Annotated in this window: 57 protein-coding genes, 1 tRNA gene and 1 pseudogene (1 of these 59 running past the window's edge); 32 read left to right on the top strand and 27 right to left on the bottom strand. The window is 69.9% G+C overall.

From position 1 onward, the window contains the following. Positions 1 to 195 precede the first annotated feature (195 nt). The 8 genes from purD to QWU11_RS10955 all read left to right on the top strand — a co-directional run bounded on the left by purD (position 196) and on the right by QWU11_RS10955 (position 10175). Positions 196 to 1431: a phosphoribosylamine--glycine ligase gene (gene purD / locus QWU11_RS10990; RefSeq protein WP_290105030.1), complete on the top strand. Its 1236-nt coding sequence runs from the start codon at positions 196 to 198 to the stop codon at positions 1429 to 1431. Between the two features lie 46 nt (positions 1432 to 1477). Then, positions 1478 to 2788 carry an adenylosuccinate lyase gene (gene purB / locus QWU11_RS10985; protein WP_290105029.1) on the top strand — a complete coding sequence of 437 codons (1311 nt, stop codon included), beginning with the start codon at positions 1478 to 1480 and terminating at the stop codon, positions 2786 to 2788. After that, positions 2785 to 3594, top strand: a complete 810-nt coding sequence (locus tag QWU11_RS10980; protein WP_290105028.1) for an MOSC N-terminal beta barrel domain-containing protein — start codon at positions 2785 to 2787, stop codon at positions 3592 to 3594. The genes purB and QWU11_RS10980 overlap by 4 nt, the downstream gene beginning before the upstream one ends. Positions 3595 to 3846: 252 nt before the next feature. After that, entirely contained in the window at positions 3847 to 5136 is a 1290-nt protein-coding gene (gene murA, locus QWU11_RS10975) for a UDP-N-acetylglucosamine 1-carboxyvinyltransferase (protein ID WP_290105027.1), read from the top strand. 334 nt (positions 5137 to 5470) lie between these two features. Then, positions 5471 to 6796, top strand: coding sequence for a transcriptional regulator (locus tag QWU11_RS10970; protein ID WP_290105026.1), 1326 nt, complete (start codon positions 5471 to 5473; stop codon positions 6794 to 6796). Between the two features lie 129 nt (positions 6797 to 6925). After that, a complete protein-coding gene (locus QWU11_RS10965) occupies positions 6926 to 8488 on the top strand; it encodes a serine/threonine-protein kinase (RefSeq protein ID WP_290105025.1) in 1563 nt (520 codons plus the stop codon). After that, positions 8481 to 9080, top strand: coding sequence for a hypothetical protein (locus QWU11_RS10960; RefSeq protein ID WP_290105024.1), 600 nt, complete (start codon positions 8481 to 8483; stop codon positions 9078 to 9080). Before QWU11_RS10965 ends, QWU11_RS10960 begins: the two co-directional genes overlap by 8 nt. Positions 9081 to 9152: 72 nt before the next feature. After that, positions 9153 to 10175, top strand: a complete 1023-nt coding sequence (locus QWU11_RS10955; RefSeq protein WP_290105023.1) for an EamA family transporter — start codon at positions 9153 to 9155, stop codon at positions 10173 to 10175. Here the strand turns inward: QWU11_RS10955 and hisC are convergent. Beyond that, the gene (hisC, locus tag QWU11_RS10950; protein WP_290105022.1) at positions 10063 to 11139 is read right to left on the bottom strand and encodes a histidinol-phosphate transaminase; all 1077 of its coding nucleotides are present in this window, start codon (positions 11137 to 11139) and stop codon (positions 10063 to 10065) included. The genes QWU11_RS10955 and hisC overlap by 113 nt on opposite strands. Before the next feature lie 152 nt (positions 11140 to 11291). On the opposite strand from hisC, the gene QWU11_RS10945 reads away from it, so the two are divergent. Continuing rightward, positions 11292 to 12107, top strand: coding sequence for a hypothetical protein (locus tag QWU11_RS10945; protein ID WP_354670831.1), 816 nt, complete (start codon positions 11292 to 11294; stop codon positions 12105 to 12107). Positions 12108 to 12156: 49 nt separating this feature from the next. On the opposite strand, the gene QWU11_RS10940 is transcribed toward QWU11_RS10945, so the two are convergent. The 5 genes from QWU11_RS10940 to QWU11_RS10920 form a co-directional block, all read right to left on the bottom strand. Beyond that, positions 12157 to 12453, bottom strand: coding sequence for a DUF6401 family natural product biosynthesis protein (locus QWU11_RS10940; RefSeq protein ID WP_290105021.1), 297 nt, complete (start codon positions 12451 to 12453; stop codon positions 12157 to 12159). Between the two features lie 36 nt (positions 12454 to 12489). Further along, a complete protein-coding gene (locus QWU11_RS10935; RefSeq protein ID WP_290105020.1) occupies positions 12490 to 13164 on the bottom strand; it encodes an NUDIX domain-containing protein in 675 nt (224 codons plus the stop codon). A gap of 167 nt (positions 13165 to 13331) precedes the next feature. After that, positions 13332 to 14624, bottom strand: a complete 1293-nt coding sequence (locus QWU11_RS10930) for a flotillin family protein (protein WP_290105019.1) — start codon at positions 14622 to 14624, stop codon at positions 13332 to 13334. 36 nt (positions 14625 to 14660) lie between these two features. Next, the gene (locus tag QWU11_RS10925; RefSeq protein WP_290105018.1) at positions 14661 to 14861 is read right to left on the bottom strand and encodes a hypothetical protein; all 201 of its coding nucleotides are present in this window, start codon (positions 14859 to 14861) and stop codon (positions 14661 to 14663) included. A 48-nt stretch (positions 14862 to 14909) separates the two neighbouring features. Continuing rightward, positions 14910 to 15620: a hypothetical protein gene (locus QWU11_RS10920; RefSeq protein WP_290105017.1), complete on the bottom strand. Its 711-nt coding sequence runs from the start codon at positions 15618 to 15620 to the stop codon at positions 14910 to 14912. A 166-nt stretch (positions 15621 to 15786) separates the two neighbouring features. On the opposite strand from QWU11_RS10920, the gene QWU11_RS10915 reads away from it, so the two are divergent. From QWU11_RS10915 to QWU11_RS10900, 4 genes are all read left to right on the top strand, one after another. Continuing rightward, on the top strand, positions 15787 to 16371 hold the full coding sequence (locus QWU11_RS10915) for a hypothetical protein (RefSeq protein ID WP_290105016.1): 585 nt from the start codon (positions 15787 to 15789) through the stop codon (positions 16369 to 16371). Positions 16372 to 16471: 100 nt separating this feature from the next. After that, entirely contained in the window at positions 16472 to 18280 is a 1809-nt protein-coding gene (locus tag QWU11_RS10910) for an AAA family ATPase (protein WP_290105015.1), read from the top strand. Next, the gene (locus QWU11_RS10905; RefSeq protein ID WP_290105014.1) at positions 18277 to 18960 is read left to right on the top strand and encodes a 4Fe-4S single cluster domain-containing protein; all 684 of its coding nucleotides are present in this window, start codon (positions 18277 to 18279) and stop codon (positions 18958 to 18960) included. The genes QWU11_RS10910 and QWU11_RS10905 overlap by 4 nt, the downstream gene beginning before the upstream one ends. Next, entirely contained in the window at positions 18948 to 19973 is a 1026-nt protein-coding gene (locus tag QWU11_RS10900; protein WP_290105013.1) for an FHA domain-containing protein, read from the top strand. Before QWU11_RS10905 ends, QWU11_RS10900 begins: the two co-directional genes overlap by 13 nt. Before the next feature lie 137 nt (positions 19974 to 20110). Here QWU11_RS10900 and QWU11_RS47280 read toward each other — a convergent pair. Further along, positions 20111 to 20293: pseudogene (locus QWU11_RS47280) on the bottom strand (hypothetical protein); the annotation flags it as partial. Here QWU11_RS47280 and QWU11_RS10895 point away from each other — a divergent pair. From QWU11_RS10895 to QWU11_RS10880, 4 genes are all read left to right on the top strand, one after another. Continuing rightward, positions 20229 to 20720, top strand: coding sequence for an ATP-binding protein (locus tag QWU11_RS10895; RefSeq protein ID WP_290105012.1), 492 nt, complete (start codon positions 20229 to 20231; stop codon positions 20718 to 20720). The pseudogene QWU11_RS47280 and the gene QWU11_RS10895 overlap by 65 nt on opposite strands. Positions 20721 to 20759: 39 nt before the next feature. Further along, positions 20760 to 21104 carry an STAS domain-containing protein gene (locus QWU11_RS10890; RefSeq protein WP_290105011.1) on the top strand — a complete coding sequence of 115 codons (345 nt, stop codon included), beginning with the start codon at positions 20760 to 20762 and terminating at the stop codon, positions 21102 to 21104. A 287-nt stretch (positions 21105 to 21391) separates the two neighbouring features. Then, complete coding sequence (locus QWU11_RS10885; protein ID WP_290105010.1) at positions 21392 to 22246, top strand: MerR family transcriptional regulator; 855 nt, start codon at positions 21392 to 21394, stop codon at positions 22244 to 22246. A gap of 23 nt (positions 22247 to 22269) precedes the next feature. After that, a complete protein-coding gene (locus QWU11_RS10880; protein ID WP_290105009.1) occupies positions 22270 to 23235 on the top strand; it encodes a zinc-binding dehydrogenase in 966 nt (321 codons plus the stop codon). 39 nt (positions 23236 to 23274) lie between these two features. On the opposite strand, the gene QWU11_RS10875 is transcribed toward QWU11_RS10880, so the two are convergent. The 4 genes from QWU11_RS10875 to QWU11_RS10860 all read right to left on the bottom strand — a co-directional run bounded on the left by QWU11_RS10875 (position 23275) and on the right by QWU11_RS10860 (position 25594). Then, positions 23275 to 23676, bottom strand: coding sequence for a DNA-binding protein (locus QWU11_RS10875; RefSeq protein ID WP_290105008.1), 402 nt, complete (start codon positions 23674 to 23676; stop codon positions 23275 to 23277). Between the two features lie 103 nt (positions 23677 to 23779). Beyond that, a complete protein-coding gene (locus QWU11_RS10870) occupies positions 23780 to 24385 on the bottom strand; it encodes a LysE family translocator (RefSeq protein ID WP_290105007.1) in 606 nt (201 codons plus the stop codon). A gap of 28 nt (positions 24386 to 24413) precedes the next feature. Beyond that, entirely contained in the window at positions 24414 to 24872 is a 459-nt protein-coding gene (locus QWU11_RS10865; protein WP_290105006.1) for a DUF4279 domain-containing protein, read from the bottom strand. 5 nt (positions 24873 to 24877) lie between these two features. Beyond that, positions 24878 to 25594, bottom strand: a complete 717-nt coding sequence (locus QWU11_RS10860; RefSeq protein WP_290105005.1) for a DUF4253 domain-containing protein — start codon at positions 25592 to 25594, stop codon at positions 24878 to 24880. Positions 25595 to 25662: 68 nt separating this feature from the next. Between QWU11_RS10860 and QWU11_RS10855 the strand changes: the two genes are divergently transcribed. From QWU11_RS10855 to QWU11_RS10845, 3 genes are read left to right on the top strand one after another with little or no spacing between them, the layout of a single operon-like run. After that, complete coding sequence (locus QWU11_RS10855; RefSeq protein ID WP_290105004.1) at positions 25663 to 26265, top strand: TetR/AcrR family transcriptional regulator; 603 nt, start codon at positions 25663 to 25665, stop codon at positions 26263 to 26265. Continuing rightward, entirely contained in the window at positions 26262 to 26924 is a 663-nt protein-coding gene (locus QWU11_RS10850) for a VC0807 family protein (RefSeq protein ID WP_290105003.1), read from the top strand. Before QWU11_RS10855 ends, QWU11_RS10850 begins: the two co-directional genes overlap by 4 nt. Then, the gene (locus QWU11_RS10845; RefSeq protein ID WP_290105002.1) at positions 26917 to 28272 is read left to right on the top strand and encodes an FAD-dependent oxidoreductase; all 1356 of its coding nucleotides are present in this window, start codon (positions 26917 to 26919) and stop codon (positions 28270 to 28272) included. Before QWU11_RS10850 ends, QWU11_RS10845 begins: the two co-directional genes overlap by 8 nt. 376 nt (positions 28273 to 28648) lie before the next feature. Here QWU11_RS10845 and QWU11_RS10840 read toward each other — a convergent pair whose 3' ends face one another. Then, positions 28649 to 28822: a hypothetical protein gene (locus tag QWU11_RS10840; RefSeq protein WP_290105001.1), complete on the bottom strand. Its 174-nt coding sequence runs from the start codon at positions 28820 to 28822 to the stop codon at positions 28649 to 28651. An 85-nt stretch (positions 28823 to 28907) separates the two neighbouring features. After that, complete coding sequence (locus tag QWU11_RS10835) at positions 28908 to 29336, bottom strand: hypothetical protein (RefSeq protein ID WP_290105000.1); 429 nt, start codon at positions 29334 to 29336, stop codon at positions 28908 to 28910. Positions 29337 to 29496: 160 nt separating this feature from the next. Here QWU11_RS10835 and QWU11_RS10830 point away from each other — a divergent pair, with 160 nt between their 5' ends. Both QWU11_RS10830 and QWU11_RS10825 read left to right on the top strand, forming a co-directional pair. Next, the gene (locus tag QWU11_RS10830) at positions 29497 to 32289 is read left to right on the top strand and encodes a multifunctional oxoglutarate decarboxylase/oxoglutarate dehydrogenase thiamine pyrophosphate-binding subunit/dihydrolipoyllysine-residue succinyltransferase subunit (RefSeq protein ID WP_354670830.1); all 2793 of its coding nucleotides are present in this window, start codon (positions 29497 to 29499) and stop codon (positions 32287 to 32289) included. 25 nt (positions 32290 to 32314) lie between these two features. Next, a complete protein-coding gene (locus QWU11_RS10825) occupies positions 32315 to 34033 on the top strand; it encodes a 1-deoxy-D-xylulose-5-phosphate synthase (protein ID WP_290104998.1) in 1719 nt (572 codons plus the stop codon). 14 nt (positions 34034 to 34047) lie between these two features. On the opposite strand, the gene QWU11_RS10820 is transcribed toward QWU11_RS10825, so the two are convergent. Continuing rightward, a complete protein-coding gene (locus tag QWU11_RS10820; RefSeq protein ID WP_290104997.1) occupies positions 34048 to 35055 on the bottom strand; it encodes a GlxA family transcriptional regulator in 1008 nt (335 codons plus the stop codon). A 51-nt stretch (positions 35056 to 35106) separates the two neighbouring features. Next, positions 35107 to 36306 carry a YbfB/YjiJ family MFS transporter gene (locus tag QWU11_RS10815; RefSeq protein WP_290104996.1) on the bottom strand — a complete coding sequence of 400 codons (1200 nt, stop codon included), beginning with the start codon at positions 36304 to 36306 and terminating at the stop codon, positions 35107 to 35109. Positions 36307 to 36647: 341 nt separating this feature from the next. On the opposite strand from QWU11_RS10815, the gene QWU11_RS10810 reads away from it, so the two are divergent. After that, entirely contained in the window at positions 36648 to 38969 is a 2322-nt protein-coding gene (locus tag QWU11_RS10810) for a hypothetical protein (protein WP_290104994.1), read from the top strand. Next, on the top strand, positions 38956 to 39189 hold the full coding sequence (locus tag QWU11_RS10805) for a hypothetical protein (RefSeq protein ID WP_290104993.1): 234 nt from the start codon (positions 38956 to 38958) through the stop codon (positions 39187 to 39189). Before QWU11_RS10810 ends, QWU11_RS10805 begins: the two co-directional genes overlap by 14 nt. Before the next feature lie 28 nt (positions 39190 to 39217). Here QWU11_RS10805 and QWU11_RS10800 read toward each other — a convergent pair whose 3' ends face one another. Genes QWU11_RS10800 through QWU11_RS10780 form a run of 5 tightly spaced genes read right to left on the bottom strand, consistent with a single transcriptional unit; the run spans position 39218 to position 44143 of the window. Further along, positions 39218 to 40402 (bottom strand): ABC transporter permease, encoded by a 1185-nt coding sequence (locus QWU11_RS10800; RefSeq protein ID WP_290104992.1) that lies wholly within the window; start codon positions 40400 to 40402, stop codon positions 39218 to 39220. Then, complete coding sequence (locus tag QWU11_RS10795; RefSeq protein WP_290104991.1) at positions 40399 to 41070, bottom strand: ABC transporter ATP-binding protein; 672 nt, start codon at positions 41068 to 41070, stop codon at positions 40399 to 40401. Before QWU11_RS10795 ends, QWU11_RS10800 begins: the two co-directional genes overlap by 4 nt. Further along, positions 41067 to 42152, bottom strand: a complete 1086-nt coding sequence (locus tag QWU11_RS10790; protein WP_290104990.1) for a peptidoglycan-binding domain-containing protein — start codon at positions 42150 to 42152, stop codon at positions 41067 to 41069. The genes QWU11_RS10795 and QWU11_RS10790 overlap by 4 nt, the downstream gene beginning before the upstream one ends. A 3-nt stretch (positions 42153 to 42155) precedes the next feature. Next, positions 42156 to 42668 carry a hypothetical protein gene (locus QWU11_RS10785; RefSeq protein WP_290104989.1) on the bottom strand — a complete coding sequence of 171 codons (513 nt, stop codon included), beginning with the start codon at positions 42666 to 42668 and terminating at the stop codon, positions 42156 to 42158. A gap of 35 nt (positions 42669 to 42703) precedes the next feature. Continuing rightward, positions 42704 to 44143, bottom strand: coding sequence for a HAMP domain-containing sensor histidine kinase (locus tag QWU11_RS10780; protein WP_290104988.1), 1440 nt, complete (start codon positions 44141 to 44143; stop codon positions 42704 to 42706). Between the two features lie 78 nt (positions 44144 to 44221). On the opposite strand from QWU11_RS10780, the gene QWU11_RS10775 reads away from it, so the two are divergent. Beyond that, positions 44222 to 44914, top strand: a complete 693-nt coding sequence (locus QWU11_RS10775; protein ID WP_354670829.1) for a response regulator transcription factor — start codon at positions 44222 to 44224, stop codon at positions 44912 to 44914. A 110-nt stretch (positions 44915 to 45024) separates the two neighbouring features. On the opposite strand, the gene QWU11_RS10770 is transcribed toward QWU11_RS10775, so the two are convergent. The 4 genes from QWU11_RS10770 to QWU11_RS10755 form a co-directional block, all read right to left on the bottom strand. Then, complete coding sequence (locus tag QWU11_RS10770; RefSeq protein WP_290104987.1) at positions 45025 to 45396, bottom strand: GatB/YqeY domain-containing protein; 372 nt, start codon at positions 45394 to 45396, stop codon at positions 45025 to 45027. 307 nt (positions 45397 to 45703) lie between these two features. Then, positions 45704 to 46315, bottom strand: a complete 612-nt coding sequence (locus tag QWU11_RS10765) for a hypothetical protein (protein ID WP_290104986.1) — start codon at positions 46313 to 46315, stop codon at positions 45704 to 45706. A gap of 710 nt (positions 46316 to 47025) precedes the next feature. Continuing rightward, positions 47026 to 47098: transfer RNA gene (locus tag QWU11_RS10760), tRNA-Arg, on the bottom strand. 63 nt (positions 47099 to 47161) lie between these two features. Then, entirely contained in the window at positions 47162 to 47941 is a 780-nt protein-coding gene (locus QWU11_RS10755) for a GntR family transcriptional regulator (RefSeq protein WP_290104985.1), read from the bottom strand. Between the two features lie 178 nt (positions 47942 to 48119). On the opposite strand from QWU11_RS10755, the gene QWU11_RS10750 reads away from it, so the two are divergent. After that, complete coding sequence (locus QWU11_RS10750; RefSeq protein WP_290104984.1) at positions 48120 to 49235, top strand: glycerophosphodiester phosphodiesterase; 1116 nt, start codon at positions 48120 to 48122, stop codon at positions 49233 to 49235. Between the two features lie 228 nt (positions 49236 to 49463). Next, on the top strand, positions 49464 to 50666 hold the full coding sequence (locus QWU11_RS10745; protein WP_290104983.1) for a sigma factor: 1203 nt from the start codon (positions 49464 to 49466) through the stop codon (positions 50664 to 50666). Here the strand turns inward: QWU11_RS10745 and QWU11_RS10740 are convergent, their stop codons facing one another. Next, a complete protein-coding gene (locus QWU11_RS10740; protein ID WP_290104982.1) occupies positions 50667 to 51449 on the bottom strand; it encodes a hypothetical protein in 783 nt (260 codons plus the stop codon). Between the two features lie 125 nt (positions 51450 to 51574). After that, the gene (locus QWU11_RS10735) at positions 51575 to 51805 is read right to left on the bottom strand and encodes a hypothetical protein (protein ID WP_290104981.1); all 231 of its coding nucleotides are present in this window, start codon (positions 51803 to 51805) and stop codon (positions 51575 to 51577) included. Positions 51806 to 52105: 300 nt separating this feature from the next. Between QWU11_RS10735 and QWU11_RS10730 the strand changes: the two genes are divergently transcribed. The 3 genes from QWU11_RS10730 (at position 52106) to QWU11_RS10720 (ending at position 53942) form a co-directional block, all read left to right on the top strand. Then, positions 52106 to 52876 carry a GntR family transcriptional regulator gene (locus tag QWU11_RS10730; protein WP_290104980.1) on the top strand — a complete coding sequence of 257 codons (771 nt, stop codon included), beginning with the start codon at positions 52106 to 52108 and terminating at the stop codon, positions 52874 to 52876. Between the two features lie 30 nt (positions 52877 to 52906). Further along, positions 52907 to 53464: a GNAT family N-acetyltransferase gene (locus QWU11_RS10725; RefSeq protein ID WP_290104979.1), complete on the top strand. Its 558-nt coding sequence runs from the start codon at positions 52907 to 52909 to the stop codon at positions 53462 to 53464. A 154-nt stretch (positions 53465 to 53618) separates the two neighbouring features. Then, entirely contained in the window at positions 53619 to 53942 is a 324-nt protein-coding gene (locus QWU11_RS10720) for a DUF6292 family protein (protein ID WP_290104978.1), read from the top strand. Between the two features lie 92 nt (positions 53943 to 54034). Here the strand turns inward: QWU11_RS10720 and QWU11_RS10715 are convergent, their stop codons facing one another. Beyond that, positions 54035 to 54658 (bottom strand): hypothetical protein, encoded by a 624-nt coding sequence (locus QWU11_RS10715; protein WP_290104977.1) that lies wholly within the window; start codon positions 54656 to 54658, stop codon positions 54035 to 54037. Between the two features lie 526 nt (positions 54659 to 55184). Here QWU11_RS10715 and QWU11_RS10710 point away from each other — a divergent pair. Together QWU11_RS10710 and cphA are read left to right on the top strand one after the other, a co-directional pair. Next, entirely contained in the window at positions 55185 to 56006 is an 822-nt protein-coding gene (locus QWU11_RS10710) for a cyanophycinase (RefSeq protein ID WP_290104976.1), read from the top strand. Between the two features lie 3 nt (positions 56007 to 56009). Beyond that, on the top strand, positions 56010 to 56493 hold the 5' end (the start) of the coding sequence (cphA, locus tag QWU11_RS10705; protein ID WP_290104975.1) for a cyanophycin synthetase. 2156 nt of this gene lie beyond the right edge of the window; only the first 484 of its 2640 coding nucleotides appear in the window; its start codon is at positions 56010 to 56012; its stop codon lies beyond the right edge, outside the window.

Here is a 56493-nt window from a genome sequence, read left to right as displayed (position 1 = left end):
CCGGGTAAGAAGACGCCTCGGTGGGGCGCTCGGTTCACAGCGCTCTCAACTTTTTTACCGGCACTTTCCGGCGCACCGGTCGCGTCCGTACCGGCACGATGACCGGCCTACCCGTTAATAACGGAATCACCCATCTCCGGCTTCCCTCCTGGTGACCGGGCCTGTCGGGCCCTCAGATCTGGATAGGCTCTGCGCGTGCGAGTCCTCGTTATCGGCTCGGGCGGACGTGAGCACGCTCTGATCCGTTCCCTCGCCCAAGATCCCGACGTCACCGCGCTTCACTGCGCCCCCGGCAACTACGGCACCGCCGCGATCGCCGACAACCACGTCCTCGACCCCACCGACCCGATCGCGGTGGTCGAGCTGGCCCAGCGCCTCGGCATCGGCCTCGTCGTCATCGGACCCGAGCTTCCGCTGGTCAACGGGGTCGCCGACGCCGTGCGCCGCGCCGGGATCCTGTGCTTCGGCCCCGACCGCGCGGCGGCCGAGATCGAGGGTTCCAAGGCCTTCGCCAAGGAGATCATGGCCGAGGCGGGCGTGCCCACGGCGGCCGCGCGCGTGTGCGAGGACTCCGGGGAGGTACGCGACGCCCTGGACGAGTTCGGCCCGCCGTACGTCGTGAAGGACGACGGCCTCGCCGCCGGCAAGGGCGTCGTCGTCACCGACGACCGCGAGCTGGCCGAGCGGCACGCCGACGACTGCGACCGGGTTCTGGTCGAGGAGTTCCTCTCCGGCCCCGAGGTCTCGGTGTTCGCGCTGACCGACGGCGTCACGGCCGTGCCGCTGCTGCCGGCGCAGGACTTCAAGCGCGCCTTCGACGGCGACGAGGGCCCCAACACCGGCGGCATGGGCGCGTACGCCCCGCTGCCCTGGGCACCGGCCGACCTGGCCGAGCAGATCGTCTCGACGGTCATCCAGCCCACGATCGACGAGCTGCGCCGCCGCGAGACGCCCTACGTCGGCGTGCTCTACGCCGGGCTCGTGCTCACCGAGGCCGGCCCGCGGGTGATCGAGTTCAACGCGCGGTTCGGCGACCCGGAGACCCAGGTCGTCCTGGACCGGCTGGCCACGCCGCTGTCCGGCCTGCTGGAGGCGTGCGCGGTCGGCACCCTCGGTTCGGTGCCGACCATCGAGTGGCACCCCGGCGCCGCGGTCACCGTCGTGATCGCGGCGGAGAACTACCCCGACGCCCCGGTCACCGGTGACCCCATCGCGGGCCTGGAGGAGGCCGAGGAGGTCGAGGGCGCCTACGTCCTGCACGCGGGCACCAAGCCCGAGCGGGGGCTGCCGGTCACCGGCGGCGGGCGCGTCCTCAACGTCGTCGGCACCGGGCCGGACGTCGCGACCGCGCGGGACCGCGCGTACGAGGCGGTCGGGCGCATCCGTGTGCGTGGCGGACAGCACCGTACGGACATCGCGGCGCGGGCCTGACCCACCGGTCGCTCGCGCAGGTGCCCGACCTGGGAGACTGGCTCGTGTGATCGAGCGCTACACCCTTCCGGAGATGGGCCGCGTCTGGAGTGACGCGCACAAATACGAGCTGTGGTGCAAGGTGGAGACCCTTGTGCTGGAGGTGCACGCGAAGGCGGGCACCGTCCCGGCCGACGCGGTCGAACCCGTGCGCGCCGCGCCACCGCCGACCGCCGAGCGCGTGGCCGAGATCGAGGCGACCACCCAGCACGACGTGATCGCGTTCCTGAGCGCGTGGGCGGACAACACCGTCCCGCGCGAGGCCGCGGCGTACGTGCACTTCGGCATGACCTCCTCGGATCTGCTCGACACCGCGCTCGCGGTGCAGCTCACCGAGGCCACCGACCTGCTGCTCGCCAAGGCCGACGCGCTCGTCGCGGCGCTGCGCGACCACGCGCTGGAGCACCGCGCGACGCTGCGTGTCGGGCGTACGCACGGCATTCACGGCGAGCCCGACGTCTGGGGCCACCGGGTCGCCGACTTCGCGTTCGCGACGGCCCGGTCCCGCGACCGGCTGCGGCGGGCCCGCGACGCGGTCGCGGTCTGCGCGATCTCCGGCGCGGTGGGCACCTACTCCAACATCGACCCCGAGGTCGAGCGACACGTCGCGGCGGAGCTGGGTCTCAAGCCGGCCGACGTGTCCACCCAGGTGGTCATCCGCGACGGCATCAGCGAGTGGACGTCCGCCCTGGCGATCATGGCGACGGTCTGCGAGGCGATCGCGCTGGAGGTACGCCACGGCCAGCGCACCGAGGTCCGCGAGCTGTGGGAGCCGTTCGGCCGGGGACAGAAGGGCTCCTCGGCGATGCCGCACAAGAAGAACCCCATCATGTCCGAGCGGCTGGCGGGCATGGCGCGCATCGTACGAGCCCAGGTCACGCCGGTGATGGAGGGCATACCCCTGTGGCACGAGCGGGACATCTCCCACTCCTCCACCGAGCGCGTCGCGCTGCCCGACGCCTCGATCGCCCTGGACTACATGCTGCGGCTGACGCACCGGCTGGTCACGGGCCTCGTCGTCGACCGGGACCGGATGCGGGCCAACCTCGACTCCACGGGCGGCCTGATCTACACCAGCGCGGTCCTGCTGGAGTTGGTGAACGCCGGGATGTCCCGCGACGACGAGGCGTACCCGCTGGTCCAGAAGGCCGCCATGGAGACCTGGGAGACCGGCGTGCCGTTCCGTGAGACCCTGCGCCGGCGCGCCGCCGAGGCGGGACAGACCCTCGACGAGGCTCGGCTGGACGACGTGTGCCGGCCCGAGCGTTACGTCGAACGGCTCGAAGGGATGTTCGGGCGCCTCGCGGCCCTGAGGTGACGGCCGTCGTACGGCTGCTCAACGTCTATCCGCTCAAGAGCGCCGGGGGCACCCGGCTGATGAGCGCCGAGGTGACCCCGACCGGGTTCCGGCACGACCGTGAGTTCATGCTCGTACGCCCGGACGGGGCGCGGCTGTCGCAGCGCGAGGTGCCGCGCATGGCGCTGCTGCGGCCCTCCTACGACGGCGGGACGCTCGTCGTGGACGCCCCCGGCGCCGTGGCGCCCCTCGTGCACGAGGGGCGTACGGAGGGGACACCGCGCGAGGTACGGCTGCCGGCCGGGACCTGCCTGGGCCTGGACCAGGGCGACGAGGCGGCCGGCTGGTTCGGCGCCCTGCTCGACGTGGACTGCCGGCTCATGCGGTTCACCGGGCGGCGGGAGACCGCGCGCGGCGGCGGCACGCTCACGTTCGCCGACGGCTACCCGCTCCTCGTGATCTCGGCGGAGTCGCTGGAGGACCTCAACGCGCGCCTGAAGTCCCCGCTGCCGATGGACCGCTTCCGGCCCAACATCGTCATCGAGGGGCTCGGCCCGTACGGAGAGGACTCGGTAGATCTTCTGCGCATCGGCGACATGGAGATCGAACTCGTCAAGCCTTGCGGCCGTTGTGTGATCACCACCACTGACCAGAACTCCGCCGTACGCGGGCGCGAACCCCTGCGTACTCTCGCCACTTACCGCACCCGCCGCACCGACGACGGCAGCCGCGCAGTGATCTTTGGCCAGAACGGCATCCCCCGTACGGTAGGCACCATTCGCGCAGGTGACCGCGTCTGTGCCACTACGCGCCGTTCGCACCCATGAGACACTCGAAGAACATGACGCACCGCCGGAGACGCGCGGGGGCCGTCAGGACCGGATCCGAACCAATCCCCGGCAGGCGGTCTCTAAGAGATCGAGTTAGGTGCACAAGACCGGATGTTTCGGTCATGGCACGGCAGACCCGGTGGAATACTGTGCCCCACGCATCACACCGCGTGTGGGCACTCGTGACTCGCTGACTGGAGCGAGCGGGCAGGTCAATTTCATCCCCGCATCCGAAGGAGTATCGGCGCTATGAGCTTGGGCCACGAGGTCCGTTACCGCGTGCGAGGTGGCCGCGAGTTGCGCGGCACCGTATTCGTACAAGGCGCGAAGAACGCCGTCCTGCCAATGATCGGCGCGTCGCTGATGGCGACGAAGGGCCGTACGGTCCTGCGGAACGTTCCGATCATCGAAGACGTCAGGCGAGCCGTCGAGCTGGCCCAGGCGATCGGCGCCAAGGCCGAGCTGCACGAGCCGGAACGCACTCTCGTGATCGACGCCTCGAGCCTGAGCAGCCCCGTTCTGCCGGCCGACATCGCGGCGCGCTTCCGCGGCTCGTTCCTGTTCGTGCCGGCGCTGCTGCACCGGCTCGGCGAAGCGATCATCGAGGGTGTCGGGGGCTGCAATCTGGGCAGCCGCAACCTCGACTTCCACTACAACGGCTTCAAGCGCATGGGCGCCACGGTCACCGAGCAGGTGACCGACGACGGCACCGGCTCCATCCACGTCAAGGCGGGGCACCTGCAGGGCGGGACGCTCTACCTCGACACGCCGTCGCACACCGGCACCGAGAACCTCCTCATGGCCGCCTCGCTGGCCCACGGCACCACGCTGATCAAGAACTGCGCGCTGGAGCCCGAGGTCCTCGACGTCATCACGCTGCTGCAGCGCATGGGCGCCCGCATCAGCGGCGGCGGCACCGGGTTCATCACCGTCGAGGGCGTCGACCGGCTCACCGCCGTCGAGCACACGGTCATGCCCGACCGCATCGACACCGGCGTGCTGGTCATGGCCGCGGCCATCACCGGCGGCGAGATCAGCCTGGTCGGCGCCTCGCTCGAGCACCTCGGCGTCGCGGGCGACAAACTGGAGCAGATGGGCGTGGAGTTCGCCTCCCAGGGCGCCGTGCTCCAGGTCCGCCGCGACCGGCCGCTGCGGCCGATCAACGTCATCACCGACGAGTACCCCGGCTTCGCCACCGACCTGCAGTCGCCGATCATGGCGCTGGCGTCCCAGGCCGACGGCCCGAGCTACATCTACGAGCGCATCTTCGACGGCCGCTTCAAGCTGGCCGAGGAGCTCGGGCGCATGGGCGCCGACGTCGAGGTCAACGGCAACCGCGCGAAGGTCAACGGCGCGACGCCGCTGCGCGGGACCGAGGTCGTCGCACACGACCTGCGCACCGGCAGCGCGCTGGTGCTGGCCGGCCTGGCGGCGGAGGGCGAGACCACGATCACTTCGGGTTACTACCTCGACCGCGGGCACGCCCACGTGGCGGAGCGCCTCACGACTCTCGGGGCCGAAATCGAGCGCGTGGTCTGACCCCAACTGACATCGTCAGTCACCGTTCAACCCGACCTCGTGTTACCTGTCCGGTTAGTAATAAGTTCCTCACCGGATCCGCCCGACTAGTAGTTTTTCAGCGTGCTCTTAACCGATTTTGCTCAGAGGCGTCACATCTCGTGGTCTCCGGCCGATCTGCCCAGTGGAGGAACGAAGTACACGGAGGCTGGGGCTGTCGACCAGACAGGGGCGTCAAAGGTATGAGTCATGCGTTGGGTGGAGGCCGTCCTAGGACGGACGCGAACGGGGGCAAGCGGCAGGCCGAACCGGCCGAAGGCCACCCAGGACCGCTCGTAAGCCGGAGGGGGCTTAGATGAGCGGGCCACGGAGTGGTTCGGTGACCCCCGATCTGACGATCGGAGTCGTTGGTCCACATGACCTCGTCGAACGGGTCATGCTCATGGGCCATGGTCCAACATCGGTGCCAAGCCGACTGGTCGCCGCGGCGTACCGCGACGAGCAGGAGGCGGCGGACAAGGTCGTACGGCTCGGGTCAGGGGTGGACGTCTGCCTCTTCGCGAGCCCGGTGCCGTACGAATTCGCCCGGAAGGCGGGCGTTCTCACGATGCCGGCGACGTTCGTGCCGCTGAACGGCGCAGCCCTTCAGGGCGCGCTGTTGCGGGCGTCGCTCGACGAGCGGCACGAGCCGGAACGGGTCAGCATCGACGTGCTGACCCGCGCCGAGGTCGAAGAGGCGTTCAGCGAGATCGATCTCAACACCGATCACGTGCACTTGCGGGAGGAATCCGCCGGACCGGGCACACTGGCGGCCTTCCATGAACGTCTTTGGCGGCGCGGCGCCACAAGTGTCGCGCTCACTTGCGTGCACGCGACGGCGGAGCGGCTGGAGCTGGCCGGCGTACCCACGCTGCGCATCCGGCCGACCGGCGCGGCGATCCGGTCCGCACTGCAGACCTCGGCGTTGCTGGGCGCCCACCACCGTCTGGAGGAGTCCCAGCTCGTCGTCGTCCTCGTGGACGTCCCCACCCTGCGGGAGACGCCACGGCGGGTCACGCCGCGCTACTGGCGTGAGGAGCTGAAACTCTCGCTGCAGCGTCTCCTGCTTCAGGAGGCGCACCGGATGAGCGCCGCCGTCTGGCCGCTCGATGACCACAGCTATCTCGTGACCGCCACCCGCGGCTCGATCGCGGCGGCGACGGAGGGTTTTCGCACCCCTCCGTTCGTGGAGCGCGTACGGGAGGAGCTGGGCCTGGCCATCGAGGTCGGCATCGGCATGGGCCGTACGGCCCAGGAGGCGGAGACGCACGCGCGTGCGGCGCTTGCCCGTTCGCAGACCTCGCAGCGGGCACAGGGCTTCGCGCTGGATCGCGACGGGCGGGCGCTCGTGCCCGCGCCGCGCACGCCACCGCGCGCCCAGTCGCCGGCCAAACCGAAGGGCTTGGAGATCCTTTCGCGCCTGGCCGACCGGCTCGGCGACCAGGAACAGCCGCTCATCGTGGACGCGGAGAACGCCGGCAACATGCTCGGCGTGACCCCGCGCACGGCGCGACGGCTGCTGCGGACCCTCGTGGAAGAGGGGCTCGCCTGGCCGCTGCCGCCCAACCGGACACCACAGCCGGGCCGTCCGCGGCAGCTCTACCGCCTGATCGTGGAGAAGCTCGGGCCGAAGAATCCCTGATCAACGTCGGTGCGCCGCCGTGGCCGGATCCGGCCACGGCGGCGCACCGATTAAACCGGACACTCTTCTCAAGCGTCGCATTCTTAGCGCACGTCAATCGACGTGGGGGCGCGTAGAGCGAGGATCGTCATGATCGGTGACTGGACGGTTCCCGGATATCGGCATGTGCGTCCGCTGGGCGAGGGCGCCTCCGGGAAGGTGATGCTGGCGGTCCACGAGGCGACGAACGCGCCGGTGGCCATCAAGTACCTGTCCGAGCAACTCCGCTCGGACGAGACCTTTCTCAGCCGTTTCCGCGCCGAGGCGCGGCTGATGGCCGATCTCGACGACCCGTACGTCGTCCGCTTCTATGAGTACGTCGAGGCCCCGGACGCGGCCGCGCTGGTCATGGAGCTGGTCGACGGCGTCACGCTCAAGGAGATCATCAAGTCCGAGGGTGCGACCGGGCCCGAGGCCGCGCTGCTCGTCCTCAAGGGCTCGCTCCTGGGCCTGGCGGCCGCGCACGCCGCCGGGGTGGTGCATCGCGACTACAAGCCCGGCAACGTGCTCGTGGACGAAGAGGGCCGCAGCAAGCTCGCCGACTTCGGTGTCGCCGTACGCGCGGGCGACGAGGTCACCGCTTCCGGAACTCCCGCGTACATGGCGCCCGAGCAGTGGATCGCCGGCGCGGTCACCACCGCGACGGACGTCTACGCGGCCACGGCCGTCTTCTACGAGTGCCTCACCGGCGAGCGCCCGTTCAACGCCAAGGGCCTCTGGGCGCTGGCCGCCGCTCACCGTTCGGAGCCGATTCCGGTCGAACGGGTCCCGCCGCCGCTGCGCGGTCTCGTCACCTTCGGCATGGCCAAGGATCCGGCCGACCGGCCACGCTCGGCCGACGCGTTCCTCATCGAGCTCGAAGAGGTCGCGGTCGCCACGTACGGCCCCGGCTGGGAGGAGCGCGGACGCGCACGCCTCGCGGCGCTGGCCGCCCTGCTGGCCTCGCTGTTCCCGATGGCGGGTGCGACGCCGGCGGTCGCCACGGCGCTCGCCCTCACGCGCCTCGGCCGGCGACGCCTGGCGATGATCACGGGCGCGCTGATGGCGGCGGTGCTCGCGGGCGGTGGCGGCGCGGCCGTACTTGCCGGGGTCCACCACGGCATCGGGGCGCACACGAGCGTCACCTCCAGCCCGGAGGCCGCCCCCGAGCCGAGCACGTCCCCACCGGACTCCACCTCGCCCAGCCCGTCGCCCACCGTCTCCACACCGGAGACGACCCCGCCGACGAGCGCTCCGCCGACCACCACTCCGGCCTCGGACCCGGTGACCAAGATCCCCAAGCCGGTCATCAGCAAGATCCTTCCCACGCCGACGACGGTCAGCGGGCTGACCGTCTCAGACTTCAGCCTCACCACCCGGAGCGCGAGCGCGAGCGTGAGCTTCACGATCCACGGCCCCGGGAACGTGACCGTGTCGGCGAGCTTCGCCGGCGTGGGCGGCACGGGTACCGATGGCACGCTGGCCCGCGCGGCCGCGGCCGGCGACTCCCAGACCGTGAGCGGCAGCGGATCGCACACGGTGACGTTCTCCCACGACTTCGGGCGTGAGTGCCCCGACTCCGCGACCGTCAGTGTCACCGCGTCGCCCGGCGGATCCGCCTCCGCGACCACCCAGAACCAGAAACCGTGCGAAGTGGTGGGGACCGTTGGATGAGACGCGACGAGAGCTGGAGACCCAGCCTCTCGACACCCGGCAGGACTACGCCACGCAGCACGGCATCGAGACGATGTTCGAGGGCAGGTCGTCCACGGACGACGTGACGATGCGGTTCGGGCCCGGTGTGTCGCCGAGCGTGGCCGGTCTGTGGCGCGAGGGCCGGCCGGCCCGCAGGCGGTCGCCCGCACGGCGGGTCGCCGGCGGCCTGCTGACGCTGGGCCTGGCGGTTCTGAGCGGCCTGGTCGTGTGGTGGCTGCTCCACCAGTCCGGCCCGGCCGCGGCGGTGACCGGCGTGACCGTGAGCTCGCCGTCCGGCGTCCAGCCCTGTGGCGCGACGGCCGTCGTCGTCGGCGTGATCCACACCAACGGCGGGCAGGGCGACGTCTCGTACCGCTGGCGGCGCAGCGACGGCCAGAACTCCAGCGTCTTCACCGACACGCTGCCGCACGGCAAGAAGTCGATCCGCGTCCCCCTGCGCTGGACGGTGCAGGGCACCGGCACGATGCACGCCATCGCCACGCTGGAGGTCATCAGCCCGAAGACCGCCGGCGGCACCGCCTCCGGCGCCTTCGACTACAGCTGCCACTGACCAGGCCCCTCGTCCCAAGGGGCGATATCAGGCTGCGCTCTGTCAGAGGCATGGTTTAGCGTGTAATGACCAATGAGCGCACAGACTACTGACTCCCGTTCCTCGTTCGTCTGGATCGCCCTGCCGATCGTCTACGTCGTCTGGGGCTCGACCTATCTCGGCATCCACTACGTCGTGCAGACGATGCCGCCGCTGATCAGTGCCGGTCTCCGGTTCGTGGTCGCCGCGGTCCTGCTCGCGGTCGTCCTCGCGGTCAGGAGCGGTCCGCGGGTCCTGCTCGTGCCCCGGCGCCGGCTCCTCACCGCAGCGATCGTCGGGCTGTTGCTGCTGACCAGCGGAAACGGCCTGGTCGGCGTCGCGGAGCTCCACATGTCGACCGGCCTGGCCGCGCTGCTCATCGCGAGCGTGCCGCTGTGGCTGGTGGTGTACCGCTCGATCACCGGCGACCGGCCGGCGGCGGCCACGGTCGCGGGCGTGCTGGTCGGCTTCGGCGGGCTGGCGCTGCTGACGGTCACCCGCGGCGGCGGGTCGGGCAGCCCGCTCGGCGTCACGATCATCATGATCGCCGCGCTGTCGTGGGCGACCGGCTCGTTCCTGTCCTCGTGGCTGACGATGCCGGCCAACCCGTTCGTGGCGAGCGTGTACGAGATGGCCGCCGGCGGCCTGGCCCTGCTCGCCATCGGGTTCGGGCGCGGCGAGAGGCTCCACCTGGACCAGGTCTCGGGCACCTCCTGGATCGCGCTCGCCTACCTGGTGGTGTTCGGCTCCCTGGTGGCCTTCACCTCCTACGTCTGGCTGCTCGGCAACGCGCCGATCTCGCTGGTCGGCACGTACGCCTACGTCAACCCTGCGGTGGCCGTGCTGCTCGGCGTGGCGTTCGCCGGCGAGCACGTCTCCTGGATGATCCTGCTCGGCGGCCTGGTGATCACGCTCGGTGTCGGCCTCGTGGTCTCCACCGAGCGTGCCGGGCGTGCCGAGGAGGTCAGCCCTCCTTCGCGGTCCGATACAGCTCGGCCACCGCGAGGAACGCGTCGTTCTCCTCGGGAGACCCGATCGAGACGCGGGCGCCTTCGCCGGCGAACGGGCGTACGCTGACGCCCGCCGCGTCGCAGGCGGCGGAGAAGGCCATCGTGTCGTCGCCGAGGGGCAGCCAGACGAAGTTGGCCTCGCTCGGCGGCACCCGCCATCCCCGGGCTCTCAGCGTGTCGTAGACCCGCTCGCGCTCCTTCACCGTCGAGGCGACCCGGTCGAGCAGCTCACCCTCGGCCCCCAGTGAGGCGATCGCGGCGGCCTGGGCGACGGAGTTGACCGAAAACGGCAGATAGGTCTTGCGCACCTGCTCGGCGATCGCCTCCTGCGCCACCATGAAGCCGATGCGCAGCCCGGCCAGGCCGTACGCCTTGGAGAAGGTGCGCAGGACCACGAGGTTGGGCCGGTCGGCGTACAGCTCGAGGCCGTCGGGCACCTCGGGGTCGCGGATGTACTCGTGGTACGCCTCGTCCAGCACGATCAGGCAGTCCTGCGGCACCCGGTCGAAGAACTCCTCCAGCTCGCGGCGGCGGACGGCCGTGCCGGTCGGGTTGTTCGGGTTGCAGACGAAGACCAGGCCGGTGCGGTCGGTGATGGCGTCGCCCATCGCCCGCAGGTCGTGCGTCTCGTCGGTGAGCGGCACGCGTACGGAGGTCACGCCGGACAGGTCGGCCAGGGTCGGGTACGCCTCGAAGGAGCGCCAGGCGTAGACGACCTCGACGCCGGGCTCGCCGATCGACTCCAGCAGCATCTGCGCGACGCCGACCGAGCCGCAGCCGACCGCGACGTGGGCCGCGGGCACGTCGTGACGTGCGGCGATGGCCTCGATCAGCGCGGTGCAGCCGTTGTCCGGATAGCGGTTGACCAGGCCACCGGCGTCCGCGATCACCTCGCGGACCGACGGGAGCGGCCCGTACGGCGACTCGTTCGAGGACAGCTTGTAGGACCGGCCCTCTGACGAGCGCGCGACCTTGCCGGGCCGGTAGGCGACGTACTCATCGAGTACCGAGCGGAAGCGTGGCTTGGACACCTTTGTCCTCCCTGTGAAGAGGCGTACGACGTCACTTTAGGGACTGCGAGGGCCTGGAGCCGCCCCCGAGCCAGCTCAATCAGCATGTTTTGCCAGCAAGTGGGGATAAATCCGTACTACCGGGTGGCCGTTCTGTCGGGGGGGAGACAGCCATGAGGTACTCGATGGCCGCGATCGATATCGGCCAAAGTCTCCAACGGATGTTGGACAACGTCGTGAGGATCGTGCCGAAGCTCATCGTCTTCGTGGTCATCCTCATCATCGGCTGGATCGTGGCCAAGATCATCGAACGTGCGGTGGCGGCGGTCCTCGAACGCATGCACTTCAACCGGGTGGCCGAACGCGGGGTGGTGGGCCGCGCGCTGCAACGCAGCGACTACGACGCGAGCCGGCTCCTCGCACGGCTGTTCTTCTACGCCATCCTGCTGATCACGTTGCAGATGGCCTTCAACGTCTTCGGTCCCAACCCGGTCAGCGACTGGCTGCGCGCCATCGTGGCCTGGCTGCCGAGGCTGGCCGTCGCGATCATCATCGTGGTCATCGCGTCGGCGATCGCGCACGCGGTCAGGGAACTGCTCGTCGCGGCGCTCGGCGCCGTGTCATACGGGAAGTTCCTGGCCGACGCGGTGGCGGCGTTCATCGTGGTGCTCGGTGTCATAGCGGCGCTCAACCAGATCGGCATCGCCACGACGGTCACCGAACCGCTGCTGATCACCGCGCTGGCCACGATCGGCGCCATCCTCGCCATCGGCCTGGGCGGCGGACTGATCAAGCCGATGCAGCAGCGCTGGGAGCGCATCCTGTCGACCGCCGAGCGTGACGTCGAGTCCGTGCGCAGCTCCGCGTACCAGCGGGGCCGTGAGGACGCGCTGCGCGGCGGCGGTGTGCCGACCGAGGGCGGACGGCCGCACGAGACGCCGGGCACGCCCGGCATGCCGCGCGGCAAACCGCGCGATATGCCGCACTGACGGTGAGGGGCGTCGCCGGGGGCCTGCCGGGCTCCCGGCGACGGCCGCGTCAGCGACCTGTCTTACGCAGGAGCGCGTGGACCGCGATCACCCGGGTGGTCTCCCAGTCGAACTCGCCGGTGGGCCACCAGCCGCGTTCGATCGCGGCATCGACGAAACCGTGCACATAGTCGAGCAGGACCTCGGCGACCGGATCATCCCCGGACGCCTTGATCACATCCCGTACGGCGGCCATGTGCTGGTCCACGGCCGCGGCGAGCCCGGGGGCGCGGCGCATCTCTTCGATGCCCGCGTCACCGACCTCCGCGATGAGCTGATGCACGATCTCCGACGAAGCTTCCGACATGGCCAGGAACGTTACCAAGAGCTACGAAATGCCTCGTCACCAGGTCGGTCGCATCATCGGTGGATGCAGCGACTCGGCGTCTCCCCGGCGGTAGAGCCGGGCCGGCCGGCCGCCGTCGCGCGTCGTCGTGCCGCCCGTCGGCACGAGGAATCCGTCCGCTCCGGTGACCTTCCGGTGGAAGTTCCTGGGGTCGAGCGGGTTGCCCCAGACGATCTCGTACACGTGGCGCAGCTCGGCCACGGTGAACTCCGGCGGGCAGAACGCCGCCGCGAGCGGGGAGTACTCCAGCTTGGCGCGGGCGCGCTCGACTCCGTCGAGCAGGATGCGCCGGTGGTCGAAGGCGATCCGGCCCTTCTCCGTGAGCTCGGCGACCGGCCGCCACATCACCTGGGCGCGAGTCGAGGCGGGCAGGTCCGGGGCGAGCCCGAGGTAGGCCACGCTGACGACGCGCTGCCGGGGATCACGGTCGGGATAGCCGTACGTGGCGAGCTGTTCGAGGTGGACCCGTACGTCGGCCAGCCCGGCGCGCTCGGCCATCAGCCGCCGGCCCGCGACCGGAAGGTCCTCGTCGAGCTGGACGAATCCGCCGGGTAGCGACCAGCTCTCCGCGTACGGCGGGCGGTCGCGCCACCAGACGAGGGCGCTGAGCTGGTGCTCACGGACCGTCAGAACGACGAGATCGACCGTGACGGCCACGCGTGCGTTGGTCATGAAGCCTCCTTGGCCGGCTCCATGACCGCGGTGCTGTGCTTGTGGATTCCCTCGCTCCTCTCGGCCATGTCCGCACGTTAGCGTCCGGCCCCCACGGCCGGTGCCGCAGATCGGACATGCGGAGGGCCCGGAGCGAAAGACCCGGGCCCTGGCGGAGAGGTGTTGGACTACTTGTCCGGGTTGTCGTCGACGGGGACGAGCTTTCCGTTCTGCGGACCGGAGTTCTGGCCGTTCATCGTGGAGAGAAGCTGGCGGGCGACGCCCAGCCCGGTGCCGCCGAGGGTGAGCGCCTTGGCGAGCATGTCCTCGACGCCCTGCGCGCCGTTGAGGACGACCATGTTGTCGACGTTGCCGAAGACACTGGCACCCGCCTCGACGATCTCGGGCCAGCGCTCGGCGAGCTGCTGGGCGATGACCGCCTCCTGGTTCTCCGCGAGCGCCTCGGCCCGCGCCTTGATCGCTTCGGCCTCGGCGAGACCGCGTACGCGCACCGACTCGGCCTCGGCCTGACCGTTGATCTTGGTGGCCTCGGCCTCCGCCTGGGCGCGGGCGACGGCGGCGCGCCGCTCGGCCTCGGCGAGGGTGACCCGCTCGTAGGCCTTCGCGTCGGCCGGCTTGCGCACCTCGGCCTCCAGGGCCTTCTCGCGGCGCTCGGCCTCCAGCTCGGCGTTCTTGGTCTCCTTCATGATGACCTGCTGGCGCGCCTCGGCCGCGGCCTGGTCGACCTGACCCTGGTACTCGCGCCTCTTGATCTCGGTGTCGCGGATCTGCCCGGCGTTGGCCTGCTCGGCCATCTGCTCGGCCTCCGTGGCCTCCTGGTTGCGCTGCGCCTCGGCGATGCGCGCGGCGGAGGCGACGGCGGCGGAGTTCGGCTTTCCGAGGTTGTCGATGTAACCGACGTTGTCTTCGATGTCCTGTATCTGCAACGAGTCCACGACGAGGCCGAGCTTGCCCATCTCGTCCGCGGAGGACGTACGGACCTGGTTGGTCAGCCGGTCGCGATCACGGAGCAGGTCCTCGACGGTCAGGTTGCCGACGATGGAGCGCAGGTGGCCGGCGAACAGCTGGTGGGTCTTGTCGTCCATCATCTTCTGCTGGTCGAGGAAGCGCCGCGCGGCGTTGGCGATCGAGGAGAAGTCGTCGCCGATCTTGTAGATCACCACGCCGCGTACGTGCACCTTGATGCCCTGGGAGGTCACACAGGTGACTTCCAGTCCGGAGACGCGGGTGTCGAGGGAAAGGCGGCGGCAGGTCTGGAAGCCGGGCAGGACCATCGTCCCCTTGCCCGTCGTGATCTTGAATCCCAGGCTTTCCGCCGTGTCCCGGTTGTGGGCCTTCGCCCCGAGACCGGAAATGATGAGCGCTTCGTTCGGCTCCGCGACCCGCCAGATCGCCTTGAAGATGACGATCAAAACGATGACCGCGACCAGTGCACCGATCACCACGGCGAAAACCGGCATGGCTCCTCCTCGGGGGGCCTAAAAAAGACGATGACGTCAAATAGACGCAGAGGAGACGTAAACGGTTCGCGGTGGGTGGTAATCCATCACCACCACGAGAGAACCGACCGGGATTTCCTCGCCCTGGATCGCGGAATAGCCGTAGAACGCCTCGACCCCGCCCCGAATCGGGATCATCACCTCACCGACAAGGCCCGGCCCGATCTTGCCGGTAACCCGGCCCTGCCTGCCGACCACCGCGTCCTCCTTCGTCACCGCGCAGGCTACCCGCAGCGTGGGAGGTCCCTAGGGAAGAATCCGCTCCGCCTGCTGGTAGGCCCTGCGCGCGTATCGCTCGGCCTCGGCCTGGGTGGCACCCGGACCGTACAAGGTGATCGTCGCGAGGTAGCCGCGTGAGCGCAACACCACGAACCACGTGCGGACCGTGGTCGTACCGGTCGAGGTGAGCACTCCCGCCGTACGCGAGCCCTCGCCGATGTGCGCGCCGGAGGGTTCGACCAGCGTGTCGGAGACCCAGACGCGGCCGACCTTGACCCGGATGCTGCGGCAGCCCAGCGGGATGCGCACCTTGACCTGGCGGGCGGCCACATCGGGCCCGACCGCCATCAGCGTCTCGGTGACGCTCTGCCGGGTGCCGTGGGTGAAGGCGGCGAGCGCGGAGGGCGCGGCCTGCACCGCCTTTTCCTGGTTGAGCGCACGGGTCGACGACGCGCATTGCGGTTTGTCGAGTTTGACCGCCTGCTGCATCTGATTGAGGTTCTGCACGGCGGCGAGCGACCCGTATTCGCCCCATTGCGGCGCACCCGAGCGTACGTATCCGGGAATGTCGGTGAGCAACGCCTGAGTGAGCTGATCGGCGTTGTACGAGCCGGGCGCGGGCGCCGCGGACGACGGAGAGGAGGTCGCCGCGACGTGGCCGCCGCCACCTCCGCCGCAGCCCGCGACCAGGGCCAGGAGCAGCAAGGCCGCAAGGGCCGACGGGGTACGCGATGTCATGTCGAATGACGATAGCGCAGCATTGGGCCGCCACGCGCCGCAAATCACTGCCAACGATTAACCCCGGGCGCCGCTCTCACGGTAAAAATGGAGAGCGACGGTTCGACCCAAGGAATACCGCACGAAAATTGTCCCAATCAGTAGCATTATCTTCGGGGGAAGCTGAATGCTCCGGAAAACGTTCGTCATCATTCCGATCATCTTGCTCGCGCTCTCGGGGTGCAGCAGTAAGTCCAAGGAGGCGGCCGTGACGGGGGCGGCGCCGACCGTCGGGGCGCCGACGGCCCCCGCGGCCACGCCGACCGACTCGGCCACGCCGGTGGCGTGCCCGACCGCGCAGACGCGAAAGTTCGCCAAGACGCGCTTCATCACCAACGCCGGCCTGGCGGCCGGCTCGTTCAAGCGTTACATCTACGACCCCTACCGCAAGGGCACGTTCAAGAGCGGCGCGAAGGGTCAGAAGCGGGCGATCGTGAAGGCCGCCGCGGCCGGGCTGTTCACGCTCGACCAGATCCGGCGGGCCAGAGCCAACGTCCACGCCGACCCGACGCTGTGCAAGGCGCTGTCCGCTCCGATGCAGCGTCTCGGCTCGGTGATGAAGGGCCTCGTCGACAAGCTGAAGCGCGGAGAGGTCGACCCGAGCGCCATCGGCGTGGCCTCCGGCGCCCTCGAGCAGACCCGCGGGTCCGCCGGCAGTGTCGGCGCCGGTTTCAAGGACAAGAACGTTCCCAGCAACATGATCGGCGGCTGACGGCCGACATCGGACACGACCGCGTGATCACCTGGGCTCGGTGGTCGCGCGGTCGTCGTCCTTCTCAAGTGCCGCCCCCGTTGGGGTTACGCTTCATCAGATGACGACGCAGGGGACGACGGACGAGACGCGGCTGGCGGGCTTTCCCGCTTTCGTCCGCGAGCTCGACGCGACCCTTTCTGTGCACCCGCAATATGTTCTGTGGGGCAACCTGCACGACAGCTTCCTGGTGCCGGAAGAAGGCCGCCTCTTTCCGCTGCGCGACCTGCTGTGGGAGACGCTGCGCCGCAGCGGCTACTCCTTCATGGTCGTCTACGACCAGGTCGACGGGCTGCGCGTGCACCCCGCCGACGACCGGGCCGCCGCCGACGCCGCCGCGAGCCTGTTCGGCAGCCGGGTGGACGAGCGCAAGGTGCCCTCACTCGAGGGCCTGCGCACCTACCTGAGCTCCCTCGCCCGCCCGTCCCGTCCGGTGCGCGCCGCGTTCGTCGTCGACTACGCCTCCCGCATCGCCCGCAGCGCCACCGAGCTGGAGCCCGCGGAGAAGGACTTCTTCGTCTTCTGCGAAAAGCTGTCGCGCACCGCCACTCCCGTACGCGGGGAGGGTGAGCGCCCCAAGCCGCTGTACAACCCGATCATCTGGCTGGCCGGCCGCCCCGGCGACCTGCCGCCGTGGCTGACCGCCGACAACGACGGCATCCGGGAGATCCCGGTGCCACGCCCGCACCTCGGCGACCGGCAGCAGACCGCGCGACTGCTGGCCCGCGCCTTCGAGGCCACCGACCCGGACCTCGACATCACCGACGACTTCGCCCAGGAGGCCGAGGGGCTGACGCTCCAGGCGATGATCGAGGTGACCCGGCTCGCCAAGGAGCGCGAGGTCCCCCTGGAGGACCTGCCCGACGCGGTCCGCACTTACAAGCTCGGCGTGCTCGACAACCCCTGGAAGCGCGAGCACCTGCGCAAGCGCATCGTCGACGGCGAGCAGCGGGTGCCGGCGCGCGTCGTCGGCCAGCCGCAGGCCGTCACCAAGACGCTCGACATCCTCAAACGTGCCGTCCTCGGCCTGTCCGGGGCCCAGGCCGCGCGCGCCTCCAGCCGCCCGCGCGGCGTGCTCTTCTTCGCCGGGCCGACCGGCGTCGGCAAGACCGAGCTGGCCAAGGCGATCACCTCGCTGGTCTTCGGCAACGAGGACGCCTACCTCCGGTTCGACATGAGCGAGTTCTCCGCCGAGCACGCGGGCGACCGGCTGATCGGCTCCCCGCCCGGCTACGTCGGCTTCGAGGCCGGCGGCGAGCTGACCAACGCGATCCGGCAGGACCCGTTCCGCGTCGTCCTCTTCGACGAGATCGAGAAGGCCCATCCGCGGATCCTGGACAAGTTCCTGCAGATCCTCGAGGACGGGCGTCTCACCGACGGCCGGGGCAACACCGCGTTCTTCTCCGAGTCGATCCTGGTCTTCACCTCCAACCTCGGCACCCGGCACGTCACGCCCGGCATGCCGTACACCGAGCTGGAGACCGAGATCCGCGGCGCCGTCACCGAGCACTTCACGACCGAGCTGAACCGCCCGGAGCTGCTCAACCGCTTCGGCGACAACATCGTGATCTTCGACTTCATCGGGCCGGAGGCGGCGGGTCGCATCTTCGACCTGCAACTGGCCAACATCTGCCGCCGCGTGAGCGACGAGCACCACATGAAGCTCCTTCTGTCGGACGAGGTGACGGCCACGCTCCGCGACTGGTGCACGAGTGAGCTCGACAAGGGCGGCCGGGGCATCGGCATGGCGCTCGAGTCCTACTTCATCAACCCGCTCGCACGCGCCCTCTTCGACCGCGGCCCGGCCACCGAGGTGACGGTGACCGGCATCCGGCGCGAGGGGCACATCGCCGTGGTGGACCTTCGGTGACAGAGCGAGAGACGGCGGGGGCCCGAGAGAGCACGACTCTCCTGCTCGCCAAGGCGCACTATCCGGTGACGACGCTCGGCCCGGGCCGGCGCGCCGGCATCTGGACCCAGGGTTGCACCATCCACTGCCCGGGATGCATCTCGCAGGACACCTGGGAGGCCGATCCGGCCACCGCCATCCCCGTCTCGGCGGTTCTCGGGTGGCTACGGTCACTCGACCGCGTGGACGGCGTGACGATCTCCGGGGGAGAGCCGTTCCAGCAGCCGGCGGCGCTGCGGGAGTTGCTCCTCGGCATCCGAACCTGGGCGCCGCCGGAGGTGGACATCCTGGTATACAGCGGGTACGCACTGTCACGACTACGACGGTCCGCGGAATCGCGCGAACTTCTCGCGCTCTGCGATGCCGTGGTCACAGGGCCGTACATCGGCCGCCTGAACTCCCAAGACTTCAGGCATCTCTGGCGTGGCTCGACCAATCAGCGCATCATCCCTGTTAGTGAGCTAGGCGAGAAACGCTATGGTGACGCGGAGGGCGGCGAAACGCGGCCGCACATGCAGATGTCGGTCGAAGCCGACCGTATTTACTACATCGGGATTCCACGGAGGGGCGACATGGAGCGGCTGACAGAGCGACTCTCGCTCTCCGGAGTCCACGGCGGGGAGGTGTCATGGCGTCCCTGACATGCCCGGTCTGTGCCGCTCCGGTGCGGCAGGGAGACCTGATCTGTATCAACTGCGGGGCGAACCTCGCCCGGCGTGAGGCTCCGCAGCAGCAGTACCCCCCGCAGCAGGACCAGCAGCAGGGATACCCGCCGCAGGACCAGGGTTACCCCCCGCAACACGGGTACCAGGGTCATGACCAGCAGCAGGGGTATCCGCCGCAGGACCAGGGCGGGTACCAACAGCAGGGCTACCCTCCGCAGCAGGACTACCAGCAACCGCAGCAGGGGTACCAGCAGCAGGACCGCGGCTACCCGCCGCAGGACCAGGGCGGGTACCAGCAGCAGGGCGGCTATCCCCCGCAGCAGGGCGGCTACCCCCCGCAGCAGGACCAGGGCTACCCGCCGCCGCAGGACCGGCAGCAGGGCTACCCCCCGCCGCAGCAGGACTACCAGCAGCAGCAGCAGGGGTACCCTCCGCAGCAGGGTGGCTATCCCCCGCAGCAGCAACAGGGCTACGGAGGCGGCTACGGGTCGCCGGGCGCACCGCACGTGCCCCCGCCGCCGCGCGAGCCCACCATGACCGGAGGCGAGTCGACGGCGGCGTTCACGCCGTTCTGCCCGCACTGCGGCGCCGAGATCCCCGACGTCGGCAACCCGGTCTGCGTCCAGTGCCTGCGTCCGATCAACGACACGGGCGCCGGAGGCGGTGGCGGTCCGCAGCAGGTGAACGTCACCGTGACGTTCTCCTCCGGCGACCTCCAGGTCACGCCGGGCCAGGAGCTCGTGCTCGGCCGTGACCCGGTGCACTCGCCGGTCGCGAGCGCGTTCTCCCGGTTCGACAACGTCTCGCGCCGGCACGCGACGCTCGGCATCGACAACAGCGGTCAGCCCTGGATCCGCGACGAGCGGTCGACCAACGGCACGTTCGTCAACGACCGCCGGCTCCAGCCGGGCGAGCAGGCGTCGCTGCGCGACGGCGACTCGCTGCGCCTCGCGGCGGACGCCCGCGGCCAGGTGCGCGTCGGCCGCTGACGCCCGCGAAACCCTGGCGATCCGTGGCGGATCGCCAGGGTTGTTCCATCTCCGACCGCGACTTGTCCTGCGGCGCGGGCGCCTCCCGCCGTACCGTGAATCCGCTCTCTCACGGGGGCTCTCACCACGCCCGACGTACGGCAATGTGCGCACCTGACGTCTGCTCCCTCACAAAGATGTAACAAAGCCCGGCAAATGGGTACGACACCCCTCGTAGGGCCGTGACGGGCGACGAAAACCAGGACGATCGCCTCATTGAGCGACGAATGGGCAAGGTGGGACGTGGTGGCAACTCTTGGGGCCGCAGTGGCGCACCCCACGGTGCGATACCACCGGCGGATGCCGGTGGGATCGGGGGATCAGGTAGACGAGATGGACTTCACGGTGGACCATCTCCCAGGCGTGCGACAGTTCGTCGCAGCGCGCGCCCGAGAGAGCGGACTCAGCGAAGAAGCCGCAGGCGACCTGGTGATCGCCGTGAACGAGATCGCCACCAACGGCGTGCGTCACGGTTCACCGAAGGCCGAGCTTCACATGTGGACCTCTGACGGCCGCGTGATCGCCGAAATCCGCGACGAGGGCCGGTGGATACCGTCGGGCGCCGGTGAGGCCCCGCCTTCCTCTGACGCCGAGGGCGGCATGGGCCTGTGGGTGACCCGCCAGATCTGTTCGGCGGTGCACATCACCGCAGGTGAGAGCGGTACCATCGTTCGACTTGAGATGCCCCTCCCATCACGGCACGTCTGACCGGTACGGTGGCGTCCACTGAGTTCCGTGGAGGTCACCGTGGCAGCGCTCGAACTCAGCTCCACTCGCCATGGCGACCGTACGGTCGTCGCGATCAAGGGGGAGCTGGATATCGTCAGCCGTACCCAGTTCACCGCCCATCTGGACGGTGTGATCAGGGATCACGGCAGCAGGATCATCCTTGACTTCTCGGGCCTGAGCTTCATCGACACCAGCGCCCTGAGCACGGTCGTCCTGTACTGGAAGCGCCTCTCGGCCACCGACGGCGGCATGCTCCTGCTGGCCGGCGCGGAGTACACCACCGCCCGCGTCCTGTGGATCACCGGTCTGGCTCAGCGCCTGCCGATGTACGACGACGTGGAAGCCGCGCTGGCGGCCTCCTGAGCGGCTGGGCGCCCTGACCGCTTCCGGGGCGTTTCCTAGGCAGCGGCCAGGGCGCGGTGGGTCCAAGGTGAAAGACGGGCGACATCGCCGCCCGCCTTTCGTTCCCCGGTTTCCCCCCTTGAGGTCTGAGCGGGTGAGCCGCTCGCCGCGGGACCGATGTGTGCACCGGTAGCCGGACTTGCCCCCGCGACCTCGGCTTATATCCCCCTGTGAAGACCTCGTCTTCGAAGCTAGGTCGAGTGCGCAAGTCTTGTCAAATGTTCGTCTAAGGCTTGTAAATTGGAGTGGTGGAACCCGAGTCGGCGATGCTGCGGATCGGCGAACTCAGCCGGCGGCTCGGAGTCAGCGCCCACGTCCTGCGAGCGTGGGAGCGCCGGTACGGCGTCCTGCGCCCCGCGCGGTCGGAGGGCGGCTATCGCCTGTACTCCGAGGCGGATGAACACCGCATCCGCGTCATGCAGCAACACCTCGCCCGCGGTCTGTCCGCGGCCGAGGCGGCACAGGCATCCCTGCGCCAGGCTTCCGCCTCCCCCGACTCCTCCGTCGCCGTCGAGACACTCGCCCGAGCCTTGGAAGGCTTCGACGAACCCTCGGCACAAGACGTCCTGGACCGGTTGCTGACCGACTTCACGCCGGAGACCGTGCTCCGCGACGTCGTCCTGCCCTACCTCCACGAGCTCGGCGAGCGCTGGGACCGCGGGGAGGCCACCGTCGCGCACGAACACTTCGCGACCAACGTCGTACGCTCGCGGGTGGCCGCGCTCGGGCGTGGCTGGGGCCGGGGCGTCGGGCCGCGGGCGCTCCTCGCCTGCCCGCCCGGCGAGCTTCACGACATCGCGCTGCTGGCGTTCGGTGTCGTGCTCTACCGCAACGGGTGGCGCGTCGACTTCCTCGGCGCCGCGACGCCCACGCCGGACCTGATCCGTACCGCCGAGGCCGATCCTCCACGGTTCGTCGTCCTGTCCTCCCCGGACCCCGCGCGCTTCGCCGGCCTGGAGCCGGAGCTGCGGCGGCTCGCGGGCATCGCGCCCCTCGCGCTCGGCGGACGCGGCGCCACCTCGAAGGTGGCGCGAGACGTCGGCGCCCGTCTGCTGGCCGGCGACCCGGTCACCGAGGCGGAGCGCCTCTTGACCTCAACCTAGGTCGAGGTCCCATGCTCGACCTCATGAGAGCCGTGTGGTTGAAGGAGTTCGGCGAGCCGTCGGTGCTCGTCGCGGGAGAGGCCCCCGAGCCCGAGGCCGGCCCCGGGCAGGTGCTGGTCGACGTCGCGTACGCGAACATCACGTTCGTCGAGACCCAGTTCCGGGCGAGCGGCTTCGGGCCGTTCGCGGGTGAGCCGCCGGTCATCCCGGGCAACGGCGTCGGCGGCGTGGTCGCCTCGGCCGGCGCCGGGGTCTCCCCTGAGCTGATCGGCCGGCGCGTGGTCGGCAGCCTGGGCGGCACCGGCGGCTACGCCGAGCGTGCCGTCGTGGCCGCGGACGTGCTCGTGGAGGTGCCGGACGGGGTCGAGCTGGAGGCCGCGGTGGCGTTGCTGGCCGACGGCCGTACGGCGCTGTCCCTGCTTCGTGCCGCGGACGTACGGTCCGGGGAACGGGTGCTGGTCGAGGCGGCGGCGGGAGGCGTGGGCTCGCTACTGGTCCAGTTGGCCCGTACGGCGGGCGCGGTGGTGATCGCGGCGGCGGGCGGGCCGCGCAAGGCCGGGCTGGCGCGTGACCTCGGCGCCGATGTCGCGGTGGACTACCTCGCGCCGGACTGGACCGCGGAGGTGGGCACGGTGGACGTGGTGTTCGACGGGGTGGGCGGTCCGATCGCGCTCGCGGCGTTCGACCGGCTCGGCCCCGGGGGCCGGATGCTGAGCTACGGCCTCGCGAGCGGCGCGTGGGCATCCATCTCGCCCGAGTCGGCCGCCGAGCGTGACGTGTCGCTCGTACGGCCCCGTCCGACACCGGAGGAGTCGCGGGCGCTGACCGCCGCCGCGCTGGCCGAGGCCGAGACGGGCCGGCTGCGCCCGGTGATCGGGCAGCGGTTCCCGCTCGAACGGGCGGCGGACGCGCACTCCGCGATCGAGGCGCGTGCCACCGTGGGCAAGACGCTGCTGTCGGTCAGTGCTCCGCGGCCAGGCGGGCGCTGAAGTGTCCGGGCCTGGTCACATGCCGCACCGCCGACCGGCTCAGTTCTCCGTGCGGGCGGCCAGGCGCTGGTGACGCTGGCGGGCGGCCTGGGCCGAGCCGAGTCCCATGTGGAAGCCGATCTGCTGCCAGGTCATGCCGCGCCCCCGCGCCATCTCCAGCAGCCCGATCTCCGTCTCGTCCACCTCGGTCCGCGCCAGGTGGACCAGGGCGAGAGCCGCGGCGATGTCGTCGGCGTCCGCATTCGGCTCGCCGTCCACGGGCACCTGGCCGCCACCCGCGACGAGGGCGACCTGGCGTACGGCGTCCAGGGGCCCCATGGGGATCTGGGAGTTTTCCCAGCGCTCGCGCGACTCACCGCGCGCGTGCCGTTCGGTCAGCCGGAGCAGCGCCGCGTACCTGTGCCGGGGGTCGGCCGGCGTGCCGGAAAAAGCGTCTATCACCCCCTCATGCTAGAAAGTGAACGATCCGTTGTCAATATTTCGTTGACAACGCTTCGTTCATGTTCACTACGGCGCGCCATCGTGGGCAAGACGCTGCTGTCGGTCAGTGCTCCGCCGCCAGGCGGGCGCTGAACCCGAGCAGGGCCGTGCCGGTGGCGGCGTCGAGCCCCCGGCGTACGCGGGGGCGCGTCAGGACGTGGCGTACGCGGCTCATGAGGACGGTCAGCGTCAGGAGGTAGCACAGGGACAGGGCGGCGTGGCTGAGCGCGTAGGCGAGAAGCGCCGGCAGACCCGCGTCGCCGTCAAGGAACTGCGGCAGCACGGCCAGGTAGAAGACGAGCACCTTGGGGTTGGTGATGTTGGACAGGAAGCCCTGCCGCCAGCCGCCGGAGGCTCCTTCGCCCTCCTTCGGCTCCGGATAGGTGCCGCGGACCGCCGCACGGATCGCCTGGACGCCGAGGAAGGCGAGATAGGCGACACCCGCCCATTTGACCGCCTCGAAGACCGGCTGGGCCCGTACGATCACCGCGCCCAGGCCGGTGGCCGCCGCGACACCCTGGACGGCGTTGGAGGTGGCGACTCCGACGGCGCTCCAGGCCCCGCGCCGCCGCCCGGCGGCGAGCGTGTTCTTGGTGACCACCGCGAAGTCGGGTCCGGGCATGATGACGAGGATGACCGCGAAGACGAGGAACGACCCGTATGACGCCATAGCGCCACGTTAGTCCGGTTGCTGACGGTCAGCCGTACTCGTCCACGTCGAGGTACGCCCCCGTCGCGACGAGGAACTCCAGCACCTCGCGATCGAGCGTCCAGCCCAGGAGCCGATGCCGGCCGGGAAGCTTCTGCAGGGCCACCCCGGGCGGGCTGAGCTCCTCGTCCTCACCGTCGGGGTCGTCGAGGTAACGCACCACCTCGAGGACCGCAGCACCGTGCCCGGCCAGCGCCTGCGACAGCGCCACGATCCGGTCCCGGTACGGCCGGAGCCGCTCCATGATCCGCCCGACCTGCTGGTCCACCGTCAGCCCACCGTCCGCGCAGACGATCTTCCAGGAGTGGCTGACCGGCCGTGGCGGATCCGCCGTACGGCTCCCGCGGACCGACACCTCGTCCGGCTCCAGCCCCAGCCGGGCCGTCATCTCCGCGGCCGGGACGACGGAGCTGCGCAGAGCGAAGTAGGCGTACTGACTGATCCGCATCCGTCCTAGTCCCACCAGAACTCCCACACATGGCCGCCGACCAGGCCGGCGGCGTACTCGGCGAAGGGGGTGAACTCCCGCATCGTGTCAGTGCCGGTCAGGAAGTGTTCCAGCGCGACATGTGCGGCGTGGCCGGCCGTGGCCGGCGGGCGTGCGACCGACACCCACAGCCTGGCGCCCTGGAAGGCGACGACGCGCGCGCCGAAGCGATCTTCCCGGCTACGGAACAGCGCGCACAGCCGGCCGAGGGCGGTCTCCGCGCCCCAGCCGACGACAGCGGGGATGTCCGCGTTGCGCTCGACGGGGACCAGCACCAGGTGACAGTCGTCGAGCCGCTTGAGCAGCCGGCGTACGACGGCCGCCGCGACCCTGTCCGGATCGGGCGTTGCCGGACTCGCCGGGACGGGCGGCGCGAGGCCGGGCCATTCCGCGAAGGGGGGCAGTAGGCCGTCCTCGTCCGGTTCCTGCTGGTCGGCGCGTTCCTCGCGCCAGGCGCCTTCCAGTTCGGCGTCCAAGTCGATCCCGTCGACCTCGTCCAGCGGGCAGGTGGCGCCGTGCGAGGAGGGCCACGAGAACAGGACCGGACGGTGCCCGGTCGCGTCCCGCCGTTCGTGACACCGCGCCCAGAGTCCGGCCGGTTCGCTCACCGGCTCATCAGAGATCCACAGTCGCCGTCCGGGGCCGTCGACGGTCCGGCCCGGGGGCATGCCGCTCTCGCTCACGGCCGCACGATACGCCCGGCCTCGGATCGGCGCTTGCGCGTTTTGCTCGGCCAAGCTAAGTTTTGCTCATGCGAGCAAGAACCTTCACCGAGTCGGGCAGACGGGCCCAGATCGTGACCGCGGCGATCGAGGTGATAGCCGAGGTCGGCTACACCAAGGCCTCCTTCAGCCGGATCGCGAAACACGCGGGCCTGTCGAGCACCGGCATGATCAGCTACCACTTCGCCGGCAAGGACGACCTGCTCACGGCGTGCGTCGCCGAGATCGAACATGTCACCGGGACGTTCATGCAGCCGCGCATCGAGGCCGCCGACGGCCACGTCGCGCAGCTGCGCGCCTACGTCGAGGCGAACGTCGCCCTCGTCGGTGAGCACCGCGCCGCCGTACGGGCACTGATCGACATCGTGCGGAACGCCCCTACGGCGAGCCCCGGCGTCAGCGGACGTGTCGCGCTGTTCGAGGAGCACTTCCGTACCGGCCAGGAGGCGGGCGCCTTCCGCCCCTTCGACACGCGGACCGTGGCGATCGCCCTCACCAGCGGACTCGACGCCGTCGTCGTCACCGCGGCCGAGACCACACCCGAACCCACTGATCTCGCCCGCCTCGGCCGCGAGCTCGCCGATCTGTACGTACGGGCCACCGCGCCCATCTCCGAAGGAGAGTCCGCATGATGATCGACGAGAGGCCCGCGGGCGACGCGGGACTGCGCCGGGTGATCCGCGCCAATGTGCTCACCGTCGTGTTCGAGGTGATCGTGCCGATGGCGCTGTTCTACGGCCTGCGCGCCGCCGGCGTCAGCCAGTGGTGGGCGCTCATGGCCGGAGTCCTGGTCGCCGCCCCGTACGCGGTGTGGACCATCGTGCGCAGCCGCCGTATCGACCTCGTCGCCCTGGTCACGCTGAGCGTCCTGGTGCTGTCGGTCGTGCTCGGCCTGCTGTCGGACGATCCGCGCACCCTGGCCATCCGGGAGGGCTGGACCGCCGCGCTGGGCGGCCTGTTCGGCGCGTGGATGCTGGTCACCGTCTTCCTCGCCAAACCCGCCCAGCTGACCCTGGGCCGTACGATCGCCGAGATCAAGCGCGGCGCCGAGGGCGCGGACGCCTGGGCTGCCCGCTGGGACACCGACGCGCGGTTCCGGCGCGGCCTGCGCATCAACACGGCCGTCTGGGGCGCCGTCCTGCTGGCCAGCGCCGTGGTGCACATCGTGCTCGTCTACGCGCTGCCGATCGACCTGATCTCCGGGGTCACCACCGTGGTCTGGTTCGCCACGCTGGGCTGCCTGGTCACCTGGCACATCTGGTATCTCCGCAAGGAGAACCTCGATGCCTGACATCCTGGTGGCCGGCGGCGGCCCGACGGGACTCCTGACCGCGTACGAGCTGGAGCGGGCGGGCCTCGACGTCCTGGTCCTGGAACGCGACGCCCGGCCGACCGCGCAGTCGAAGGCCCTCGCCGTGCAGCCCCGCTCGGTCGAGGTGCTGGCGGACCGCGGCCTGCTGGAGGCGATCGAGCCGTACGCCGAGGCGCGCGTGCCCGCCGGGCACTTCTCGGGCGTCCCGATCGACTACACCGACCTGCCGACGCGCTTCCCGTACCAGCTCGGCATCGAACAGGCGCACATAGCGGCGGCGATCGAGGCGCGGCTACGTACTCCGGTGCTGCGCGGCGCGGCCGTCACCGCCGTGTCACAGGACGGCGAGGGCGTCACCGTCACGGCGGGCGGACGCGACCACCGGGCGGGCTGGCTGGTCGCGGCCGACGGTGGCCACAGCACGGTCCGTACGCTGCTGGGCGCGGCGTTCCCGGGCACGTCGGCGCGGGTCTCGCTGGTCGTCGCCGACCTTCGCCTCGCGGGCGAACCGGCCGGGCTCGCGGACGAATGGCAGCTGCCGTCGTCGACGTCGGGATTCCTGCTGCCGCTGTCGGGCGGACGCCACCGCGTGATCATCTTCGGGGAGGAGCAGCAGCGGCTGGGCCGGGACGCGCCCGTTACGGCCGGGGAGCTGCAGAGGGGGCTGACCGCCGCGCACGGACCGGGCATCGAGGTGGGCGAGGTGCTGTGGGCTTCGAGGTTCGGCGACGCGGCCCGGCAGCTGCAGCGGTACCGCCACGGCCGCGTGCTCTTCGCGGGCGACGCGGCGCACGTCCACCTCCCGGTCGGCGGCCAGGGGCTGAATCTGGGCCTGCAGGACGCGGTGAACCTCGGCTGGAAACTGGCCGCGCAGGTCCGGGGGCATGCGCCTTCGGGGTTGCTCGACAGCTATCACGACGAGCGCCATCCGATCGCCGCCCGTGTACTGCTGAGCACCCGAGCGCAGGCGGTACTCGGTGTGCCGGACCCCGACGCTTCGGCCGTCCGGGAGATCGTGACGGGGCTGCTGGCCGTCCCGGAGGCCCGCCACGCCGTCGCGCTGGAACTGTCGGGCATCGGGATCACCTACCCGGAGGTGTCCGGCCGCGCCGTGGACGTCCCGGCCGCCCTGGACGGCCGCGCCGTCCTCATCGGCGCACCCGCGCCGGAGGGCTGGACGGACCGCGTCGAAGTCCGCGACGGCGGAGACCCCCGGTTGGTCCGCCCTGACGGCTACGTGGCCTGGGCCGGCGGCCCTGGCCTGGAGACGGCACTGCACCGCTGGTTCGGCCCTCCGAGCCTCAACGGCCACAAGGCAGTGGCATGATCCGGCCCATGCGTGCGCGGGAGTGGCTGAGCACAGAAGACCGGCAGGGAACGGGACTACGTGGTGACCCATGCGGTCGGCTGGGCGGAAGACACGGCCACCGACCGCGATCCCAGCGAACTCGCCGACTTTTCTCCCGGCGCTGACCCGGCCCGCATCCTGGGCTAGAGACCTGCTGATGGCCGGGCCCCGGCTCGTCCGCCCAGATGACCACGTGACCTGGTCCTCAGATCAGGCCGAAGGCGCTGGGGAGATCCAGAAAAAGCCTTTCCCAAGACGCGTTGAGGCTCCGTCACGGGACAAACCGTCTCAGCCGGCCTCCGCCTGGTCTTCAGGCAGGGCGCGACTGCGCCGAGGTAAGGCGAGTTCGTCGAGGTCAGGCGGGTTTGTGGAGGTCGGAGCGGGCCTCGTCCGCGAGTTCGTGGATCTTCTCTTCGGTCTCTCGCAGTTTGGCCTCGGCCTGGGCGGTGCGCTCGGCGGCGCGGCGCTCCCGTCCGGTCGGCGTTCGGTTCGTGCGGTCCTTTCGCTTCAAACGGTCGAACAATCCCATCCCACTCACTCCTTCGGTCGCGCTCGGTTCGGTGCGAGCGGAAGATCCCCGATATCCAACGTTTTACTCCGATACGACGGGCGCCTCATGTCTCCAGGCCCGTGAGCAGTCTCGCAACGTCCAGTCCGCTGGTGAGATAGTCGACGAACAGAGGGTTGTTCAACGCCCACTTGGACCGGCGGTAGCGGATCAGGAAGATCGCATCTTCGGCGGCGTGGCCCATCGTGACGAGAGCCTGCGCGACGACCAGGCCGGAGCGGTTGTAGCCGGAATGGCAGCGGATCAGGACACGACGGCCGTCGCCGACGGCCTCCGCGGCGAGGTCCGCCAAGCGGCAGATCGACTCGATCTGGTCCGGGTTCAGCGGCCCGTCCGGGGTCTCGGCGTAGTGGTGCTCCACTCCTGGGGCCGGGCCGTGGCCGTCGCGCTGGTAGAGGCTGATGACCAGGTCGAAATCGCTGCCGACGATGGCAGGCTGCCGGCTTCCGGTCTGATCCCAGAAGTGGCCGCCCATCCACAGCCCGGTGACGATCTCGTCCCAGGGGGAATTCGCGTCAGGCGCTTGCCGCCCTCGGTCCGCACGGTGTCTCTCCTGGTGGTGTCCATCCAGACATACAGGCTCTCGAAAGCAGATGTCCGGATGTGCCGCTTTCATGACCAGTTGAGCTGCCGCGATGCCCTCCGCGTCGCCGTACGTTCAAAGAACACGACGGCGACCGGCCGTACGAAGGCACCGGCGTCGCCCCGACTGTTCGCAACAGGGAAAGAAGGCGTTTTACGCCGTGATGTCACGATCGCGCAGCGGCCTGGAGCCGTCGCACGTGTCGGAGTTCGGCCTCCACAGCTGGCTCGTGGAGGAACAGCATCAGCGCTATCTCGACGATCCGGACTCCGTGGACCAGGTGTGGCGGGACTTCTTCGCCACGGCCACCGAGGCGCCGGCCGACGCGCCCCCGCAGCAGGACGACGCCGACAAGGCCGTACGCCTGGCCGGGCTGATCCACGCCTATCGTGTACGCGGGCATCTGAGCGCCGCGACCGATCCCCTCGCGTCGGAGCGGCCGCCCCTTCATCCGGACCTCGGCATCCACGCCCACGGCCTCGTCGACGAGGACCTGGACCGCGAGTTCGCCGTCGCCGGCTTCGCCGGGAAGACCAGGGCCAGGCTGCGGGACGTACTCACCACGCTTCAGGACGCCTACTGCCGGACCGTCAGCGTCGAGTACATGCACATCCGCGACGCGCGCGAGCGTTCGTGGATTCAGCAGCGCGTCGAAGCCCCCCGGCCGCGGTTCACGCAGGCCGAGCAGCAGCGGATCCTGTACCGGCTGGGCGCCGCGGAGGCCTTCGAGACGTTCCTCCACGTCAAGTACGTGGGGCACAAGCGCTACTCCCTCGAAGGCGGGGAGTCGGCCATCGTCCTCCTCGACGCGTTGCTCCACCGCGCCATCGGGGACGGCCTGCCGGAGGCCGTCATCGGCATGGCGCACCGCGGCCGGCTCAACGTCCTCGCCAACATCGTCGGCAAGTCCTACGCCCAGATGTTCCACGAGTTCGAGGACGCGGCCGACATCCGGTCGATCCACGGCTCCGGCGACGTGAAGTACCACCTCGGTGCGGACGGGGTGTTCCGCGCCGAGGACGGGCGCTCGATCGCCGTCTCCGTCGTGGCCAACCCGTCCCACCTGGAGATCGTGGGTCCGGTGGCCGAAGGCGTCGTACGGGCCAAGCAGGACCTGACGGCGGCGCCCTTCGCCGTACTCCCGGTCGTGGTCCACGGCGACGCCGCCTTCGCCGGGCAGGGCGTGGTGGCCGAGACGCTCAACGTGTCACAGCTGGAGGGCTACCGCACCGGCGGGACCGTCCACGTGGTCGTCAACAACCAGCTCGGCTTCACCACGGCGCCCGCAAGCGGCCGGTCCAGCACCTACGCGACCGACGTCGCCCGTACCGTCGAGGCCCCGATCTTCCACGTCAACGGCGACGACCCGGAAGCGGTGGTACAGGTGGCGCACGCGGCGTTCGAGTACCGCCAGGCGTTCCACAAGGACGTGGTCATCGACCTGGTGTGTTACCGGCGCCACGGCCACAGCGAGGTCGACGACCCCTCCATCACCCAGCCCGCCATGTACGAGCGCATCGCGGCCAAGTCCTCGGTACGCGAGCTGTACGCGGAAACGCTGCTGCGCCAGGGCGACATCGGGGAGAAAGACGTCGAGTTCGCCCGCCGGGACTACCGCGATCGGCTGGAGCGGGCGTTCGCCGAGACCCGGGAACCGCCCCCATCGACGGGCGAGGTCTCCGTCGCCTCCCCGAGCGCGGCCCGTACGGCGATCAGCGAGGTGACCGCCCGGCACGTCCTGGCGACGCAGTCCGTGCTGCCGCCGGGGTTCGCCGTCCATCCTCGGGTGCTGCCGCAGCTTCAACGCCGCGTCGCGATGCCGGACACCGGAAAGGTGGACTGGGCGACCGGGGAGACCCTGGCGATCGGCTCTCTGCTGCTGGACGGGGTGCCCGTACGGCTGGCCGGGCAGGACTCGCGCCGCGGTACGTTCGGCCAGCGGCACGCCGTGCTCACCGACCGCACCACCGGTGCGGAGTACGTCCCGCTGAACGCCCTCGGACCGGCGGCCTTCTCTCCGTACGACTCGTCGCTGTCCGAACTCGCGGCGGTGGCGTTCGAGTACGGCTACTCGCTCGCCCGCCCTGACGCCCTGGTCCTGTGGGAGGCGCAGTTCGGCGACTTCGCCAACGGCGCCCAGACGGTCGTCGACGAGTACATCTCCTCGTCGGAGCAGAAGTGGGGACAGCGTTCCGGGGTCACGCTGCTGCTGCCGCACGGCCTGGAAGGGCAGGGTCCGGACCACTCCTCGGGCCGGATCGAGCGGTTCCTCCAGCTGTGCGCCCAGGACAACATGACCATCGCCATGCCCTCGCTCCCGGGCAACTACTTCCATCTGCTCCGGCAGCAGGCGCTCGGGGGCTCGCGCCGCCCGCTGGTGGTCTTCACCCCCAAGTCGATGTTGCGGCTCAAGGCGGCCACGTCCACGTTGGAGGAGTTCACCACGGGAGGTTTCCGTGCCGTCATACCGGACGGCACGTGCGACCCTTCTCGCGTCAGACGGGTGCTGCTCTGCTCGGGCAAGGTCTTCTACGACCTGGACGCGTACCGGCGCGAGGCGGGTGTGACCGACACGGCCATCGTCCGGCTGGAGCGCCTGTACCCCTTCCCCGGGGACGAGCTCCACCGGGAGCTGCGCCGTCATCCGGACCACGCCGAGGTTCGCTGGGTCCAGGAGGAGCCGGCCAACCAGGGGGCGTGGACGTTCGTCGGCCCGCGCGTGGGCTCGATGGCGGCGGGTGTGGTCGCCCGGGTGAGCCGCCCGGACGCCTCCGCGCCGGCCGTCGGGTCCGCGCACCGGCACGCCGCCGAGCAGCGGGGCCTCGTACGCGACGCCTTCGCCTGACGCGTTCGGCGAGGAGAGACGACACGTGACCCTGCTGGAAGACCTCAACGAGCCGGCCGACCTGCGGCGTCTCGGCCATCCGGAGCTGGCCGCGCTCGCCGGGGAGATCCGCGATTTCCTCATCCGGAACGTCGCGGAGACGGGAGGGCACCTCGGGCCGAACCTCGGTGTGGTCGAGCTGACCCTGGCGCTGCACCGGACCTTCGACTCGCCGCGCGACACCCTGCTCTGGGACGTCGGCCACCAGTCGTACGTTCACAAGATCGTCACTGGTCGCGCCGGCCGGTTCGCCGGGCTGCGGCGCCACGGCGGCCTGTCCGGCTATCCCAGCCGTACGGAGTCCCCGCACGATCACATCGAGCACTCCCACGCGTCGGCGGCGCTCTCCTACGCGGACGGCATGGCCAAGGCTCGCGCGCTGTCCGGAGAGACGGACCGCCACATCGTGGCCATCGTGGGTGACGGCGCCCTGACGGGCGGGCTGGCCTGGGAGGCGCTCAACAACATCGCGGCGGCGCCCGAACGCCCCGTGGTGATCGTCGTGAACGACAACGGGCGCTCGTACGCCCCCACCGTGGGAGGCCCCGCGCGGCGCCTCGCTCCCCACGTGCTCCTGGGCGTCGAGTATCTGGGCCCGGTCGACGGGCACGACATCCCGGCCCTGGAAGAGGCGCTGGAGCGCGCCAAGGCGTACGGGGCTCCCGTCATCGTCCACTGCGTGACGCGCAAGGGCCTCGGCTACCGGCCGGCCGAGGAGGACGACGAGGATCACCTCCACGGGGTCGGGGTGATCGACCCGCTCACCGGCCGGCCACGGCGCTCCGGCGGGCTCGGCTGGTCCGCCGCCTTCGGGGACCAGATGGTCTCCCTCGCCGCCGAGCGCCGGGACCTGGTCGCCATCACCGCCGCCATGCCCGGATCCGTGGGCCTGGCTGGGTTCGCGGCGGCGTACCCGACACGGTTCTTCGACGTCGGGATCGCCGAGCAGCATGCGGTGGCGTCGGCCGCCGGGCTCGCGATGGCGGGCCTGCATCCGGTGGTCGCGCTCTACGGCACCTTCCTCAACCGGGCCCTCGACCAGGTGCTGATGGACCTCGCGCTGCACCGGCTGGGCACGACCCTCGTCGTGGACCGGGCGGGCGTCACCGGAGACGACGGCCCGAGCCACAACGGTCTGTGGGATCTCGCCCTGCTCCAGCCGGTGCCGGGGCTGCGCATCGCGGCGCCACGCGACCTGCCCACACTCCGCGAGTCCTTGCGCGAGGCGATCGACGTCGACGACGCGCCCACCGTCGTCCGGTTCCCGCGAGGTGCCGTCGGCGCGGACGTGCCCGCCCTCCGCCGCACCGGTGGCGTCGACGTGTTGCGCGAGTCGTCCGGAGGGGTCCTCGTGATCGCGGTCGGGGTGATGGCCCAGGTGGCGCTGGAGGCGTCGCGGAAGTGCGCCCGGCAGGGCGTGGACACCACGGTGGTCGACCCGCGGTGGGTCAAGCCGCTGCCCGCCGAACTGCTCCGGCTGGCCGCGCGGCACTCCGCGGTGGTCACGGTCGAGGACGGCGTGCGCGCCGGGGGCGTCGGGGCGGCGTTCGTCCAGTCGCTGCACGACGCCGGGGTACGCGCCGACGTCCGGGTGCTGGGGGTGGCCGACGGCTTTCCCGAACAGGGCACGCGCGCGGAGATCCTGGCCGAGGCCGGTCTGAGCGCGGAGTCCGTCGCCGAGGCGGTGCTGGCTGCGGGCGCGTAAGACAGGCGCGTGAGTCAGGCGGGCGCCGGAACGTCCTCTTCCGCTCCGGTGGTGCGGAAGCTCGCCCGGAAGGTGCCCGGTGTGACGCCCAGATTCCGGACGAACGCCCGGCGCAACGACTCGGCGGAGCCGAAGCCCGTACGGCGCGCGACCACGGCCATCGGGTCGTCGCCGCTCTCCAGCAGCGCCTGCGCGGCTTCGAGGCGAACCTGTTCGACATAGCGGGCCGGGGTCGTACCGATCTCCTCGGAGAAGAGGCGGGTCATGTGGCGGGCGCTGACGCCGGCTCTGCGTGCCATGGCGGCCAGCGTGTGGTTGTCGTCGGGGTTCTCGGCGACGGCGTCGAGCACGCGGCGGAGCATCTCCTGCCGCGGGTGCGAGGCACGCGCGCGGACGCTGAACTGGGACTGCCCGCCGGGCCGTTGCATGAACACGACCATCTCCTTGGCCACCGCACGGGCCACCTCGGCCCCGTAGTGCTCCTCGACGAGCGCCAGAGAGAGGTCGATGCCGGCGCTGGCCCCGGCCGACGTCATGATCCTGCCGTCCTGGACGAAGATCGCGTCCGGCTCGACATGGACGCCGGGGAAGCGCAGCGCGAGTTGCCGTACGTGCCGCCAGTGCGTCGCCGCCCGGCGGCCGTCCAGCAGACCGGCCGCCGCCAGGAGGAACGCGCCCGTGCACACCGACGCCGTACGATCCGCGGTCCCGTCCAGCTTTCGTACGGTCTCCAGCAGCTCGTCGTCCTTGATCAGCGTGTCCCACTCCGGGCCGCCGGGGACGATCAGGATGTCACCGGCGTCCTGCACGTCGTCGACGGACATGTCGGCGCTGAGGCGGGTCCCCGACGAGGTCGTCACCTCGGCTCCGTCGGCGGAGACCATCCGCAGCCGGTAGTGGGCGCCGAACTCGTTCGCCGCCGCGAACACGTCGACCGGGCCGGTCACGCTCATCAGCCGCACCCCCGGGTAGATGAAGATCGTCACCGTGAGTGTCGCCGTACCGGCTGGTCTGTGTGTCATCGCTCCCTCAGGGCCGTGGCCTGCCATTCGATGGTAGGTGAGCCGGTGAGCTCAGGCCGCCGGCGGGTGCTCGCGCTGGGCCAGTGCGGCGCCTGCGGAGAGGGCGAGCAGGAGGACCGACAGCCACAGGCCGTGGGAGATACCGCCCGCGGAGTCCGACAGGAGGCCGGACAGCAAGGGGCCGATGGCCTGGCCGACGCTGAAGGCCACGGTCAGCAGGGCGATCCCGGACGTCCAGGCGTACGAGGGCAGCACGCGGCGGGCGTTGACGGTGACGGCGGTCGGGCCGGCCATGAAGGCACCCCCGAAGATCACCGCCGACGAGATGGCCGCCCCCATGCCGTGCCACAGCAGGACCGGCAGGACGCCGATCAGGACGACCACCGACACCAGGACGTAGGCCAGGCCGCCGCGGAGCCGCCCGATCACCCGTCCCCACACGAGCAGGGTGCCGGCCGCCGACGCGGCGCCCAGGACGATGAAGAACGCGGCGACGCTCCAGGTCTTCATGCCCTGGTTGTGCAGCAGGGCGACGATGAAGGTCATGTACGACACGTAGCCGGCGCCGAACAGGACGTACCAGCCGAAGGTCGGCGCGAGAAACGTCAGCCTGGGCCGCGGACCGGCCGCGAGGCCCGCGGCCTGCTCCGGAACGCGCCGCGACGCCCAGACGGCCGGCCCGGTGGCGAGCAGGGCGAGGACTCCCAGCAGAACCCAGCCCTCGTGCCAGCCGGAGACGCCCCACGCGGTGAGAGCGGCGGGGATGACGACACCGGAGGCCGCCACGCCCATGCCGACCCCGGCCATGTAGAGGGCCACGAGGACCGCGGACCGGGGGCCGTCCTTGGGCACGCGCGTGGCCAGCGCCGACCCGATGACGAAGGTGACCGCGGTGCTGATCCCTCCGACGAACCGGAAGATCCCCAGAGCCGCGAACTCACCCGTCACCCCGGAGGCGAGCAGTGCGACGGCGCTGACCACCATGCCCCAGGCGAAGGCCGCGCGGGCACCGAACCGCCGCGCCCACCAGGCGGCGGTGGCCGCCCCGATGATGTACCCGGCCGCGTTGGCGGTGTTCATCCCGCCGGCGGCGGCGTAGTTCCACCCCAGCTGGTCACGCATGGAGGGCAGCAGCAGCGCGTATGCGAAACGGGTGAACCCGAGCGCCACGACGGGCCCTGCCGCGAGTCCGAGCGCGACCAGGTAGGGCGATGTCGTCTTCGGCGGCGCGGTCGTGAGGGGTGAGGTCATCGCGCACTCTCCGGCGGAGTGTGGATGCTTCGCATGGGTGCCTCTTCCGAACGATGCGGGCGTTGAAGCAGGCGCGCTCAGCACCTACTTGGGAGTCCAACAACCCGGCCACCCGCCCGATCGGGGCTTATGTGGACGTGAAGACCACAGATCAGGCCATGACCCGCTGCCACAGCCGCGCTGTACCGGTGTGGGCCGAACGACGAGACCGGGATCGACCGTGACCTCATGACCGGTCACCTCCGTCGATGGGTCGGTACGGTCGCCGTGACGTGGCGGAAACCACCCCTCGCCACTCCCGGAACAAGTGAGACAGAAGCTTCCGCTCTACGCTACTGATCATGCGCGAAGGTCTGCTGAGCCGGGCATGTCCCACCGTCGCGTCCCCGGCGACCTCGAGTCGGCCGACCGACGATACGCGGAAGACATCGCTGGAGGAGGATGGCTTGGCTCATGATTTCGACGGGTGGCGTGAATCCGTCCGGTGCCGCATCGGTGGCGACACCATGTGCGTGCAGGCCGCGCCCGGCCGCGTGATCACCGGTTCCGATGGTCTCGTGCGATTCACCCCGGACGGAGCCGGCCGTTCTCTACCTGAGCTGAATCGGCTGATCGGTGATGTGAAGGAATTCGGTCGGCAACTGCCTGGCGATGAGTTCCAGGTGTGTCTGATCATGATCAGCGAATTGATACGGCGGCTGTTCCCGGGGGGCGTCCACCGAAACTCGTGGGCCGATGACCTGCTGATCGGATCGGCTGTCGGACGACGACACCTGAACGTGCCCGCGGACCAATGGGGAGAGGCCACCTCATGGCGCACGTTGACCCATCAGGTGCCCGCCGGCGGAACGGTAATCGTCGTGCTCGGGCGACCAGGTGGCCACCGGCACGCCGTCGCGCTCATCGACACGGTCGAGGGTGTGCAGATTATCGACCCTCGTTCGGCCGACGACGTGGAGGTGGCTCCCGCGCCCCGGCCGGATGAGGTCGAGACCGCCATGCCCGCACTCATCGGCGCGCGTGCCCTGACCATCGGCCCTGACGGTGTCATCGGGCAACCGCGCGAACCTCTCCCCGGTGGCCGGTCGGGCTCGGTCGTAGATGCCCTCACCGATCCCTTCGACCCTCGTATCGCCGGGATCATCAATCTGAGTCGTGTCGCCGCGCTCTGGCGCAAAGACTGGATCCCGCCTTTCCAGCGCAACGGTAAACTGCCTCCGGGGGAATATCGCGCGTCGTGGTCCACCGTCGCGCGGCGATTCGGTGGGACGCCGCATCGAAACGCCCTACTCGCGGGATTGCACGCGGCGGCGACGAACCTGTACTACGCCGGCCTGATGCATCTGTGGCTCGACGGGAGTTTCGTCACCGCGAAAAATCATCCGAATGACTACGACGGCGCTTGGGAGCCTCGCGGTGTCAACCTGGCCGCGGTCGATCCCGTGTTGCGAGACCCGGAGGATCTCAGAACCGGCCGTGAAGAGCAGAAGGCAAAATATGGTGGCGAGTTGCTGGTGGACTCCAACGGCACACTCCGCAAATTCTTCCAGCGAGACAGGACGGGGGGCCGGAAGGGAGTCGTTCGCCTCGATCTGAGAACGCTGCCGCCCCTTCCGTCCCGGAGGGTCGCCGCGCAGCCTCCTCCGCCGGTGGCACACCCGCAGTTCGTACCCATGCCGGTGATACATCCGCAGGTCGTGCCCATGCCGGTGGTGGTACATCCGCAGGTGGTGCATATGCCGGTCGCCCATCCGCAGGTCGTTTGGGCGCCGGCCGTCGTCGTGCCCGCTCCGCGCTGGCAGAGGCGGGGCTGGGTTCCAGGTGCGGCACGTGGAGACGATCCGGTGGCGTTGCGGTGGCCGGTGGGTCATCCGATCGTGGTCGAGGTCACCGAGCGTGGTTCGTGGTTCGACTGGCGGCGGCGCTTGTCGGGCGAGGCGATGCCATCGCTGGTGACGCGGGAGCTGCACGACGATCCACTCGATGCCCCCGATCGGCCGGGGAAGGCCGCCGCGCCTTCTTGGCTGTTCGAGCGTTCGTTCTCCCCGGCACAGGCCGCCGGAATGCCTGCCCTGGGGGCCTCCCAAGGGTCCTTCGGGTACGTGGTCGATGCCACCGGTGGGATTGTTCTGCCGGACGGGGTACGGATATCGGTGACCGGGTGGAGGAGGCACGGTTCCGACTTCGTCAACGTCGACGAAACATCACGCGTGGTGGTGTTGCGTGCCGACAGCGGCTGGGTCGGGCTCGTTGCCAATGGCGATGTCCTGGTCCAAGCGCTGAGGCGGCGCCACACGGGAACCGAGCTGCCCGCCTATCGAACGCACATCCACAACGACGCGCTGTACCTGACCCCACAAGAGGGAGTCGAGTCGGTTCGCGTCGGCCCGCTACGCGCCCTGCGCGACGCCGACGAGATTCCGGTCAGATCCATCGAGCCCGAGAGAATGCCCGTGCCCCGCGTGCGGCATGGAATCGACTGGCTCCAGTCGGCAGCGGCGGTCGAAACGATCGGGCCGCACATCGACGTCGGACACGACGGCCTCGAATGGCTTTCCAGCGCGAACTGCGTCGTAGACGCCGATGGTCGCCGGTCATGCATCGAGGTCACCGTGATGGTGCCGGCGAACTGGCTACCCGAGGTGTCTCATGATTCAAAATGATGACGAGCATCAGTCCACGCTACGGCAGCGGGAACTGCTCGCCAGGGGACTTGACCGGTTGGTTCGCGACGACAAGATGCCGGCAGGCGCCGGGGGCGAATTCGACCCGCACGACCAGGACGCCTATGTGCTGGAACTTCAGCGCGCCTCCATCGAGGGCCAGCTGGCCGCGTTGAACGCCGACCTGTCCGACTACGAGCGGCGAGGTGATCAGACGTAGGAGCCGGACGCCCAGCGTTCCGACCACGTCATCTGGCCAGGGCTTGGGTGGGGGAAAGGCGGGCGGCGCGGGCGGCCGGGTACAGGCCGGCGAGGGTGCCGATGATCAACGTGCCGGCCAGGCCGAGGGGCAGGGCCGTGGCCGGGATGACGGCCTCCAGGTGTTTGTACTGGGCGTAGCCGACCGTGACCAAGGTGCCGAGGGCACAGCCGGCAAGGCCGCCGAGAAGTGCCAGGACCAGGGACTCTCCGATGAACTGGCCCGCGATGTGCCGCCGGGCCGCCCCCAGGGCACGCCGCAGGCCGATCTCGCTTCGGCGTTCGAGCACCGAGATGACCATGACGTTCGCGATGCCGATCGCGCCGACCAGGACGGCCACGGCGCCGAGGCCGAGCAACAGGCTGTTGATGGTCTTCTTGGCGGCGAGCCGGGCGCTCAAGGCGGCCGAGGGCTGGCTGACACTGACCAGGTCCGGATGGGCGGGACTGGCCGCGGCGGCGAGGGTCTTGGCGGCCTCCCCGACATGGGACGGGTCCGTACGCAGGTAGACGGTGGAGGCCGAGCCGTCGATCCGGAAGGAACGCTCGGCCTCGGCGAAGCCGATGAGGGCGGAGCGGTCGATGTCGGGGGCCAGTTCGATGGGGGCGAGGACGCCGACGACCGTGAAGGTCCGGTCGCCGACGCGTACCGCGGTGTCGGGGCGCAGGGTGGTGATGCCGAGGCGCTGGGCGGCCACCGCGCCGAGGACGGTGACGGGGTAGTTGCTGGTGGCGGCGTTGAGGAACACTCCCTGGGCGACGCGGCCGCGCAGGGCGGAGGGCAGGTTGGGGCGGGCCGCCTTGATGCTGATGCCGCCGGTGATGATGGAGCCGATGCGCTCGTTGCGCAGGACCGTGCCCGAGACCGGGGCGATGCCGGACACCTGCTGGACGTACGGGGCCTTGGTGAGGGTCTGTTCGGCGGACAGCGGGAGGGTGGACTGGTCGCCGGTGAGGCTCTGGCCGGGCTGGACGGTGAGCAGGTTGGTGCCGAGCCGGTCGAGTTCGTGCTGGAGGCCGGCCGCGCTGGACTCGGAGATGCCCAGGACGCAGACGATGGCGGCGATGCCGATGGCGATGCCGAGGACGGAGAGGGCGGCCCGGAGCTTACGGGCGCCGATGCCGAGGAGCGAGACGCGGACCAGGTCGGCGGGGGCGAGTCGGCTGGTTCTCATGTCGGCTCCGGGTGGATGCGGCCGTCGCGGATGTGGATCTCACGGTCCATGGCTGCGGCGACGCTGGGGTCGTGGGTGATGACGATGAGAGTGGTCCGGTCGTCGTGCAGTTCGCCGAGAAGTTCGAGGACGGCGGCGCCGTTCGCGGTGTCGAGGGCGCCGGTGGGCTCGTCGGCCAGTACGAGGGCGGGCCGGCCGACGAGGGCGCGGGCGATGGCGACGCGCTGGCGTTCGCCGCCGGACAGCTGGGGCGGGCGGTGCCCGGCCCGGCTGCCGAGGCCGACCCGGTCCAGGACCTCGGCGGCCCGGCGGCGGCGTTCGCGCAGCGGGGTGGCGGTGTAGAGGAGGCCGTCGGCGACGTTGTCCAGCGCCGTGCGGTAGTCGAGCAGGAAGAACTGCTGGAACACGAAGCCGATGGTGGCGGCGCGCAGCCCGGCGAGCCGGCGGTCGGTCAACGCGGCGGTGTCCTGGCCGTTCACGACGAGCGTGCCGGAGGTCGGGCGGTCGAGGATGCCGATGAGGTTGAGCAGCGTGGACTTGCCGGAGCCGGACGGGCCGACGATCGCCACCTGCTCGTCGCGTTCGATGGTCAGGTCGATGCCGTGCAGCACCTCGACCGGCCCCGGATAGGTCTTGTGCACGTCGTGGAGCTCGATGACCGGGCTCACTGCGGGACCACCACCCGGAGGCCCTCGCTGATGCCCGGGCCGGAGATCTCCACCTGGCCGGTGCCCGCGCCGTCGGTGGCGAACATGCCGGTCTTGACCGCGACCCGCCCGCCACCCGCGACGTCCACGGCGTACCCGCCGGTGGAGAGGGTGACGAGCGCGGTGACCGGAACGGCGAGGACGTTCCGCGCGCGCTGACGAGTGAAGTCGACGGTGACCGGGGCCTGGTCCAGGCCGCCGGTGGCCTTCGGCTTCGTGAGCCGTACGGTCACCGCGACCTTGGCGTCGTCACCGGAACCGGAACCGCCCTCCTCCGAGCTGGAGGAACTGGTCGCGGTGGTGCCGACCCGGGTGATCACGCCGGGCGTCTCGGTGCCGTCGGGCAGTCCGACGGTGACCTTGTCCCCGGCGTGCGCGAGGTCGCTGTCCGCGGGCAGCTTCACGGTCGCGATGCGGGTGGTGCCGGTGATGTCGACGAGCTTGGCGCCCGGTCCGACCCGGTCACCGGGCTTGGCGTGCTGGGTGCCGATCCGGACGGCGCCCGGCAGGAACACCAGGTCGGCCAGCGTGACCTGCCCTGTCCTGGTCTGCCCGTGCGCCTTCTGCCAGCGCTCGACGGCCGTCGCGGTCGCGGCGGAGAAGTGATCGTCGATGGTCATGCCGCGGTACGGGTCGTACCCCAGGGTGCGCAGGTTCCGCTCCAGTTGCTTGACGTCCTTGCCGGCCGAGACGCCCAGGGCGAGGGTGCGCGACAGCGGAACGGTGCCGTAGAAGAGCCGGACCGGGTGCAGGCCGACGCCGTACAGCGCCTGATCACGGGTGACGGTGGCGCCCTCGGCGGACTCGGCGGTGAGGATGCCGGCCGCCGACGACTGGAGCGTACGGGCCCCGGCGAAGCCGAGCGTGCCCTGCTCCTGGTCGGTCTCGACGAGGTCGGTACGGGTGACCGTGGCGGTCGTGGTGCCGGCCGACGGGGTGGAGGAGGCCGTGGCGGAGGGCCCGGACCCGGCGGTCCACAGGGCGCCGGCGGCGATGGCGGCGAGGCCGCCCACGGCGGTGAGAAAGATCCAGAGGCGCTTCATGGGCTAGTCGCTCTTCGGCTGGGGCGTGACGCCGCAGGCTCGCATCGCCTTGTCGATGGCTTGCTTGTTCAGCCCCTTCCCGAGGCGGATCTTCTGGTCCCCGCTCCCGGTCGGCGGGGACGGGTCCGGGAAGTTCGGCACACCGTGCTGCCGGACGCAGGCCGCCACCTTGAGCGCCTTGTCGTACCCGGCACTGGGGTCCTCGTTCTCGTGGGTGAGGACGCCGTCCATGTACTTGCCGCAGATCTTCATGACCTTCTGCACGATCGGACTCTGCTTCGTGAGGCCGGGCGGCGGGCTGATGTCGATGTCGCCGTCCGAGCCCACCTTGGGATCGGCGACGTTGGGGATGCCGTTCTTGCGGGCGCATTCGACGAACTGGCGGGCCTTGGCCTCCTTGGCGGCCGTGCTGAGCGTCGGAGAGCTGGACACCGCCGGCCCGGAACCACCCGAGCCGCAGGCGGTGGCGGCGCCGGCCACCAGCACGGCGGCGGTGGTCAGATGAAGGATTCGCATGCCGGTGAGCCTCGGATGCGGGGCTCGGGACGGGCTCAGCTTTCGGTCAGAATCCAGTCAGACTCCCGTACGGATGGCAGCTCGACCCGGAACCGCGCACCCTCTCCGGGCGTACTGACGACCTCGATCGTGCCACCGTGGGCGGCCACGATCGAGGCGACGATCGCCAGGCCCAGTCCCGAGCCGTCGCCGTAGAAGCGGTCGAAGACGCGCGCGGCCCGTACGGCGTCCATGCCCGGCCCCTCGTCCGCCACCTCGATCACGCCCGGCGCGACGGTGACCGTGATCGGCGTGCCCGGCGGGGTGTGCCGGCAGGCGTTGGACAGCAGGTTCGCGGCGACCTGCCGGAGCCGGTTCTCCTCGCCGTGCACGTACACGCCGGCGGTGGCCTCCAGCTCGATGGTCCGGTCCGGAGCCGCGAGCCGGGCGTCGTCCACCGCGTCGGCGGCGATCGTCGCGAGATCGACCCGCGTCGGGCGCAGCCGACGGCCCTCGTCCAGCTCCGCGAGCAGCAGCAGCTCTTCCACCAGCCAGGTCATCCGGGCCGCCTCGGCCTCGATCCGGCTCATCGCCCGGGCCAGGTCCTCCGGCCGGTCCCGGGCCCCGCTGCGGAAGAGCTCGGCGTACCCGCGGATGGAGGTGAGCGGCGTGGCCAGTTCGTGCGAGGCGTCGCCGAGGAACCGCCGCATCCGCTGTTCGGACTCCACGAGCCGGCCGACGTACCGCTGGATGTCGGCGAGCATGGCGTTCAGCGCCAGCCCGACCCGGCCCACCTCGGTCCTGGGGTTCTTGTCGGGCACCCGACGGGTGAGGTCGCCGCCGGAGATGGCGTCGGCGGTGGCCGCGATCCGGGCGAGCGGGCGTGCGGTGAGACGTGCCACGACCAGCGCGAGCCCGGCTCCGATCACCACGATGATCGTGCCGAGGACGAACTCGACGACGGTGAGCTGTTGCAGGAACTCATCCACCGGGGCGGTCCGGATCGCCAGTGTCACCGACACCGGGGTGTCGCCCTCGTTCATGGTCATCGTCAGCGTCCGGTAGTCACCCTGGTCCTTCATGGCGACTCGGTCCCTTGGGACGCCGACGGGGCGCGGGGCGGAGAGTTCCGGCCGGTCCACCCTCACCTTGGAGGCGAGCGCCTGGCGGTCGAGCAGGGTGCCGTTCTCGCTGCGGACCTCGATGACCAGGCCGGGCGGGAAGGCCGCCATGTCGGGAGACTTCCGCGGGAGGATGCCCACGACGCCGGGATCCACCTTCTGCCGGGCTGGGAGCTCGAAGAGCCGGTCCAGGTCGTGCTGGTCCTTGTCGGTGGCGAGGACCTGCCTCACGACGCTCGCCACCACCGCCAGCTGCTGGTCGAGCTGGTTCTCCAGGTTGCCCCTCATCAGCCTGCTGATGCCCACGCCGAAGGCGGCGAGGCCGAGGACGAGCAGGCCGACGAGTCCGGCGAGAATGCGCAACCGTAGCGACATACCCCCATGGTCGCTTCACCGGCTCATAATCCAGTCAGAAAAGGTGCGGCAGTCCCGTGATCGGGTCACGATGGCCGGGTGGTGACATCTTCGGCGCGGGTGCTCGTGGTGGACGACGAGGAGAACATCCGCGACCTGGTCGCGACCGGCCTGCGCTACCAGGGCTATGAGGTGGCGACGGCGGCGGACGGCCGGTCGGCGCTGGCCCGGGCGGAGGCGTTCCGCCCGGACCTCATCGTGCTGGACGTCTCGCTGCCCGACATCGACGGCTTCCGGGTGTGCGACCGGCTACAGGCTCTCGGCCAGGCGCCGCCGATCATCTTCCTGACCGCACGCCGTACGTTGGAGGACAAGCTCACCGGCCTTTCCTCCGGCGGCGACGACTACATCACCAAGCCGTTCAGCCTGCAGGAACTCCACGCTCGCGTACGGGTGGTGCTGCGCCGTACCCGGGCCGCGCCGGACGCGCCGCGCCGGCTGCGGGTCGGCGACCTCGAACTCGACGTCGACACGTGCACGGTCCGGCGCGCGGACGACCAGGTCACCCTCACGCCGACCGAGTTCCGGCTGCTGCGCTGCCTGATGGAGCACGCGGGCCAGGTGCTGTCCAAGGAACAGCTTCTCGACCTGGTCTGGAACTACGACTTCGACGGCAACGCGCAGGTCGTCGAGACGTACGTCTACTACCTCCGCAAGAAGCTCGACCGGACCGGCCCGCCGATGATCCACACGGTCCGCGGCTTCGGCTACGCGTTGCGCGCCGGGTCGTAGTGATTGCCGGTACCGGGATGGTCAGGGAGCCGCGCCGGATCCGAACCGAGGCCGAGACTCTGATTCTCACCGTTCGGAAAGCCTGGATGACCGAAGCGTACGCGTGCTCGTCACAGGTGGGATGAGAGCACCCTTACTTCAGCACGCAGGGCTTCGGCGCGCTCCGGCCGCCCCGCACGGTCGTAGTCCAGCGCGGCGGCCTCACGCTCCGCCACTTCGGAACGTACGATCTGGGCGATGTCCTCGTCGGACAGAGCACGCCGCTCGACCTCGGCGACACCGATACCGACGGGAGACGACTCGATCGCCGAAGACCCGTTTCCCGCTGCGACGTCGACGGCCTCCGCGTTGTCGATGGCGGCCAGCGTCGAGCGCAAGACGGTGACGGCGACGCGATCGCGTCTCTTCATCGCGACGACGAGCGCGTCGCGCAACCGGCGGCGCAAGGGGGGAGGCTGGGCCTGAGCCGCATCGTTCGACACGGCCGTGACCTTACCTGGCTCGCCCGCCGCGTCCCCACCGAATATTGGCCGCGGTCGTGCCGGTGGCGCGTACTGCGAGCTGGTGCGGCTGAGGGTCCCCGCCGGAGGCTTGGAGATCATGAAGGGTGCTGCGCGCGGCCGGTGCTGACGAGCTTCTTCATGGCCCTCGGCTAAGCCTGGCCGCAGATTAGGTCCCGGTGGAGCCGTGACCACCCTCGTGCAGAGTCAGGGAGGCTGCCGTCCTGCCGTGCTGGATGCCCCGGTATCGACCGCGCACCGCATGACCCTAGCGAGCGGCACGGACATCTCACGGTTCCCGGTCCGCATTTCGTCCGGACGGGCGGCCCAGCCGGGGTTCGATGAGTGTGAAGAGCCGGATGCGGATCAGTGACGGCTCCGCCTCGGTCAGGCCGCTGCGGACCCACACCGCGTGCATGGTCAGGCGGATCAATCGGCGGGCTGCGTGGAAGCAGAGCGCCGCCAGCGGAAGCTCGCAGCCCAGCGCGGTCACGACACTGAGCGGGAACTCGTCCGAACCCCAGGACAACATGACGTCGAACCACGCGTCGCAGACCAGCAGCGTGGAGGTGATGAGCATGCCGACGATCGCCACCTGCCGCCTGCCCAGAATCGCCAGCGCGCTACCGGCCAACGCCGCCAGCAGGGCGATGTCGAAGCCCGTCCACGTCGCGGACCACTGACCGGCCGTGTAGTGCCCGGGCAGTGTGAAGGCCAGATAAACGATCCAGGGAACCAACCACACACACGACCCGACCGTCAGCGCGATGAAGAGCCGGCGCCTCTTGCGGCGACCCGGATCAGCCAGCGGATCTTCCTCGGCCAGCTCGATCAGTTCCCGCATCAACGCAGCGCGCTCGTGCGGCTCCATGAGCCGCAGGTCCTCCGTACTCCACTCCATCGGGCCGGCTCCACATCCCCCGTAGCATCAGCGCCTGGTCACCCTGTTTACCCTCTCCGCAGCCAGGGCTCCAAGCCACCCGTTCCCTGTCGCTGCGTGGGAGGTTCGCAGTGGCGCCCCGTCCAGGGGGTCGCTCCGCATGGAAGAGGCCCTTATGCGGTCAGACGAGGTCGGCGAGGTCCTCGAAGGCGCGCTGTGTCGCATGATCAGGCCACGGCCTGCCGTCAGACGCGGCACTGGATGCCCCAGGGTCGGCCGGTCGCCGCCGAGGCAGCGCTCATGGATGTGGGAGTACGCGACATCGTTGCCGATGAGGAGCTCACCGGTGACGGTCACCGGCACCTTGCGGCTTATGATGCCCTCCTGTTGTCCCCCGAGACGATCCTCCGGTGTGAAGAGCAGATGCACCGTCTGGCCCGGGCCACCGACGTTTCGTTACGACGGCTGGAAGGTCACGCTCACCGCTGGCGAGGAACGCGCTATCGGTACACCGGGAGCAAGACCCGCCCGCGTGACCGCCGACGAGCGGATCCGCGCCGAACTCCACGCCGCAGTTCCGTTCGCGGTCCGGTTATGACAAGTACTTGGCGTGGTCGCGGCTCGAGTGGATCAAGCCTTGGGAAGCTCCCGATGACACTGCAGTCCCCGTCAGCGGGTCCCATTGCCGTCAAAAAGGGCCTACCTCGTTATCGAGGTAGGCCCTTGACCTGCGCAGCCGGAGGGATTCGAACCCCCAACCTTCTGATCCGTAGTCAGATGCTCTATCCGTTGAGCTACGGCTGCTGGCTCGGACGAGTGTACCGGGACTCCACAGCACTGCGCGAATCGGTCGTCAGACCGTCGCGATCACGGCATGTCCGTGAGGTCGACGTTCAGCAGGAACTCGTTTCGGTCTGCCGCGAAGACGCTGACGGTGAGTCGGAACGGCCGAGCCTCAGTGTCCCTCGCGGTCCGGTACGTCTGGAAGACCGGGACGCTGCCGTTCGCCGGGAGATCGAAGAAGGCGACCTCGTTGACGTCAGGGGCCCGTACGGTGATCCGGTCGGTGTAGGACGCCTGCTTGATCCCCAGCGCCCCCTCGATGTACCTGACGGTGCCTTCCTCGATGTCGTCGGCGGAAAGCAACCGCGTGGCACCCCTGGCAACGAAGTCGACCGGATAGTACGACGTCTGCAAGGACCAGGGCGTGTCGTCGATGTACCGCTGCTGGTGCCGGCTGATGACCTCGGCGTCGACCGCGAGCCCCAGCTCCTCGGCGATCCGGCCCTTCGCCTTGTGGATCTCCACCTTCGGCGAGCCGGCCCTGGCGACGCGGTTCTGCGCCTGGACCTCCGCGATGTACGCCGCGCCCTCGCCTCCGCCGAAGCCCGTCTCCGAGTCGGGCGTGAGCGTGATCTCGAACGGCACGGGCTTGGAGATCACTGTGGTCCCGCGGCCCGGCTGTGTGTCCACAAGGCCAAGATCCTTCAGCCATCGGACGGCTTCTCTGATCGTGTTCCGCGAAGCCTTGTAGTCCACCGTCAGCTGCGACTCGGGCGGGACGAGCGACCCAGGAGACAGCTCACCGGTCTCGATCTTTAGTCGCAGTTCTTCGGCGATCCTCTGGTAAAGCGGCCTTTCCGCCACGGTTCCCCCAACACGGCGCAGACGAAATGGATAGGCCGGGCGGCCGGAGGGCAGGATGCAAGACGTCACAGGCGCCAACCACATGGCCGGTTCCGGACCTACCTCCCTTAAGGATCAGGTCTCCTATTCGTCACTCAAGCGACATAGCCTCCGCACGTCCCGAACCAGGAGGTAGCTCATGTCACTGTCCCGACGCTTGCTTGCCGGCGGGGTCGCGCTCGCGGCGGTCGGTTCCGCCCTCGTCGCTTCCACCACGGTGAGCGGCGCCGCCTCGGCGCCGGAGCGCCCGAGCACGCGGTTGCCGATCGTGATCGCTCACCGGGGCGCCAGCGAGTACCGTCCCGAGGAGTCCAGGCACGCCTACGAGCTCGCCATCGAGATGGGCGCCGACTACATAGAGCCGGACGTCGTGACCACCAAGGACCACGTCCTGGTCGCGCGGCACGACAACTGGCTGAACGACACGACGGACGTGGCGAACCACCCGGAGTTCGCGAGTCTCAAGACGACCAAGACCATCGACGGCGTGCAGCGCACCGACTGGTTCACCGAGGACTTCACCTTCGCCCAGCTCCGTACGCTGCGGCTCAAGGAGCGGCTGCCGGACCTGCGGGCGGGCAGCTCGGCGTTCGACGGGGTCGACCCGATCGCCAGCCTCGACGAGGTGCTGGAGATCGCACGCGACCACCACGTGGGCGTTTACCCCGAGACCAAGCACCCGACCTACTTCCGGAGCATCGGGCTGCCCCTGGAGGACGAACTGCTCAAGGATCTCGGCCAGTACGGGTTCAAGGGCCGGAACGACAAGGTCTTCATCCAGTCCTTCGAGACCTCGAACCTCCAGGCGCTCAGTAAGAGGACGAGCATCAAGCTGATCCAGCTCATCGACGCGCAGGGCGCCCCGTACGACTTCGTGGCAGGCCACGACCCGCGCACGTACAGCGATCTCCTCACGCCCGCCGGGCTGAAGTGGGTCGCGAAGTACGCGTACGGCATCGGCCCGGCCCTTACCCGGATCATTCCGGTGGACGCCACCAACCACGCGCAACAGCCCACGACGCTGGTCCGTGACTCCCACCGCGCCGGGCTCGCCGTGCACCCCTGGACCGTACGGCCGGAGAACTACTTCCTGCCGGTGGAGTACCAGGAGGGCAACCCGAGCTCGCCGAACTTCCCCCGCGCCGAGGGCGACGCATCACGGCTCCTCGAGGCGTTCTACAAGCTGGGCGTCGACGGCATCTTCTCCGACGACTCGGCCTTGGCGGTCTCGACTCGTACGCGCGTGTTCGAGTGACGTCCAGAGCCGATCACCGTACGGCGAAGGTTCTATAACGTCCGCCGTCAAATGATGCCCCGTGCGCACCCGCACGGGGCATCGTCGTCCTTACCTGCACCGTCACCGGACGTACCAAAACCCGCAGCCGGACATGTCGCGCCATTCGCTTCATTTACGGTGAGGTGCCCCGAACCCCTAGGGTCAGGGGGTAAGCAGGACGCGCTGGTCAATTCGTGGAGCACGTACATGGCAAGGTGGTCACGCTACGCCCCCGACGCCGATCGACGTCTCGTCAAGGGACTGCACGACGGTGACGACGACGTACTCGCCACTCTTTACGACGTCTACGCCGAGCGCCTGTACGACTACTGCATGGCGCTCCTGGACGATTCCCGCGCCGCCGCGGACGTCATCCACGACACGTTCGTCGACGCCTCGCGCCGGTCGCCGCGAATGCGTGACCGCGCGAAACTGCGCGCCTGGCTGTACGCCGCCGCGCGCCGGCGGTGCATGCAGCGCAAACTCCAGCACGAGGCGGCCGAGGGCGACCCGCTCGCCGGCCTCGACTTCCTGCAGCGCGAGGCACTGTTCCTCGCCCTGCGGCACGACCTGACCGGCGAGGACCTCGCCACGACGCTCGGCGTCTCCCTCCGCAGGTCGGAGGCGCGCCTGAAGCGGGCGCAGGACCAGGTCCCGGAGGCCGAGGAGTTCCTGGACAAGGCGGCCGCCCCAGTGATCCCGGCCGCGCTCCGCCACCGCGTGCAGCACACCGGGACCGATCCGGAGCTGGCCGGGTACCGCGCCGAGATCGCCGCCCGCGGGGGCGCGCTGACCCCCGAGGGCATGCCCCGCCAGCCGGACGCCCCCTCGCACCTGGCCCGGCGCTGGGCGTTCACGAGCGCCGGCCTGCTCACCGCTCTGGCGACCGCGCTCGTGGCCCTCATGCTGATGGACCCGAACCTTCCGGTGCCGAGCATCGAGTGGCCCGGCGGCCGGCCGCACACCTCCACGCCGCCCTCGGCGCACACTCGCCGGCAGGGCGCGCAGGACCCCGAGCCGGGCGGCGGCCGTGACCAGCAGCGGCCGACGACCGCGCCGCAGTCGGTCAACTCCCCCACTCCGACGCCGACGCACTCGCGGCGGCCGGGGCCGCGTACGGGCGCGCTGGCGGTCAGCCCCACCTCGATCCGCTTCCGCGACCACACGACGATGGCGGCCATCATCCTCACCGCCGAGGGCGGCCCGGTCACCTGGACCGCCGCCACCTCGTCTCCGCAGGTCACCCTGATGAACGCCGGGGGCACCATCCGCGCGCACGGCCACGTGACGGTCCAGGTCACGCTCAACCGCGGGCTGCTCACCCTGCCCGGCACCGCCACCATCACGGTGAGCGGGGGTACGGGCCCGGTGGTCCCGGTGGGCGTCGCCTGGGACATCTCGGTGCTGTGATCACGCCCCCGCCGCGGCGGGCCCGACGGCGTGCGGCCAGGCGTTCAGCGCCGGGCGTACGGTGCCGGGCGGGAAGTGCACCCAGGCGCGTGCCTCGGTCTCCTTGAGCGACACGCTGATCGCGTCGTACAGGTCCGGGTCGATCAACCCGGGGCCGTGCCGGATCACGTCCTCGTACAGCCGGTCGGACACCACGAACCCGAGCTCGCAGGGCGTCGCGGCGAACGCGGACTTGAAGGCCGGCGCCTCCAGCAGCCGGAAGGCGTGGACGAGCGTCTGCCCGGCCACCCCGTACGCGTCGAAGTGGACGTGGCCGGCGTGCAGCGCCATGCGCAACCGGATCTGCGCCGCCTCGCTGGACAGCTTGTTGTGCCGCCGCAGCCCGGCGCGTACGCGCTCGGCCAGGGGTGAGATGAGCAGTTCGGTGGAGATGTGGGCGGGGACGACGACGAGGACACCGTCACCCCGGTCTTCGCGGTGACACGCCCGCCAGGGGGCACCGACGGAGCCGAAGGCCCGCTCGATGATCCGGTAGAGCGCGTCGCGTACGTAGAGCTGCACGTCGTCGTCCCGCCGCCGGTCCCCGAACCCGACGACGTCGAAGGCCAGCACCGCGCACTGCCGCAGCCGGTCATCGACGGTCGGCGCGGCGACGCGGCGATGGAGCCGCGTGGACAGCCGGCGGCCGAACGCCTTGCCCACGTCGGCGAGCGCGGCGGCGTGTGAGTAAGAGGCGGACCGGGCCCCGCCGACCTCCCCGTATGTGCTGTAGGGAGCGTCCATTGTGATCGGATCCTCCGCTCGGGTCGCGGTCGCCCCCGGGGACCGCTCGATTGGGCTCGCTCGCCCTCACGACCGGCGACGCCGCCGATCGTGAGGGCCCCTTCGAGGAACGTACGGCGTGCCGGTCAGGCGGCGTGCTCGTGGTCCAGCGCGGACGGCTGCCGTTCGGGCTGCGGCCGCCGGACGTAGACGCCCGCCCACCGCCGCGCCCGAGCCGAACGCTGGTCCGGCGCCGTCGCGGTCAGCGGGTCCCGGCCGCTGAACCTGATGAACTCCCAGAGCGTTTCCACGACCGCGCCGAAGACCACGACCGCGACGACCAACAGGATGAGACTTACCGGGTTGAACCAGTGCACGAGCTTCCCCTCTCGCTCGTCACCGCACCTTGTGTGCGGGTTCTTCTCCGCCCCCTGACGTGGCCTTCAAGCCCCCGAAGGATCTGAAGGCCGGTGACGCCCGGCCGAACACGCACCGGTCGCCTGACACGATGATCGTTTCTGGTATGATCTGACTCATCCCAACCAGTTATCTGATACCCCATGAACCAGTATCTTTAACCTCATTTGGATGAGTTAGCGTGTCTGTACCGTTCTAGTGAGTGACCCCAACCGGCTGAGGGGGATACATTCGCCTCAGCGTCGGCCTGAGAGGTGATCATGGCGACGTTCAAGTGGCGCACGATCGCGGACGACCTCATCAAGAAGATCGAGGCTGGAGAGCTCACCCCTGGAACTCAGTTGCCGACCGAACTCGAGTTGCAGGACGAGTACCACGCCTCGCGCAACACGGTCCGCGACGCACTCAAGTGGCTGATCCAACGGCAGCTCGTCGTCACCCATGCCGGACGTGGCACCTTCGTGACCAGGGATATCACGCCCTACAAGGTCGAACTGTCGCCGCCACGCGGTGTTGGCCCGGGCGGAGACGAGGGCAGCGCCTACGTCGCCGCCGCCAAGATCCAGGGCCGTCGTCCGAGCGTCTCCGACCCTCGTGTGGAGATCCGCAAGGCGTCCGCGTCGATGGCCGAGTGGCTCCACGTCGAGGAGGGCGCTCGCGTCGTCAGCCGTCACCAGCAACGGTTCATCGACGACGAGCCCTGGTCGCTGCAAACGTCGTTCTATCCCATGGATTTCGTCACGAGGGGCGCCGACCGCCTCGTGGACGCCGTCGACGTCGAAGAAGGCGTGGTCAAATACCTGGAGCAGGAGCTCGGGCTGGTCCAGGCGGGCTATCAGGACCAGATCACCGTACGACCGCCTGACCGGGATGAGTCACTCTTCTTCGACCTACCGGAGACGGCGGCCGTCACACTGATCGAGCTGTCTCGTACGGCCTACGCCACAAGCGGTGAGCCGCTCCGCTTCACGGTCACCGTCTACCCGGCGGACCGCAACATGCTGAACTACAAGATCGGTGAAGTGCCCTAGAACACCTTTCCCATAAAGCACTCGGATCCCATGAACACCAATTTCACCATTCGTCGCGCGACGCCGGGCGAACACTCCCTTGTGATCGATCTGATCGAAGAGGCCTCAGACTGGTTGCGAGCCAAGAAAACCGACCAATGGGCCGACCCGTGGCCGACGAGGAACGACCGCGACGCACGCGTCCTCGCCGGCCTCGAACGCGGTGAGACCTGGCTGGTCTGGGACGGGCGGGCGCCGGCGGCCACGATGACGATCTGTCAGGAGCCGATCCCGCACGTATGGGGAAAGAGTGGCAGGGGCGACGCCGTCTACGTGCACCGACTCGTCGTCGGCCGGGCGTACGCCGGTCATGATCTCGGTGGAGTCATGATCGATTGGGCCGTCCAGCGCGAGCTGCGGACGCGTCCGGTGGAGTGGGTGCGCGTCGACGTCTGGACCACCAATGAGGGCCTGCACGCTTATTACAGGAGACAGGGCTTCATCCGGTGCGGAACCTGCGCCGACCCGAAGTACCCGTCCGGAGCACTCTTTCAAAAGAGTGCGGACACAGCGCCGAAGACCGACACATCTTTCCTCGAGGAGACATAGCCAGCGCCCGAATCAGGTCGCGGTGATCATCTCTTTTTGAAGCATAATTCGTGGCAAGCCCCCAGAAAGGTGCCTTGCCGTTATGGATCATCGCGAACCATCGCCTCATCGGGTTCCCCGCGTCAACGTCACCAGGAACTACGTGATGTGGAGCGTGCGCGCTCTCGTCCTGCAGGGACTGGCCGTCGACCGGAGCTGGCTCGACCCCAGCGATCCGCGCGACGCCACGGTCGTACTCGCCGACTCCCGTGCCCTCGTCTGGGACGAGTCGGCCGGCTGGCGCATCGGTCTCTTCCGGTCAGGATCTCCAGGTGTGCGCACCGCTCTCGACGGTGCCGTACATCTCGGCGGCGGTCCGCTGCCCGACCCGGACGAACTCGGGCTGCGGGCCGGCTCCGGCATCTCGGAGGTCGGACGCCGGTACCGCTCGTACACGGCCGCGGACGGGTTCGGCGAGGCGCTTTTCGCCTACCGATGAGGGCGGCTACCGCCCGCGCCGGATGGCGCGGGCGGTGACCGGCCCAGTCGTGGAGGAATCGTGAGGGGCTAGGCCTGTGGCGGGGGGACGGATCAGGCGAGGCCACCGGGGAGCGCTACGAGGTCCGCGCCGCCCCCACTGGCCCGGCGCAGGGTCGCCGGGGCCATCCGCCGCTCTTCCTGGTTGCGCACGAAGCCGTGGTACTGGATGCCTTTGGCGTTCACGCGTACGGGCTGGAACTCTTCGGGGTCGAGCGAGCAGAAGCCGGTGCGGACGACGTCTTGGTAGAGGGTCTGGGAGACGATGAGCGCGAGGTCGCGCTCCTGCTGGTCGGTGAGGAGCTTGCGCAGGGGTTTGGCGTCCAGCAGCCGGCTGACCACGATCGGCGCGTCGCCGGCGGGGCCGAAGGGGCCCGGTGTCAGCGTGCCGTGGTGCATCGCGACCCGCAGCCGCAGGGGCGTGTCGGTGACCGCCCGCCGGTTGAACTCCGCGAGCATGGTCTCGAGCTGGCACGTGAAGTCGCCGACCACCACGGAGACGTCCACGTCCTCGGGCAGGACCACCAGCTCACCGTCGCCGCTGACCTGTTCGTACCATTCGCGCTGGTCAAGACCGGTGTTCTGGGCGGCGACGTTGAGGATGCGCTGGAGCTCCTTCTGCGCCCTCAACTGCTCGCGTGCGTCCCGCGTGCTGTACTTCTCGACATCGACCGCCACCACAAGGCGATACATAAGCCGACCATTGCCAAAACCGTTGGTATACGACATGGACACCTCCAAAACGAACTGGGCCGTCCGCCCTCATTCGCTCCACTTCGGAGTGAGTGTGCCTCTCAGAGGTTGACCATGGCGTCTGTTTTTCTCCTACGCCCCCCGCGCCTCCCGTGCGTCATGACGAAACGTGCGCCTCTTAGACGTAGGAAGCCGCAGGTCGGTTCAGGGGTAAGGCCGATCGGTGCACGGAAGTAAGGCGGTCGTCGCCTCCCGGACAGCGCGGAGGACGTCGACGCTGTACGCCACAGCCGAGATTCCCTCCGGTATCAGCAGTCGCGGCAAACCCGTTCCGGCCCCATGTTCACCGTAAGAAAATCAGCTCTGGATTATAAATACCCTCCGGTATGTCACAGGTTTCTTTATGCGAACATCAGATGCGAATGACCGCCCGAGCCACGACAATTGATCAAGAAGACCGAGCTGTCACAACCGGCGACTACTTGGCGTGACAATCGGGTAGCTAGCTGTCGTGACCGACATAACGGAGGGGAACGGCACCGGCCGGCTCCTGGTCATCGGTGGCAGGGAGAACCGCACCTGCGGCACCGGGCCGCTCGAGGAGTTCGTGGCCCTCTCCGGCGCACAGCGGTCGCGCATCGTGGTGGTGACCACGGCGACAGGTGTACCCGAAGAGGTCACCGCCGAGTACTCCCTGGTGTTCGGCCGCCTCGGCGTCTCGTCGATCACTGAGCTGCGCCTCATCGGCCGTACGACCGCCGACGACCCGGCGTCGCTCACCATGCTCGAACAGGCGACCGGCGTGCTCATCAGCGGCGGCGACCAGTCGCGGCTCAGCATGCTCGTCGGTTCCAAGACCAACGTCCTCCTGCACCACCGGCTCCATTGCGACGGACTGGTGATCGCCGGCACGAGCGCGGGCGCCACCGCGCTGGGCCGCTGGATGATCCTCGGTGGTGACGGGCGGACGGTAACGACGTCGTCGGTACGGATCGGGCCGGGGCTGGACCTGCTCGGCAACGTGCTGATCGACATGCACTTCGCCGAACGGGGCCGGCTGCCCCGGCTTCTCAGCGGGATCGCCCTCGACGTGCAGTACCTCGGCGTCGGGATCGACGAGGACACCGCGATCGTGGTCGACGGCGACCATTTCGAGGTGATCGGCAGTGGTGTCGTCACCGTCGTGGACGCCGACCGGGCCACGGTCGCCCATGCCGCGAACAACCCGATGGCCCTGTTCGACGTCCGTCTGCATCTCCTTCCGGCCGGCTGCTGTTTCGACCTGGAGCAGCGCAAACCGTGGTTCGGCCCAACACGGGAAGAAGAGGAGTAAGCCGTGCACCTGGACCATCTGCGCTGGCTCGGTGGCCCGAATCTCTACGTCTCGCGGCCGGTGGCGATCGCCCGTATCGAGCTCGGGGAGCTCACCGGGCGCGAGACCACGGACTTCACCGGCTTCGCCGAACGACTGGCGCCCCTGCTTCCGGGCCTGGCCCAGCATCACTGCTCGGCCGGGCGCCCCGGCGGCTTCCTGGGCGCGATGGCCCGCGGCACCTACTTCGGGCACGTCACCGAGCACGTCACGCTCGAGCTGTCCGCCATGATCGGCCGCGAGGTGTTCTTCGGCCGTACGGTGTGGGCGGGCGCGCCGGGCCGGTACGACGTCATCCTGGAGTGTCCGCGCGACGAACCGGCCGGGGCCTCGGTGGTCGAGGACCTCCTCCGGCTCGGGATGCGGACCGTCACCGAGGTGCTGGCCGGCCGGACCCCGGTGCTGACCGCGGACCTGGCCGCCCTCGCCTCCACGCACGGGCAGACCC

It is taken from the genome of Actinomadura sp. DC4, from assembly GCF_030406325.1.
Classification (GTDB): domain Bacteria; phylum Actinomycetota; class Actinomycetes; order Streptosporangiales; family Streptosporangiaceae; genus Actinoallomurus.
The sequence above is the reverse complement of the archived record's forward strand: the minus strand, read 5'-3'. Positions and strand labels throughout refer to the sequence as shown.

Coding starts and splice junctions, on each gene's coding strand:
- murA (WP_290105027.1), top strand. CDS start 3,847: ATGAGCTTGGGCCACGAGGTCCGTTACCGCGTGCGAGGTGGCCGCGAG.
- QWU11_RS10970 (WP_290105026.1), top strand. CDS start 5,471: ATGAGCGGGCCACGGAGTGGTTCGGTGACCCCCGATCTGACGATCGGA.
- QWU11_RS10965 (WP_290105025.1), top strand. CDS start 6,926: ATGATCGGTGACTGGACGGTTCCCGGATATCGGCATGTGCGTCCGCTG.
- QWU11_RS10955 (WP_290105023.1), top strand. CDS start 9,153: ATGAGCGCACAGACTACTGACTCCCGTTCCTCGTTCGTCTGGATCGCC.
- QWU11_RS10945 (WP_354670831.1), top strand. CDS start 11,292: ATGAGGTACTCGATGGCCGCGATCGATATCGGCCAAAGTCTCCAACGG.
- QWU11_RS10940 (WP_290105021.1), bottom strand. CDS start 12,453: ATGTCGGAAGCTTCGTCGGAGATCGTGCATCAGCTCATCGCGGAGGTC.
- QWU11_RS10935 (WP_290105020.1), bottom strand. CDS start 13,164: ATGACCAACGCACGCGTGGCCGTCACGGTCGATCTCGTCGTTCTGACG.
- QWU11_RS10930 (WP_290105019.1), bottom strand. CDS start 14,624: ATGCCGGTTTTCGCCGTGGTGATCGGTGCACTGGTCGCGGTCATCGTT.
- QWU11_RS10920 (WP_290105017.1), bottom strand. CDS start 15,620: ATGACATCGCGTACCCCGTCGGCCCTTGCGGCCTTGCTGCTCCTGGCC.
- QWU11_RS10915 (WP_290105016.1), top strand. CDS start 15,787: ATGCTCCGGAAAACGTTCGTCATCATTCCGATCATCTTGCTCGCGCTC.
- QWU11_RS10910 (WP_290105015.1), top strand. CDS start 16,472: ATGACGACGCAGGGGACGACGGACGAGACGCGGCTGGCGGGCTTTCCC.
- QWU11_RS10900 (WP_290105013.1), top strand. CDS start 18,948: ATGGCGTCCCTGACATGCCCGGTCTGTGCCGCTCCGGTGCGGCAGGGA.
- QWU11_RS10880 (WP_290105009.1), top strand. CDS start 22,270: ATGAGAGCCGTGTGGTTGAAGGAGTTCGGCGAGCCGTCGGTGCTCGTC.
- QWU11_RS10870 (WP_290105007.1), bottom strand. CDS start 24,385: ATGGCGTCATACGGGTCGTTCCTCGTCTTCGCGGTCATCCTCGTCATC.
- QWU11_RS10865 (WP_290105006.1), bottom strand. CDS start 24,872: ATGCGGATCAGTCAGTACGCCTACTTCGCTCTGCGCAGCTCCGTCGTC.
- QWU11_RS10855 (WP_290105004.1), top strand. CDS start 25,663: ATGCGAGCAAGAACCTTCACCGAGTCGGGCAGACGGGCCCAGATCGTG.
- QWU11_RS10850 (WP_290105003.1), top strand. CDS start 26,262: ATGATGATCGACGAGAGGCCCGCGGGCGACGCGGGACTGCGCCGGGTG.
- QWU11_RS10845 (WP_290105002.1), top strand. CDS start 26,917: ATGCCTGACATCCTGGTGGCCGGCGGCGGCCCGACGGGACTCCTGACC.
- QWU11_RS10840 (WP_290105001.1), bottom strand. CDS start 28,822: ATGGGATTGTTCGACCGTTTGAAGCGAAAGGACCGCACGAACCGAACG.
- QWU11_RS10835 (WP_290105000.1), bottom strand. CDS start 29,336: ATGGGCGGCCACTTCTGGGATCAGACCGGAAGCCGGCAGCCTGCCATC.
- QWU11_RS10830 (WP_354670830.1), top strand. CDS start 29,497: ATGCCCTCCGCGTCGCCGTACGTTCAAAGAACACGACGGCGACCGGCC.
- QWU11_RS10820 (WP_290104997.1), bottom strand. CDS start 35,055: ATGACACACAGACCAGCCGGTACGGCGACACTCACGGTGACGATCTTC.
- QWU11_RS10815 (WP_290104996.1), bottom strand. CDS start 36,306: ATGACCTCACCCCTCACGACCGCGCCGCCGAAGACGACATCGCCCTAC.
- QWU11_RS10810 (WP_290104994.1), top strand. CDS start 36,648: ATGCGCGAAGGTCTGCTGAGCCGGGCATGTCCCACCGTCGCGTCCCCG.
- QWU11_RS10805 (WP_290104993.1), top strand. CDS start 38,956: ATGATTCAAAATGATGACGAGCATCAGTCCACGCTACGGCAGCGGGAA.
- QWU11_RS10800 (WP_290104992.1), bottom strand. CDS start 40,402: ATGAGAACCAGCCGACTCGCCCCCGCCGACCTGGTCCGCGTCTCGCTC.
- QWU11_RS10790 (WP_290104990.1), bottom strand. CDS start 42,152: ATGAAGCGCCTCTGGATCTTTCTCACCGCCGTGGGCGGCCTCGCCGCC.
- QWU11_RS10785 (WP_290104989.1), bottom strand. CDS start 42,668: ATGCGAATCCTTCATCTGACCACCGCCGCCGTGCTGGTGGCCGGCGCC.
- QWU11_RS10780 (WP_290104988.1), bottom strand. CDS start 44,143: ATGTCGCTACGGTTGCGCATTCTCGCCGGACTCGTCGGCCTGCTCGTC.
- QWU11_RS10765 (WP_290104986.1), bottom strand. CDS start 46,315: ATGGAGTGGAGTACGGAGGACCTGCGGCTCATGGAGCCGCACGAGCGC.
- QWU11_RS10750 (WP_290104984.1), top strand. CDS start 48,120: ATGTCACTGTCCCGACGCTTGCTTGCCGGCGGGGTCGCGCTCGCGGCG.
- QWU11_RS10745 (WP_290104983.1), top strand. CDS start 49,464: ATGGCAAGGTGGTCACGCTACGCCCCCGACGCCGATCGACGTCTCGTC.
- QWU11_RS10740 (WP_290104982.1), bottom strand. CDS start 51,449: ATGGACGCTCCCTACAGCACATACGGGGAGGTCGGCGGGGCCCGGTCC.
- QWU11_RS10730 (WP_290104980.1), top strand. CDS start 52,106: ATGGCGACGTTCAAGTGGCGCACGATCGCGGACGACCTCATCAAGAAG.
- QWU11_RS10725 (WP_290104979.1), top strand. CDS start 52,907: ATGAACACCAATTTCACCATTCGTCGCGCGACGCCGGGCGAACACTCC.